Origin of the sequence: Thalassospira indica (assembly GCF_003403095.1) — a bacterium.
GTDB lineage: Bacteria > Pseudomonadota > Alphaproteobacteria > Rhodospirillales > Thalassospiraceae > Thalassospira > Thalassospira indica.
Genome location: NZ_CP031555.1, coordinates 57,672 through 113,915, shown reverse-complemented (window position 1 = coordinate 113,915; position 56,244 = coordinate 57,672). Strand labels below are relative to the sequence as shown.

Sequence of the window (56,244 nt, the reverse complement as noted above, 5' to 3'; positions counted from 1 at the left end):
TGGCTTGCCACGCTTTCCGTCAACAACCCACATGTGATCGTGACCCACAGCGGCTGTTTTCGTCTAATTCGTGGGCTTTATGTTGGTGCTTCAAAGATGGAAATGGATGCATACCGCGAACCGCAAACAACGTCTTATTTGCTTAGTGACGGTAAAGAGCTCGAATACACGATGCCGATAGAGTTGACCAAAAGGTTCGACTTGAACTCACAAGCGCTGACAGTTCAGATTTGAAGTTGGTATCGGTTTGCGGGAATTTGAAAGTAGGCTGATATCCCGCGATTTGAATTGCAGGTTGACGGCTCGGTATTATATATTTTCCATAACATCACCCCCACGCTTAGCCAGCAGTTCTTAGGAGCTCAGTGATGCGCCTTTTGGGGGGTATTTTTTGCCAAAATCGTGAGTTGTTGTAGGTTTTGCCTCTTCCGTGAAATTTATTCACGTCATAGTGTGAGCCGAATATGGTGATTAATCGGCTCACGAGGGGGGGTGATGGGCAAATGGAACTGGCAGCACAGTGATTGGCCCAACTTCACTTGGGATAGGCAGCAAATCCAAGCCTACTTACCTTCTGTTTATCATAAACAGGGATACGTGGCCGGATTGGTCGACTCGCTGAACGGCACCGGCACCTTAATCACCAAAGCACTTACTGAGAACATTGTTGCTTCTTTTGCAATTGAGGGCGAGCACCTCGACGCAACTGTCCTATCCGATGAAATCGAGCGCGGGTTTGGCCGAGCTTCCTCTTGGGATGACGCCAAGAGTGTCGGGATACTGGAGGGAAACGCCGCTGCTTTGATATCAAACGTTTTTGACAAGTCCTCTCAAGACCTTACTCTGCATCGATTAGGAATATGGCAGCGCTGCATGTTCGAGAGGACCTGCTCACCAGCTCAAATCGGACAACCTGCAACATGGCGAACCGAAGATATCAACGTGGTTTCCGGTGGAAGCGGCGACCGGAGAATTCATTTCGAAGCTCCTAGCCCGTCACGCGTCGCAATTGAGATGGAAACATTCCTTAACTGGTTCGCTTCTAGCCGAGAAGCCAAAGAAATAGATCCGCTTTCACGAGCTGCTTGGGCGCATCTGTGGTTCGCGACCGTGCATCCATTCGAAGATGGCAATGGCAGGAGTGCACGCGCGGTTGCTGACCTAGCACTGTTTCAGTCAGACAAAAATGCTGTCTTGTACCCAATGGCGCCTTACATTTTAGCCGACCGTGAGAACTATTACGCCGTGTTGGAGCGAACTCAGTCTTCCGGTTTAGATGTAACGGAATGGATGAATTGGTTTTTCAAAACTCTGGAAAATGCACTCGACGGGGCGATCACGAGATTAAACTGGAGTGTTGAAGCGAACAGCCTCGTGACAATGCAGCCAGAAACTCGACTTCTGACACAACAAGTCAGAATTCTTGTGCTGCTGCATGATGATGCGGATCAAAATGTCATAAGCGCATCACAATATGCTGCGATTAATAGCGTTAGTAAGGCGACAGCAACGCGCCACCTTACTGACCTGGTCGACAAAGGCTATCTATGCGTTTGCGAAGGACGCGGCCGTTCGACGAAATACCGGTTGTCTAGCAAATAATTGATCAGGCATTACACCATGCCAAAATCGGGAATGCCCTGACGCATGATTTCGCGAAGAGTTAGAGAATAGCGAGAAGGTCGGGTGTCTCCTTTTGGACGACGAACAATCTTCATCTCGCCGCCCTCTTCATCGAATTCGATGATCCCAACTTGATGAATGTCCAGAGCGTCAATCGCAGCATTAATTTCTTCTGATGGCCATCGGAACGAGCTGTTTCTGCAAAGCCATACGTGGCGGAAAAAACTCGAGCGATAATCTATGTCAGACAGTAGGTTCTGGAAGGCCGGTTTGTGTTTCCCAGGTGAACTGGTCATTAACATGAAACCGTCAACCAGCTGCAAGGCGCCATCATCGCCACAGCGAATGCCAACAGCGTCAATGCTGACGAATTCAAACTCATACCTATTGAAATAGATACTGACATCGTCACCTCCGTACAGAAGGGACTTGTGCTCATCAATTAAAGCGAGAGCTTGTTCTCTATGAAGCACGTCTTTGGGCATCAAGAACGTTGGCTTCGACGATGAAGAATGCTTTCGGTTCGTTACTTCACTGAGGATTTCCTTGATACGAACCACCGGGACTCTCTCGTCGCGCATTTGAGTCAGGAGATTGAGTGCAGCATCCGGATCAGCGCTGTAAATACGTGCGAACAGTTCAGCAGTGTGAAAGTGGCCCAGTACGTCAAACAGGGCATTTGGTGCGAGTGCACGCTGTCCAAGAATTTCTTGCAGTTTCGTTTTTTCGCGATCTGCGATGGCATTACCGCGGATGAGTGTTGAGCGCATGCGTTGCAATGCGTTGCGTGTATAACCAGATTTCTGAGCAAGCATCTCCCAGAAATGTTCTTTGTTTGCAGAGTATTGCTTACCTGCTGGCGTTTTTTCGATCTCGTTGATCATCGACGCAATTTGTGTCCAGGGCATCCGCCGGCCCCGTGCATCGTCCAATTTTGCAAGCAGTTCATCAAAGGATTGCGCGTTCATCTTGGAGGGATTTCCTTGCATTAAAAGATCTTTCAATTACCCATAGCAGAATTTTTCGATTGTGCAAAGTTGATTTGAATCATAATATGCCACGAATCATAACGCGGATTGTGAATGATGTTTGATCCCCATGCACAAAGAAGCAGGAAGGTTGTCCGTCGAACGACGCATCGCGTTGTCGGCCGTTTCCCAAGCTTGAAATCAAGTCGGGTCGTCCACTGGGAGTCCCAGCTCGAGCGCGACATGATCCGTTTGTTGGAGTTTGATCCGGCGGTGTTGTCATATCGGGAGCAACCAGGGCCTCTTACTTATTTCGAGAGCGGAAAAAGGCGTAAATACACACCCGATTTTATCGCGCAGATGACGAGTGGCGTAACTGTCTTTGAAGTAAAGCCTTACGAACAGTCCATAACAAGCCCCTTGAAAGAGAGACTTGCCGCATTCCGGGAGTACTACAGCGCGCAAGGTATAGATTTCCTAGTTATGACCGAGCGCGAAATCCGAAAAGAACCGCGACTTTCAAACATCACCAAACTCTTGCGGTATCAGCGCGAAATCGTAAATCCCGCCAGCAAGCAGGTTGTTATCAATCTTATTGATAGCGGTGTTCAGACCCTTGCGGGGTTGTTCGAACATTTGAAAGAGCATGGTGTTCCGTTCTCGCAGGTCTACGCACTCATCGCTCAAGGCATTCTTGGCGTCGATATTAATCAACCGATCGACAACGACGATACATCTGTTTGTTTGCGGAGGGCTTCGTAATGGTTGCTGTTCGCATCGGTATGGGAACTGAGGTGTCTGTTGGTGAAACCATCTATGCCGTCCGTCGTTGCCTCGCAGGGGATATTCTTCAGCTTGAGTCAGAAGATGACGGTCAATTGGTGAAAATCCCAAGACCTGAGTTGGCGTTTTCCGTGGCTAACGGTGAAGCTTCCATCATCGTTGGTGGCCGCAAGCACAAGGTACTAGAACGTCAGGACCTGAGTGTCCTTCCCGAAAAAGATCGCGATGAGCTTCGCCGCAGGCTTGCCTACGTAAAATTGGTCGAGAAGCCAAGGGTTGCAGAGAGCGGTGCAGCCTTAGTGAAAGCCAGCATCGAAATTGGTGCAGCACAACTTAACGACCCTAAGCCACCGTCAGTGGCAACGCTCTATAACTGGTGCAAACTTTACCGCCAGGCTGGCGGCGATCCTGTGGCTTTGGTGCCGCAAAAAAAGCGCCGTGGGAACCGGAAACGACGATTTTCTCCTGAAGTGCTCGAAATCCTTCAGGCCGTAATTAATGAGCGATTTCTGGTTACGTCTAGGCCTAGGCCGACGGATGTTTACTCCGCTGTCGTCGTCGAGATCGAAAGGCTGAATGCATATCGGCCATCGTTTGATCAACTCGCTGTTCCAAACCTTAGAACTCTCTATCGCGAAATCGAGAAACTCGAGCCCTACACCTTTTTAAGGGGCCGATACGGGAAACACATTGCCGACAAGGAAACCCGACACGTGGGAAAAGGTGCTTTCTCCTCCCGACCGCTTGAGCGGGTAGAGATCGACCACAGTCTTCTCGATATCATCGCCTACGATGAGGATCTCGACATTCCACTAGGGCGGCCAACACTCACATTAATCATTGACCATTTTTCAAGGATGCCTCTGGGCTTTTATCTCGGCTTCGAAGCGCCAGGTTCAGCGAGTGTAATGATGGCACTGCGCAATGCGATTGGGACCAAGGAATGGGTCAACGAGCGTTACCCTGACATCGAAGGCGCATGGCCCTGCTATGGTGTGCCCGAGGTTCTTGTCACGGATAACGGGCCCGAATTCCATTCTAAAGATCTGGAAATCGCGTGTGCCCAACTTGGTATCTCCATCCAGCACAACAAAGTGAAGTCACCATGGAGCAAAGGTGTTGTGGAGAGAATTTTTGGTGAGATCAACCGATCTCTTCTGTGTGATGCGCCGGGGAAGACCTTTCACAACAAGGACGCACGTTCAGAGAATGATGCGGTTGGAGAGGCTAGCGTTCCTATCGCACTTCTTGAGCATGTCTTGTGTAAATGGATTGTCGAAATTCATGCCAGGAAGATGCACGAGGGTATACAAGCAATACCGATTGAAAGATGGACTGAAGGTGCGGAGACGTTTCCACCTCGGCTTATTTCCGATCAGGAGGACCTCAATGTTCTTCTTTCCTGCTTCAAGGAAGTTCGGAAAATTCACCCCAAAGGGATTGTGATAGAGGGCATTTGGTACAGCTCAAAAAAGCTGACAGAGCTCCGCAACAGTTCCGCCAAAGATATTCAGGTAGATATGAAGTTCGATCCGACCAATATGGGGCGCATTCATGTCCGCGATCCAAGAACCAATACCTATTTCGAGGTCCCGGCATTGAATCCTGAATACGCAGAGGGGTTGGGGCTCTGGCCTCACAAGATCGTTCGCAAGTGCCTTCGGAAAATGGGGGCGCGTAAGATCGGTCCAACTGAACTTGCGAAAGTCAAAGAACACATTCACGACCTTATTCAGGAAACGGCCAAGACCAAGAAGCGGAAACGCACAACCAATGCACGGATTGGACGGTTTCGTGAGTCCTCCAGTCACGCACCCTCGAATGAAGATCGGATTGTCGAGCAGAACACCTCTTATGAGATCTCATTTGATGCTGCACCAACGGCCGAGGAGGAAGATTATCGTGATGACCTAGTCGAAGATGACGATTTTCTTGCTGATGGCATGCGACGTATTCAGGCTGTCGGAAAGGATGACCTATGAGCATTTCTGTTAATCCAGACAAGCTTTCTGACATCAATCAGGTGATGGGTGATGTTCTGATCCGCCATCGTTCTTTCAAGACCGGTTTGGCAAGGCTTGATGAATGCATGCAGTCCTATACGGGCTATGGAGAACCGGTTTGTATGCTTCTGCATGGTCCATCAGGTGTTGGGAAGTCGACGCTTGCAAAGGCTTTTCTCGTCGATAATCAGCCTGTCGAAACCCAGGACCGTAAACTGGTTTCGGTTCTGAGCGCCGTAATTCCGGTGCCGGCAACGATGAAGAATATGGCGTCCGAGCTTCTCGATAAGCTTGGTGACCCTCTTTCTGACCGTGGCACACTTGAGCAAAGAACCAAAAGGCTTCGCAAGCTGCTCCGGGAGTGTGGCACGAAGCTCATCATCCTTGATGAGTTTCAGCACTTTATCGATCGCAAGAGCGAGCGGGTTATCCTCGATGTTTCTGACTGGCTCAAGAACCTCATTTCCAACACATCGATCCCGGTGGCTTTGGTTGGGCTTCCGTATTCGAGAAATGTTCTATCGGCTAATGAGCAACTTATGCGGCGCTTTAGTTATCAGACTGAACTTTCACCCTTTGCTTGGGATGACAATGCAGAGCGTGCAGAGTTTACCAGGATTCTTGACGCGGTAGACGGAAAGCTTGCGGAGATTCTGGGAGGCAAAAGCGATTTGAAGGGGCAAGCTGTCCGCTGCCATGCTGCAACAAAAGGCCTGATTTCTCTTCTGATCAAGCTGATCCATGGCGCCGCATATGAAGCAGCCAAATGCAATGCTTCGTCGATAACCCGGCAGCATCTCGCCAAATCGTTCAGGGAGCGCCTTGTACCAGACAAAGCAGTTCTCAATCCATTTCTCGACAGTTGGGACGGGCAAGCAATCGACCCGCTTCCCGAGAGCAGGCATATGTCGGTGGCGGGATGCATCCCCTCGGTTAGCGCGACATCACGTTCTCAAAACGTCAACGAAGTCCTCTCAGCAAGGTGAGACACATGTCAGGTGATCTGTCACTATTGGTACGTCCTAAGCCGGAGAAGGCAGAGAGCTTCCGGGGATATCTGCTCAGGGTTTCGACGGAAAATGGTTATCACAATCCAAACTGGATGCTGAGGCAGCTCGGTATTCACCCACGCGCATACTTGCCGCGCGACGACGTTGCAAAATTGGCAAGCGTGCTAAACCTTGCAGACCACGAGCTTTCAAATATCCAGAGCCGAATTGTGGGGCCCCGATGGGTTCGTGTGGGCTCTCATGAAATTCACATCTGTGCACAGGAAAGGCGTTCTTTTCGCTACTGCCCGCAATGCTTGAGCGAAGCCCCCTACCATCGTGCCTTGTGGGAGTTCAAGCCTATGAGTGCCTGTCCGAAACACGGGACCTATCTGCTTGAGACCTGCAGTAAATGTTATCGCCGCGTTGGCTGGGCACGTGAAAACCTTCTGGAGTGCGGCTGTGGTGCGGATTTGAGGTCGTTTCGACCGCGCTCAGCACCCGATAAGACAGTAGATTTCTGCAGGTTGCTAGAGAAGCGCTTCGATGGGCAACCGGCAGACGAAAACTGCGCCATGCATCCTGCATTTCAGAAGTTGAGTTTCACAGATCTCCTGAACCACACGATGTTCCTGGCGGCTTATATTTCTGGTCGCGGGCGTGGAACCGGTCGACAATTGTTTTACAATCTTACTGCCGATGCATTGCGCGAGGTGTTTGACCGGGTTTCTGTGATTCTTGCTGATTGGCCTAACGGATTTCACCTGCTGCTTGATGAGGTACGGCAATTCACCGAACAGGATGTCGGAAAACACGTCGGGCTCGAGGCGGAATTTCGATCGCTCTACACCAATCTATTCCGCAAGCAGCAGGAGGTTGAGCATCTGCATCTCATCCGGGCTGAATTCGCCAAATATATCGAAGGTAAATGGTTTGCTGGGTTTGTCGTGCCAACCAGTAAACGATTGTCGGATGAATGGTCCCAGGATCAGTCGTTTGTTACGGTTGCGGAAGCGGCACGACGCCTTGGTATTCATCCAAGTATCCTGAGACGTGATATCGCCGAGGGGAGTTTGGCTGCAACCACGAGACAGATGCAAAGCAGATGCCTTCGCGTCCTAGAAGTCTCGGAGGTTGAGCGTTACCGAAACGCGCGTGAGAACCTGCTTGGAACCAATGATGCTCAGGAACTGCTCGGCGTTTCAAAACACCCCTTCATGAAACTGGTGAACGCAGGCCTGATCAAAGTCGTCAAGGGGCCGAAGGTTGATGGTTCTCAGCACTGGGCATTCAAAAAGCAAGATATCAATGAGTTCATTGCATCTGTGACAAGGCAAGCGGCCTATTGTGAGAATGCAGATGAGCCTGTGACTTTTGCCAAAGCGATACGTCGTTGTACTGCCAAGGGGCTTTGTATCGTTGACCTGATTCAGGGTTTGCTCGGTGGCGAGTTGAAATCGCTGAAGCGCTCGACAAAAGTGACCAATCTCAGAGATCTGTTCTTCAATGACACAGACTTCCGAGCTTTTCTTTACAATGAAAAACGGACGATCAAATGGGCCGTTACCATTCGCGAAGCTTCAAGGATGCTTGGGTTAAATGAAGAAGCCACACGTCATCTGGTGCATAAGGGTCTTCTCGAAACAACCTCTGTCGCTATAGATGGACGTCTTCGACGGCAGGTTTCGTTGGATGCAATCGAGAGGTTCAATGCGACTTACGTTTCTGCGTCAAGCTTGGCAGCTAGAAATGATACTTCGGCCAAAACTGTTGTAATCAAACAAAAAGAGTTCGGTATAAGACCAGTTACAGGGCCAGAGGTTGACGGAGGAAGACAATATTTCTTTAGAAGAAAGGGCTCGATCTTGTGTCTGATCTGATCGTCGTAGAAACGGCAGAAAATTCTTCTTAGAGTTTAATTAGTTATCGTTGGTTCGCGACTAGTTTCGCCGCGACAAAAGGCCACGATCCCGAAGCGATAAAGTTTCAGGAACCAAAGTATGGCGTGCTATTTTAAGTTTATTTAGTACGCAAGTTTCGGGTAATCACCGATAGACTCGTCAGTCCAAATATGCTCTGAATCTGTGGCAGTTTTAGAGATTTAGCCTGTTACGAGGTATTGGAATGAGCGCCGAATACGAGGTTGTGTCACCCGACGCGGGCGCGATGATTGAGTCAATGCGAGCGTTCGGTTATGACCTTGCCACAGCACTTGCAGATCTCATCGATAACAGCATCTCGGCAAACGCCAAAAACATCTGGGTCGAGTTTATGTGGGATGGCGCTGAATCGGCAATTCTCATCGTTGATGATGGCGAAGGCATGGATGAAGCCGGTCTGGTAGCGGCAATGCGAATGGGCAGTATCAGCCCGATGGTGAAAAGGTCAGAAAATGACTTAGGCAGATTCGGCCTAGGACTGAAGACTGCATCCCTCTCTCAGGCAAGATGTCTTACGGTTGTCTCTCTTGCGAATGGCGCTGAAGTCGTCACCCGCTGTTGGGATCTCAATTATATTGCGGAACACGGAGGTGGTGAATGGCGGCTCCTGAAACCACCGATACCAGATGTGAAAAACCATGCGGAGCGCCTGCAATCGATCGGAAAGGGAACGATTGTAGCGCTGTCGAAGCTCGATAGGGTGGTCAGGGACGGTTCTCCCGGAGATAAAAAGGCAGAAAAAAGGTTCCGTGAGAGAATCGACGAAGTACGTGCTCATCTGGGCATGGTATTCCATCGGTACCTTAAGGGTCCAGGCGCATTATCGATGTTCATCAATGGTACGAAGGTCTCTGGCTGGGATCCCTTTATTGAAGGAAAGTCCGAAGCGTTAGCCGCGGAGCGGCTTTCCTATGAGGGAGAAAAGATACAAGTCTTCCCGTTTGTGCTGCCGCACCATTCACGTTTGACCAAGGAGGAGCATAGCGCAGCATCAGGTCCCAAGGGCTGGAATGCACAGCAGGGTTTTTATGTATATCGCAATCGGCGGCTGATTGTTTCCGGGGACTGGCTTAGTCTGGGGATCCAAAAAGAGGAGCATTACAAGCTCGCACGCATTCAGATCGATTTGCCTAATTCACTTGATGAGGCATGGCATCTTGACGTCAAAAAGGCCCGAGCATATCCGCCAGCAGCAATGCGAGACGACCTTAAAAGGATTGCACGTGCGACGAGGGATAAGGCCGCAAAGGTATACAGGCACCGGGGAAAAGTTCTTCAGCGAAAGCATGCTGATGACTTTGTCTTCGTCTGGTCTGCTAAAACCCTGAGAGGCAGAACCTATTATAAGGTCAACAGGGATCATCCGCTGGTGAAATCAGTGAGAAAATCCTGCGAAGACGGAGAAAAATTCTCATCCCTTCTCTCGATGATCGAGCAGGCTGTTCCGAGCCCTCTTATCGTTATCAACAATGCCGAGCAGCCCGACACCCTGGGAGTTCCTTTTGGGGATGATCCGAAAGGACTATTGCAGTGCATGCGTGAGGTTTACGGGATCCTTATCCAAGAGGGAGAAACGAATACTGCTGCGGCTACAAAGCTCGCTGTGATGGAGCCGTTCAATGCTCATCCTGATGTGCTGACCGCGTTCTTGGACGAAATTAATAGGGGGTAACCTAAGCCGACGAACTGTTCGCCGGACCGGTTAGTGACATTGATGAATGAAGATTCAAAGATTCGTTACAAATCAGCCTTCGGGATGGCAAATAATTTTCTTCGCCTGAAAAAGCCGGTGACGCTCGACGACATCGTGCAGGCTGTGAATGTGCTCAAAAATATTGCCGAGTACAATGGGCTGGACTTTCAGAGGCTGCAGGATGACCTCGAGTTCAATAATAACGTGCATGTTGGCGGCTATTGCATCTTGGATGACAAGGAATACAAGGCATGGCTGGCAGCGAAAAAGGAAGATACAGAGTTCGAGTTCTGGGAGCGCTATGAGCGTTACCTGCGCGAGGAGAAAAATCTTCCGGACCAGGTAATTCGCCGCCTTGACGAGCTGACGGACGATATCCTCGACAGGCTAAGGGATCCGGCACTTACAGGAAGATGGGATAGAAGAGGGCTTGTTGTAGGCCACGTTCAGTCAGGGAAAACCTCCAACTATACCGGCCTGATCACGAAGGCTTTCGATGCGGGTTATCGTCTCGCAATTGTTCTGGCGGGTGCCCACAACAGCCTTCGGAGTCAGACCCAGGTACGCCTTGATGAGGGCGTCTTGGGGTTTGATACAAGGCATCATCTGTCTTGGGGGAAAGCCAACCAGAGAATTGGTGTTGGTGATATTACCGGAGCCCCCTTTCTGATTGCCCACTCACTAACCAGTAGCAGCGAGCAGGGAGACTTCCGCAGGGTTACCGCGCAGCAGACCTCAATCGTCCCGGGAGGGAAAGACCCGGTACTGTTCGTGGTGAAGAAGAACACGAGCGTTCTGAGAAACCTGCTTAACTGGGCGTTGGCTGTCAGAGGACAGGACGCTCCTGAATCGCCTCTTGGAAAAATAATCACGAGTGTGCCTCTGCTCCTGATTGATGACGAAGCTGACTATGCATCTGCAAATACGAACGATTACTTGGATGAGTTCGGTGAGCCGAGGCCTGACTATGATCCAACGCAGACGAACAAGCTGATCCGTCAGATTTTGTCGGCATTCGAGCAGAGTGCGTACGTCGGATATACTGCGACCCCGTTTGCAAATATCTTTATTCATCATGAGGATTTCACCGAAGATGCTGGGGAAGGACTCTTTCCCCGAAGCTTCATCATAAATCTGCCGGCACCATCTAATTACATCGGAGCTGAAAAGCTGTTCGGTATGGACCATTCAGATGGAGGTGCAACAGATCAGGGGCTTCCTGTAATCAGAACGGTCGTTGACTCGGATGTTTCCTTCCCGCCCCGACATAAAAAAGAGCATGACGTACCTTACCTATAGAGGATTGCACTTATAATCCGTCAAACTTGCACTTATCGCGCTTTTCCGGCTCAAATTAAGTGATTTTATCACCGGTACCCAAATCACATTAACTGCGAATGTGATCAGATTATTTGCCACCAGACCGCAATCATCACCGTGAAATCACATTATCTGCCACTGAAGATTATATCGGCAATCCGGCCTGTCGCATCATCTGCCCCAGTTCCTGGGTCCGTTCGGAATCCAGGTGTCCTTTCAGGAACTTGCGCATTTCCGGAAGCCGGGTATCGAATTGCTCCGCCAGTGTCTTGGCATTGTATCCAAGCCGTGCCAGTCGGGCATCCAGATCGTCATAGCCGATCGCAATTGTTTCTTCGACAATTTCCCGGGTGACAGGCTTGGCGCCAAGCTTGTAGGCTTCGGTGAAAGCGCGTGTCAGATGTTCGGTAAACTGAAGCGGTGTTGACAGGCGCTCGACCATCAGATCCAGCGCATCGTCCGCAATAATGTCTCCTTGCCTAGTGTTTTTGGTCCGGCACTGCTTCAGCAGCCAGTCGAGATATTTGCGACTGTCATCGCCAAGCCCCTGAAACATGATCTTGGTGGTTCTATGCCCGATCTCTTCCATTGTCGCCTTGTTCAGATCATTCCGCAGGCGGGGATGGCCAACCAGAACGACAGACAGAACCCCGTCCCCTGCCTGGACAATTTCCATCAGACGCTTGAGACCGGTCAGCGTGTTTCCATGCAGGTCATGAGCTTCGTCGATGAACAGAACGACGGTTTTTCTCATTTTCCTGATGAGGTCCTGAAGTTTGCGTTCCCGCTTTTCGGGTTGTGTCGGCACTTTGACATCCGCATCACCGGAGACATCGAGAAAGATTGCGGTCAGAAGGGCTGGCAGAACAACACGCGGTTTGTCGATCGACAGGCTGCGGGCCACGAGAATATCTTTGCTTGCGGACAACTCTGTCTGAAGCCTGTTTAGCATCATGGTTTTTCCGACACCAACTGATCCTGTGATGGCAACCAGCCGACCGGCCAGAATGGCCGCCCGCAGGTCGGCCATCATCTGGCGGTGCCATTCCGTTTCGAAAAAACCGGCCAGCGCCCAGTCCTTCTCGATGCCATAAAATGCCCTGACATCCGCTGTTAGCATGACAGCCTCCTGCTATGTTTTAGGGTTCTTGCCGAACCGTGTTTTGATCGCCGTAGAAATTTCACGTTTGTTTGTCGTGGTGGTGACAAGCTCCTCGATGAATTCAAGGTCTTCGGCACTCAACCGCGCCAGCGGTTTTTCCAACAAATCCGCAATGCCGCGACGCGCATCGAGGGTGCTGGCATAACTGAACTGGTGCCACGGGTCCGGATCTTCAAACGTTGCTTCAACGAGGGGGATAATCTCTGCGCTGGAAAACACCTGTTCCGACCCGGCAAAGGCCGAACGCGGTACCGATATTCTGGCCGCCAAGTCGGCTACTTTGTCGGCACGCTTCTCGCGGGGCGATTTGGCCTGTTTGCGATAGCGGTGCAAAGGTATCGGTCCACCGACCGGGCGATACGGGCCATAGCGTTTATTGCCAAACTCGACAAACAGTTCTTGATCGAACAATCCCCACCACAATAAAACTTCTTCACCCGCCAGATCCGGGTCTACCTCATAATAGGCTCCCTTCAGATGAATGCGGGCGTCCGCTGCAACCGTTCGACGTTCCGGTTCCCGGGCAAAAGCGCAATACCGTTCCCAGGAACACATTTCGCGCAGGCCCTGCGCGGGCAAGTTTGAACACCAGTCTTCCGTTCGGCTATGGGCTTCATGGCGATGCGGTTTGTCATTGTAGCGGTTAATAAAGTTCAACAACCAGCTATTGGCTTCGGCCTCTGTTTTGGGACGATGAAAGTGATACAGGGTTTCATGAGCTTCCTTGACGGTCAGGAACGGACGTTCAACCTTGCCCTTGGATCGCGCCGTAACCCGTCGACCGTCCGAGCCGCGAGGCATGTGAGTACGCCAATCAACACCAAGATGTCCCATGACGGTCTGGAACACGATGCTTTTGGCAACTGGTCCATTGTCGAGATACAGTCCTAACGGTCTGCCCTGAAGTGTGGTGCCTTCTTTGGCTGCCATGGCGTTGAACAGGAACCGCAAGGCAGATTCCGCATCCTCACCATACACACAGCGATATTCCTGATAGGAAACACCACTACGATCATCTACCACGCTATAGAGCATCAGGGTTGGTGCTCCGCGTCCGGGTTCAATCCATTCCGGCTGGTCAAGTTCCTTAAGGTCGGACGGACTCATGTCGAAATGCCAGAGTTCGTTGGAATATCTGGCCTGAAACCGAACCGCAGCCGGGCCGCGTATCATCCGGGGATGATCATATCCCCAGTTCCGAAGCCACCGGTTCAGGGTAGATGTCGCCAGCGTTCCTTTAGGGGCTTGCACATAACCTTCGGGCGTCTCAATACCGTGATCCTCAAGCAACCGGATGGCTTCATTCGTCGACAACTTGTGACCTTTGCCATTCTCAGTTCTGATTTTCAGGGCGGCAACGATCTCGCAATATCGCTCCATGTCTAACCGCGACATGACCCTCGGCTCGCCGCTATCAGAACGCTGCATGCCTTTCGGGCGTTGCAAGTTTCGTAACTGGCGATAGACCGATGATATACTGAGACCATATAATTCGGCTGTTCGTGCAACAGCGCTGGCCCGGCCAGGATCTCGCGCGGGCAGAGAAGACAATCTGGTCCGAAGCGCCAGAAGTGCCTCGGCCGGTATGCGTGCGGCCCTACCTTTCATTGTCGGCCTCGCCATCAATGCTATCGGCAAATTCCGCGACATAGGTATAGACGGTTGCCCGCGACACACCCATCAGATCGCAGATCTCTTTAATACTGTGCTGTCTTGATCGATACAGGTCCACGACGTGTCGACGCTTGTCTTTGGTCAGTGCCTTACGGCGACCGCCTTTCCGGCCGCGCGATCTTGCGGCTTCCAAACCGGCTTTCGTTCGCTCCCGGATCAGGTTGCGTTCGAATTCAGCCAAGGCTGCAAAGATATGAAAGACCAGCTTGCCGCCGCTGGTGGTCGTATCAATCGCTTCGGTAATTGATCGCAGACCGATTTGTCGTTCGGCCAGCATCTCGGCGTGCGCAATCAATTCCTTCAGGGACCGTCCAAGGCGATCCAGACGCCAGACAACCAGCACATCGCCCTGACGTAATTCTTCGAAGGTGCGATCAAGCCCTGGACGATCAGTTTTGGCGCCGCTCACCTTGTCCCGAAAAATGCGCTCACAACCGGCTTCCCGCAAAGCATCATTTTGCAGGTCAAGATTTTGATCGTCGGTCGAGACACGTGCATAGCCGATACGCATGGCGCACCGTCCGGAAAGCCGTTTTTGAGGAGCAGAATATTACGTTGATTTCAAGACGCGGTATACAGACAAATTAACAGTTTTCAATCGGAGATTGGCATTCGGGCTTTCACCTGTCTGGAAAACGTTCGTTTCCAAAACGGCGCCCAATCAATGTCGATATTTTCGACAGGATACATCACTTTGGACAATTCGTACTCACCCACCACGTGTTGGTCGTGAAGCCATCAGGGTCGGAACAAGCCTTATATAGGCAAGCTCGGCCAGTAGTTCGACGAGTGTTTGTGTCACGACAACACCAGCAACAAGGCTCCCGTCAAACGGGGCTGCGAGTGCCAGCGGCAATACGACCAGAGAATTTCGGGTACCAGTGCTAAACATCACAGCCCGACCAGCATCAGCATCAAGATGTGCGAACCGGGCAATAGCCCAGCCGATAAGTGGCGAAACCACAGCATAGACAATATAGATCGCTACAATGCTCAAGACGATGTCTTGCGCCTCCCTGATCCGGGGAAGCTCCGCACCGATAACCAGAAACAATGTCAATGCCATCAGGGGAACAGGACCCAACGTCATGGAGGCGGTAAACTTTTGGCTGGTTGTATGACGTCTGGCCAAAAGCTCCGTCAACCAGGCTAGGACCAGAGGCACCGCAATAAGCCACAGGAACGCTGCGAGGAAAGGACCGGGGCTTAACAGTTCTGCTGTGTTTGGCCCCAAAAAAAGCCAGAGATAAAGCGGGAGCAGCAGGATTTGCACGATAAGAAGAATGGGCGTGGCGGCAAGTATAAGACGTGCGTTTCCTCGCCCCATATGCGTAAACACAACGACATAGTCGATGCACGGCGTCAGCAGGACGAGAAGTACGCCAAGTTGCACGGCGGAATGATCCGGCACCATCTGGAACAACAACCAGACGAACACGGGTATGACGAGAAAGTTCGCCAGTAGCAATGCCGCAAGAAAGCGCCGGTTGGTCATTGCGCCGCGAAGATCGGCTAGCGGCACTTGCAAAAAGGTCGTGTAAATGAGTGTAGCCAAAACTGGCGTAATGACACCTTCGAATGCCACTGACATTTGAGGCGCCGTTATGCCGATAACCACCCCCAGACCAATTGCAACGAAGTAAACAATAATCTGACGCGATTCCAGCCAATCACGCATTGCCGTTGCCTTCACCGATCATACTCCTTTATTTAAACCGACAACTTCGTTGCATTCCGGTCGACTTTTTGATTTTTGTTGTAACTAGTCGATTACACCACACAACGCTATTTGAACATTCCCCGGCAGAGCGCCCAAAGAAAAATCGAAAATAGCAAATGAGGGATAAGTGCCGCGACGATAAGTTTGGAGCTTACCGCGAGACCAAGGAAACCCCAGCCCACAATGGGGAAAAATGCAACAAGAACAAGAAGCCAGAGCCCCATACCAAGCAACAAGGCGTTCCGAAATCGTAAATCGTTTCGAAACAACACAACAAACAAAACAGACCAAAATACCACATAGGCAATGTGGAATATTAGGCCAACCGGCAGCGGAAGTGAACGCCCCATAACCGTTTCGGCAAATGCAAGACCAAGCGGCTTGGGCAATGGCGAGATGCCGAATTTTGAGGCAGGCACCATCACCGCAGACAGCAAAATGGCAGTTACAATGCCGATACCAATAGCCTTGAACCAATCTCGTAAATCAACTTTGCCGAACTGCATCATTGGCTTTCTCCCTGTTTAACCGAGTGGCAACTTTTGCACCCGCATGCTTTTTGCATGCGCATGGTATTGCTGCGGCGCATATAAATGTATCCTCCCATACTGATAAGTACGAGCACACCAAGCCCGACCTGTCCAAACACGGTAAGTCCAACGTTACTTGCTGCAACAAGTGCAAGCAGTGGCGGAATAACAAGCGGCGCACAACAAACAGCGCAAGCAGAAATTGCGAAACCGACGGCGATCTTTTTGGAATTATTGGCTTCAACCATTGCAAATATCCTTCTTCATGACTCTATTTCTCAAAGCACTGGCGAAAGCCTAAACCTTCAAGTAACTTGAAGGACAACAGGAGATTTTGCCATGAATAGTCGTTCGGGTATGCTGAGTATCGGCACCCTTGCCAAGGCGACCGGAGTTGCTTCGCCGACGATCCGGTATTACGAGGACATAGGTCTGTTACCCAAGCCGCGTCGAACTACAAGCGACCAGCGCATCTATGACGAAAGCGACAAAGAGCGTCTGATCTTTATCAGGCGATGCCGAGACTTCGGCTTTTCCATCAACCAGGTTCGGCTTTTGGCGGGTTTGTCGATTAGCCCCGATCAGAATTGCAGAGAAGTTCGGGACATTGCTCACGCACACCTAACAGATGTCCGCGCAAAACTTAAAGAACTTCGTGCGCTGGAGAAGAGCCTGACTGGGTTTGTCGAACAGTGTGATGCGGCCTGTTCAGGTGGCCCTGGTCGGGAATGTCTGGTGTTTAAAGACATTGCGAAACCCGAGAACAATAAATGCTGTTGATTATCGACTTATCGTTCCCGTCCAGCTTCGGAAGCAAAAGATTCTCGGGCTCCGAAGAGATGAGCGTTCGCAAGGCAGGATTCTCATATCTTGATCAGACTATCCCGCGCAGCAGGATAGTTTCGACACATCCCTGTTGAATGTTTGGGCAGCCAATTTAAGCCCTTCTACTGTTGTCAGATATGGGAAGATTGTTTCCCCCAGTTCTTTGGCGGTCATCCCGAAGCGTATGGCCAGCGCCATTGTCTGAATGCTGTCACAGCCCTCGGGTGCCAGTATCTGAGCGCCCAGCAAGCGGTCAGTTGCTTCATCTGCAATGAGTTTTATCAAACCGCGTGTATCACGGGCGGCAAGTGATCTGGGCACCTGATCAAGCGGCACGACAGATGTCTTGACCACAAAGCCCCGTTTCTGTGCCTGAACCTCGGAGAGACCTACGCCAGAAACTTGTGGATCGGTGAAGACAACCCAGGGCATCGTTGTGTTGTCATATGTCTGTTCGTCACGGTTATAGGCATTTATTGCCGCAAGTTTGGCGCCATAAGCTGCCATATAAACGAACTGGTCGCGCCCGGTCACATCGCCCGCAGCATATACATCAGGACGCGTCGTCCGCATGTACCCGTCCACAACAATTCCGCCATTCGAATTTACTTCAATTCCGGCCGTTTCGAGGCCTAATCCGTTTGTATTCGGCTTACGGCCTGTCGTTACCAGGATCTGTTCAGCAAAAAGAACCTCGGCTTGGCCTTCGACATTAATGGTCAGTTCCGTTTTATCATTCTTCCGTTCAACCCTCTCGTAGGTGAGGCCCGTGCGAACGGATACCCCTTCATTCCTTAACTCCTGAGTGAGCGATGCAGCAATTTCCGGTTCTGATTCGGGAAGAAGCCGTGACCGTGTCACCAGCGTAACCGAGCTGCCGAGCCGTGCGAACATCTGAGCCAGTTCACAACCGATATATCCGCCGCCAATCACGAGAAGTGATCGTGGCTGCTGATCAAGTTCAAGTGCCGTTGTGCTGGTCAGACAGGGGACATTCTCAATGCCCGGAATATCGGGAAATGACGGGGATGTGCCGGTTGCAATGATTGTCTTTCTTGCAACAAGCTTTTTGCCGTCAAGCAGAAGACCGGTGTCATTAAATACAACATCCCCTTCGAGATAATCGATGCCATCATATTCGGGCAGCAGATCGATATATTTCTTCTGACGCAAACCGGAAACCAGATCCTCTTTAGCCTTGATCAGGGACTGCCAGTCAGCGACATGAGCGTTTCCGGAGAGGCCGGGAAAACGCGCAGCACCCGCTGCACCATGCACGGCCTCTGCGGCACGGATCATGGTTTTGGAGGGCACACACCCGACATTGACGCATGTGCCGCCAATCATTCCCTTGCCGATATGTGCGACCCTTGCGCCCTGTTCAGCGGCCGTAATCGCCGCCGAAAAACCGGCCGAACCCGCGCCGATGACAGCAAGGTCATAGTCCTGTTTGTCGGTCGAACAACAATTGTTCATATTATCTTCCTTTCCGGGTGGTTGGTTGTGTATCGGTCTCGCAGCAAGCGTGCGCACGGGTTCGCTGCCGGTAGCCGTAAAGTGCCAGGGCAATGAACAGGAGTAATCCGGGTATGAGGACATAGTCTATCCAGCCCAGCCATGCAGAGAGTCCAAGGGCCCCGAACATGACAACTAGGATTGGTGTGAAACAGCAGATCGCAGCAAAAATTGTTCCGACGATCCCTTTTTTGAAAATGGTGTTGCCACGCATTATTTAATCCCGCGCCTTGGCCGGATAACCGGCATTTGTCGAAGCGATCCCGATGGTTTCCACATTGGCGACTGACGAGTTGAAGGTGACAGTTGCGGTTTTTTTATCGAAGTTGACGTCTACGGCCTCTACGCCGGTGACGGCTTCCATCGCGGTTTTGACCGTCACCGGACACAGGGCGCAGGTCATGTTTTCGATGTCGAAAACGGTTGTTTGTTCATCCTGCGCTGTGGCGCTGGCAGCGAGCGCCGCAGTTGGGAGGTAGCCTCCCGGATATATGACAGCCAGTCCCAGGCAAATGCCCCGGCCAGAATAATGCCTGTTCGTTTCATCTCGATTTCTCCTAATAGAACAGCGGTGCCCACCAGTTGATTGTCAGGGCCAATCCCACCAGCACGGTTGAGAACCACAGGGCGGCTTTGGTGATCAGTGCGGATTCCGGACGGGCGCAGTAAGACCCGTCGTCACAAGCTGGCTTGGTCTTGAAATAGACCAGCCAGAACCCCATCCCGATAAATATCAGAGCCACCGTCGCGAAGAGTGGTTTGTAAGGTTCAAGGGCCGTCAGATTGCCGATCCATGCCCCTGATACGCCCAGCATCAGAAGCAGGAGCGGCGGCCACACAGCAGGCGGATGCAAGAATGGCTCCGACCACACCACCAGTCGCAAGCAGACCTCTTTTTGTCTGCTTCCCGTCATCAGACAACAGGTCGTCCGATTTGATATCGTTCATGTGATTTACCTCGAATTCGATTCGCAGTTAAGATACAGTCTGTAGCTAATACAGACTCAAGGAGGTTTTGATCACATGGACGATCACAATTCCGGGAGGCGACTAAAGCGAGCAGAATTGTCGAAGGTGACAGGCTGCCACCTTGAAACGGTCCGCTATTATGAAAAGACCGGCATGATGCCAGATCCGCGGCGCAGCAAAACGGGTTACAGGCTGTATGACGAAACACATGTTTCCCGGTTGCGGTTTATCCTGCGCGCCCGTGAACTGGGTTTTTCGATTGAAGATATCCGGGGGTTGCTGACTCTTATAGATGGTCAGTTGCAAACATGTTCGGAGGTCAAACAGCGTACGGAAAGCCATCTCGCTGACGTGCGCACAAAAATTGATGACCTGAAACGGATCGAACAGGTTTTGGCGGAAACGGCAGCTCAATGTTCAGTAAAAGATGTGCCTGAGTGCCCTGTTCTGGAAGCCTTGTTCCACGTTTGAAGTAGTAGCTTGTGAGTTCGGCTTCATCACAAGGACAAAGAGGCCAGTTATCAATTTTTACAACAACGTCAGCATGCCAACAAATGAAGTAAATTTCAATTATTCCCAAATCCTTGGGCTAAATATCAACAGAAACTTATGATGAAATGCCGGATCATAACTAAGGTTACGCCCCCCAAGAATAGATAAGATAGGAAGTATTTTGTAAGAAAACCAAAAAAAAGCTGCTGTTTATATAATTGAATCGGCAAGAGTAAAATCTTGGTTTTTCGGGTTGGTCGACTGGAAAATCCCTCTACCTCTTATGTGTTTCTTTCTCATTGATCCCAGAAAGAACGCCACATGCCTCTACGTCCCGTCCATCCTTGCAACTTTCTCTTAGTGAAACGAGTTGTATTTCTAGAGCTTGCAGAGTGGCAATCTGTGATTGTACATGAAATATGTGATCATCAAGTAAAACGTTGACCGCATTACAAGGCTGATGAGGCTCATCCTGATGCTGCTGTAGTTCGGAAATCTCAGCCAGAGATAGACCCAGAATTCTGCAGCGACGGATAAATCTCAACCGTTGACCATGCTTTTTGGTATAGACGCGGTAACCGTTTTCTCGCCGCCCTACCGGCGGCAATAAGCCCTGCTGTTCATAGAAGCGGATTGTTTGTGTGTCGATCTCTACTAACCGTGCCAACTGACCAATACGCATTTGTCCTCTCCACCCTATTGACCTTATAGTTACTATATAGTTTTGAATGGTAACATTATAATTTAAAGTGGAACCATGTCATGAGTAGATTCTGTGATAGCCTTTCTGGTAGTGATGCACCTCCGCCATCGAATACCGATGAACCGAACGCCTCCGAAGCATCAGAGCAATGGATCAGTATTTATGCAGTGCCAAAAATGGACTGCCCGTCAGAGGAACGAATAATCCGCCTCGCCCTGAACGGCCTTACGGAGATTCAGGTCTTGTCCTTCGACTTGTCGAGCCACCAGTTGGAGGTCGTACACAATGGCGAAGTTGCCGCTATCACTACAAAGTTGGAGACCTTGGGGCTAGGTGCTACGCTTCAGAAAAGCACCGCAGCCGATCCAGAGACCATCAAGACCGCCGAAGCCTCAACTGCCTCTATCAAACAAGAGGCCGGTACCTTACGTTGGTTGCTTGGCATCAATGCACTCCTATTTCTAATAGAAATGATTTCCGGCCTGGTCGCCCAGTCCACTGGCCTAATTAGTGAGTCCCTTGATAATTTCGCAGATGCGGCGGTATACGGGCTCGCCCTTTATGCTGTTGGGCATAGTATAAGAATGCAGGTGCGTGCTGCGCATCTTGCTGGTGTTCTGCAGCTAATTTTGGCTGTTGGAGCACTAGCGGAGGTGGTGAGACGGTTTGTATTTGGCAGTGAGCCTGAATCGTTGGTGATGATGGCTATCGCATTCGTCGCATTGATTGCCAATGCCAGTTGTCTGCTGCTCATATCCAAACATCGGGAGGGCGGGGCGCACATGAAGGCAAGCTGGATATTCTCGGCCAATGACGTGGTGATCAATCTGGGGGTCATCACCGCCGGCGTTCTGGTCGCGTGGACCGGATCCAATTATCCGGACCTGATCATCGGCACCATCGCCGGGGTCATTGTACTGAACGGCGCCAAACGCATTCTGGCTATCAAGGGTTAAGAGCAGTGTCCATTGCGGGCAAAAATCGCTCACGACATGACCTATTGCCCATTTCTGGCGTACTTCCTGCGTCGGATCAGGCTATAAAATGACTGGGGCAACAATTAATGGCCTATGGCGAGTCTGTTTCTGTGCCCCGTTCTTTAATTGGGTACATACATGGAACACCTGTGCTGCATTCAGTTGCCAATTGAGAAAGCCACCAACTCTTCTTCACACGAATTAAATCGTGCCATGTGAAACTCGGTTTGCTGAAAGATGAAGGATACTTTGAAATGTTAATTCAAGTGTTCCAATTGACCTTACCACCCCAGCTATCAATTATTGTGATGCTGTGAGCTTGCCGTCAAATCACGATACGCATCCATCAATGGACGATCCACGGTGTCATGTTCCGTTCGCTCCTGATCAAGCTTTTCAAGGGCTCTTAGCATAAATTCGGCAATATCAAGCCTTTCGCAGCTGCAGGCATGTTTGAAAGCATGCAAAACTACATACTCCAATTGTTCATCACTTGAGGTCGTCATTTAATCGCTCCTTAATCCGGTATTGGGTAAGAGAGGTTTTTGCCGAGAAGAACTTCTCCTACCGGTACTTTGACGCACTCACGATCTAATAGAACTTTTCAGTTCTTTCTCAATCCAATCACGCGATCACAACATACGCATTACCGGCACAATTTTACGGAGCCGCAATGCATTTGTTAAAACAAAGACCGAAGACAACGCCATTGCGCCTGCTGCGAGAACAGGAGTGAGCAGAATTCCAGAGAAAGGATAAAGCAGACCTGCAGCAACAGGGATAAGTGCGGTGTTATAGCCAAAAGCCCAAAACAGATTTTGCTGAATGTTTCGCATCGTCCGGTTGGATACTTCAAAGGCATTGATGACGCCGCCAAGATCGCCAGACATCAGAACAATATCTGCCGACTCAATTGCCACGTCAGTGCCTGTGCCTATCGCGATCCCAACATCGGCATGAGCGAGAGCAGGTGCGTCATTAATACCGTCACCAACAAATGCAATCTTCCGCCCCTCTCCACGAAGATCATTCAAGGCCGCAACCTTGCCGTCTGGCAACACTCCAGCAACTACATGATCAATTCCAGTTTCCTCTGCAATTACCTGTGCAGTCTCAAGACTGTCACCTGTTATCATTGCGACTTTCAGGTCAAGGCTGTGAAGCGCTTTTATCACGTCCCTGCTTGAAGGCTTTACAGGATCTGACACTCCGATAACAGCAGCAACCTGTCCGTCAATTGCTGCGTACAATGCTGTTCGCCCGTTTCGTGAGAGCTTTTGAACAACTGCAGGAAAATCTTTGAGATCAATCTGTTCTCGTCGCATCAGGCGTTCAGTTCCAACTAGGACAGTTGCATCATCAACCTTTGCTCGGACGCCGTAACCAGTGAATGAGGTGAAATCTGTAACTGGTTGGTCTGCGTCAATATTCTCACGGCGCGCCGTAGATACGATTGCGTTGGCAATCGGGTGTTCCGATCTGGCTTCAACAGCAGCTACATACCTTAAAACTTCAAGTTTTGTGAAGCCTTGAGCAACCACAAAATCGGTTACCTCTGGCCGTCCTTCCGTCAAAGTACCAGTCTTGTCGAGCGCAACGATCTGAACGGAACGAAGTTCCTGAAGTGCGTCTCCCTTGCGAAACAAAATACCCATTTCAGCTGCACGACCTGTTCCAACCATGATGGAGGTTGGTGTGGCTAACCCCATTGCGCAAGGACAGGCTATTATTAGAACAGAAACACCTGCCACCAACGCCATTGTAACGGCTGGCTCAGGACCGAACAAAAACCATGCCAAGACACTTAGTGCAGCAAAAAACATGACTGCAGGTACAAACCATTGAGTTACGCGATCAACCAGACTCTGAATGGGAAGTTTGGTGGATTGGGCTTCTTCAACCATCCGAATTATTTGCGATAATGTTGTGTCTTCACCAACACGAGTTGCGCGAAAACTGAAGCCTCCTGCACCATTCACGGTTCCTCCTGTGACTTTTGAATCAGCTTGTTTGGCAACAGGAATTGGCTCGCCCGTTATCATGCTCTCGTCAATATGACTGTTTCCCTCAACAATTACACCATCAACCGGGATTCGTTCACCCGGGCGCACTATAATAACATCGCCAACTTGAAGGTCATCAACAGGAACAATGACGCTTTCGCCATCGCGTTGTACTCGTGCTTCTATAACTTGAAGTCCCAGAAGTTTTTGGATCGCCGCTCCAGTCCTCCCCTTTGCACGGGCTTCCAGAAAACGGCCAAGCAGGATGAGAACAATGATGACTGCTGCGGCTTCGAAATATACTGCGCGAACTTCCACAGGTATAAGTTCAGGAAGAAATGTGGAAACGGTAGAGAATATATAAGCCGCTCCCGTTCCGAGTGCGACCAGACTGTTCATATCTGGAGAACCTTTCAGAAGAGAAGGGACACCTCTGATGAAGAAGTATCTGCCCGGCCCGGCAAGAATTGCTGTTGTTAAGATAAATTGCAGCGTCCAGTAAGTTTGCTGCCCGATCGTGCTTTCGATAACATTAGCAAGTTCCGGGATGATATGACCGCCCATTTCGGTCAGAAAAATAGGCAGAGTTAGCAAAGCAGCCCAAAGCGTACGGTAGGCTATTTCACGCGCAACCTGTTTATTCTTGATAGAACTGTCCGTTGTTTCTTTGATCTCAGATGGATAACCGGAAGCAGTCAGTTGGGAGGACAATTCAGTCGGAGAGACAACATTCTGTAGGAATTTCACCGCTACAGTCTCAGTTGGAAGGTTGACGGCTACGTCTATTACGCCGGTGACTTGGCCAAGCGACTTTGAGATGCGATTAACACAAGAGGCGCATGACATTGAATTCACACTTAGAGTTACGTTGCCATATTGGGGGGCATAACCAAGTTTCTGAAGCGCTTGAGCAATCTCGACAAGCCTTTGCGCCTTGTCGACCTTCATTCGGGCCGTCTCATTCGCCTGATTGACCGATACTTCTCCGACACCTTTCATCGCGGATAGAGTTTGCTCGATTCTTGCTACGCAAGAGGAGCAGGTTATCCCATCAAGTTTTATTTGCACGTGATTATGGTTTTGCATCTGAACCTCTGATTGTCTGCTGTTTAAGCAAGTATGAAGGTTCCAGTCACTGGAAGGTCAAGTATTTTGTTCGAAGTGTCTCACACGACGTGTACTTTGCTGTTTTCTTCCAATTTTTCGGCAAAAAATAGCGCGCACAAGTCACTACTAAGAAAGCCATTAACTGTTGGAAGGTTCTTCCTGGCCCGTCAACCAATGCGCCCCAAAAGCGGGAATGTTTCCAGCAGCCAGAACGCAAAGGCGGACATATAACCGGTCATCATGGCAACTCCCATGGCGATCATGATCAAGGCCGCCGCTGCACGGAGATAACGCCCAAAGCGTCCTATGGATTTCAATCTGACAGACAGGCTCTCGGTAAACAGTGCTGCCAAGAGAAACGGCACTCCAAGCCCCACGGAATATACGATCAACAAAGCAATACCATCGCTGACAGTTGCCGACGAGGCGCTGACAGTCAGAATGGCACCGAGAATAGGACCGATGCAGGGTGTCCAGCCGAACGCAAAAGCAAGCCCAAGAGTATATGCCGAAACCACACGTCCACCAGGCAGATCAAGATGAAAGCGCGCTTCACGCATCATCCACGCCGGACGGAGCGTTCCCAGCATGAACAGCCCGAACAGAATGACAATGCCGCCACCAATCAGATTCATCTCGAACCGGTACCCGAGCAGGACCTGACCAAGTGCTGTTGCACTGGCCCCCAGAAGGACGAAAACCGTGGTGAAGCCCAAAACGAAACACAGGCTGAAACCAAGAGATGACAATCGACCAACTCGGATTGCCTCCGTTCTGGTCGAAAGAGAGGCACCACCCGCGATATAGGAGATATATCCGGGAACCAGAGGCAGCACGCATGGCGAGAGAAACGATATGAGGCCTGCGGCGAACGCGCTTATTATGCCGATATTGGAAAGTTCAGGCATTAATCTGTATTCCGTAAAATCAGGAACCAAGTATTCAGAGAACAGGAAGGTCAGCTAACCAAACAGTGCTAAGCCTATCTTTGTTCAGGGCTCTTTTCCTACTTTTGAGAACCAGTCTGTTAACTGATCGAGCCACCCCTTTTCAACAGGCGGCTTTGGGGGGTGGACAGCGTTTGTCAATCCGTTCACGTAAAGGATCAGATTCATCTGATTGAAACTCGTGCCGTGAAAAATACCGGCATGGCGGGTATTCCGATCGATAATATGAATCATCGGCGCAGACCCGTCACGCTGGCTCAATTTGGCGAATTTATCGGCAACAGTTACAGCACTGATATCCGAAGACGGCATAACAGGCCGCCAGTTCACCAGATCCCAAGAAGGAGTATCTGAAAAATCTTCGGAATGAACGGTAATGAACGTGACCATTTCCCGCATCGGGCTAATATTCAGCCTCGCCTGAGAGGACGCCAGTAGGGTTTGCTGTTCTGCACAGGCTGCACCACAATCCCTTGGCACAAAACTTAAAATAAGTATCTGATCATCAAGGTCGCTCAAATTAAAGCGACCTTGATTTTGGTTAAAAAGTTCTATCTCTGGAACCTTTCCGGTGTTTGTCACCTCAAAATATGGCTCTTTATCCGCCATCACCTCGTCAAGGTGTTCACCGGGATGATTCGCAAAAGCTGGTGAGGCCGTCAACGCCAGGATCAAAAACAACCACCGGATCATTCTGTTTCCCCCTGCGGCCCGGCGGCAGCTATGCCAAGAATGGCGACGTCAATGCTAATCTCGCCTGCGTTTTCAAAGCGCAATGTCATGGGAAACTTCTCACCTTCACGGAGTTTTTCATGCAATCCCGTCAACATGAGATGCATTGCCCCCGGCGCCAGAGTGACCGGGCGGTTGGCCGGAACATCCAGAGCCATGACATGTCGCATCCGGCGAACATCATCGACCGTGACGACATCATGTATCATCACATGGTCGGCCACAGCTGTGGTGATTTCCAGAAGGCGGTCGGTCGCAGCGCTTGTGATCGTAAGATATGCCACACCCGGACGGGATGTCAGAATCGTGGCACGTGCCCAGGCGTCAGATATTTCGACAAGGTTTCCGGCAGAAACCGGTAGTGCTGATAGCAAGGTCATGACGAGGGCGATGGCTGTTCTTTTCATATTGTACTCCCATTCATGATCGCGAGAATCCGGATTGCCATGTCTTCTGCCGGCTGATCTCCTTCACGAAAGACAGTCAGGTAACGCCCATCCGGTGCCATCAGATAAAGATGCCCGGAATGGGCCATCAAATAGCCGTCCGGTGCTGTATCGTCGTCCAACTTTTCGTAATAGACCCGAAAAGCCTCGGCGGCTGCAGCGACATCCTCCTTACTACCGGTCAATCCGATCAGCGCCGGATGAAAGGCCTCGACATATTCCGCCATGACGTCAGGTGTATCGCGTGCCGGATCAATTGTAATGAATATCGGTGCCACGCTGTCGGCTTCACGCCCCATGCGGTCAAGCGCATCCGCCATATAGGCAAGTGTGGTCGGACAAACATCAGGACAATGTGTGAAACCGAAAAAGACAAGCTGCCAACGCCCCGGGAAGCTTGCTTCACTCACACGGTTCCCCTGATGATCGGTCAAGGAAAAATCAGAGTGAATGGCGGCTTCTCCCGTCCCTTCGGCCCCCGACGACATTTGCTTGCGGTCGGAAGCCTGGAAGATATATGCGCCGCCAAAGAGCAGTACAGCAAGGACAACCATCCCCCACAATAGGGAACGGATGAAACGTAACCGGTTGAAATTATTCGATGTCATGAAACGATCCCGTGGAAAATCCCGCCCGGGTATTTGTCCCGGGCGGGTGTCATGTCACGATGTTATTTGTCGGAAGGCTGCGGCATGTGATCGGTCATAGCAGCCATCATTTCAGTACACTGCTCCATCATCGGCCCCATCTGGCTCATCATCTTCATCATACCCATCATGCCCTGCATATCCCCCATGCCTGAATTGCCATCATGCTCCATCATCGGGGATTGCTTGTCCGGAGTTTGGGCTTCCTGGGCATATAGGGCTGTTGTCGCCAGTCCCGCGACCATCATTGTGGCAAACGCGGTGAGTTTGATTGATTTACGCATCTCTAACATTCCTTTCGGTTGTGGACTCATGTCCCGACTGGGGTGTTACAGACGCTATATTTGCGCCTGATGCAGCCGGGGACCTTCCGGCCTCGTTGCCGGGAAGACTGTTTTTCGGGGTTTCATCGGATGAAGGGGCGATATCGCTGGCGCTCTTTTTCGACGAACAGGCCTTTTTGTTCATGCATAAACCCAGCGCACACATGGCTACGCAAGGCAGAACAGAAAGGAGCAAAGGTGCAATGCCGACCGCAACCATCCAGCTCCAGTTAAATGCAAGCCCAGCGACAAGGGCAGTTCCAGCCAGCACAAATACACCGCGACGTCCCTTCAGGTAATATCGAACGGCATGAACCACGTCATGCCCAAGCGAGGTATTACCGGATTTGGCTTGTTGTATCTCGGTCATAGGAGTTCCTTCCTCAATCGGTGTAGATGTGGGATTTAAGAAAATCTATCATCTCTGCTGTCGCCCATTCGGTCGGTCCGACAAGTCGACCAAGCTCGCGGCCGTTCCTGTCAATCAGAAGCGTCGTCGGTAAACCGGGGATGCCCAGAGCCGTCGTGGTTTTCATGGTTGGATCGATGAAGAGGTCCAGATTCCGGATGCCGATTTCGCTATAGAAATCCTGCACGACATCCGCTCCGGCCCGGTCGATCGACAAGGCAACGACTTTGAACTCCGAACTGCCGAGTTCGGCCTGCAGGGCATCCAGGGTCGGCATTTCCTCGCGGCAAGGAACACACCAGGTAGCCCAGACATTCAGCAAGACGACCGTTCCCTCGAAATCACTCAGTGTCATGGGTTGACCTTCGGCGTTTTCGAACCCGAATTCGGGAAGAGGCCGGGGAACGTCATGCATGACAAACGAGCGCTGTTGTCTCTGCCTTACATTGTCCGCTGCCTGATCGGTGACATTCTTCTCGTTGCGTAACGAAACTATGGTCAATGTGGTAACAACCACCAGTATGATGCCAGCGGCAAACCCCACTTTCAGGTTCATATGCACCAAGAGGCTCTTCATCGAGGTGCCTCCGCAGTTCCGGCACCTGAGGCCTCATTACGCAATTTTTCGACCCTTGGCAGAATGGTCTCGGCCAACACTTTTTCCGTTACCGGCCCGACATGCTTGTAAGCAATGTTCCCTTTTGCATCGACAACGAAGGTCTCAGGGACGCCATAGACGCCCCAGTCAATTGCCACACGCCCGTTAATGTCCGCACCTGTTCTCGTATAGGGATCGCCAAGGCTATCGAGCCATTCTGCAGCGTCGTCAGGCTGATCCTTATAGTTCAGACCATGCAGTGGAACGGTGCCGTCGCGGGCCAGTTTCATGAACACGGGGTGTTCTTCACGGCACGCGACACACCAGGAGGCAAAAACATTGACCAGCGACACTTCACCTTTGAGATCCGTACTCGACAAACCTTGCATCCGGCCTTTTACCGGCGGAAGGTCAAATTCGGGGACCTGTCTGCCCAACAGGGCCGAGGGGAGTGTGTTGGGATCAAGAGTCAATCCCTTCGCCAGGGCCACACCCAATATCAAGGCGATGCCAAGCGGCAGAAAATAGATCAGCCGGTTGAAGTGCTTTTGCGGGCGATGTTCTTTGGGGACTGCACTCATTTCGCCCTCCCGTCTTTAGGATTCAGATTGTGCTGGAATGCGCGTTCCTCGTCCGACCAGACACTCTTGATATAGCCAAGTACAGCGATGATCTCCTCATCACTCAGAACATCCTCGAATGCAGGCATATCGCTCTCATATCCCGGCACGACAGCGCCAATCCCGAACTTGGTCATCGCATAAAGTTCCAGGTCGCTATGGCGCCATGTATGACCACTGGCATCGTGCGGCGGCGCAGGCATCCGCCCGGTATCAAGGCGGCGCTTCCAGTTTTTCTGCCCCTCAAGATTTGCACCATGGCACGATGCGCAGAATTCAGCATAGACATCGTTGCCCAGTGCAATCTGTTCCGGAGTGATCGGCTTTTCCAGAAAAGTCAGATTCTCGGGCGTTGATCCAGCATCCGCTACCCCGGACAACAAAGCCATGCCGACGCCAGCCATTAATCCGGTGACCAATGATCCAGGCGATACAGCGATCATTTCCTGCCCCGCAGATATTTAAACAACGCGAGAACACTCATGATCAGGATCGCAAGGATCAGAAGAAACACAAGACCGCCTCCTGCCATCATCAGCATCATCATCGGGCCCCCCATCATCGAACCATCCATCATCTGTCCAAAACACTCATTCATTGGCGTAAACGGCAATGCCGTCCTCTCCGAACGCATAGGTTTTCAGCGTCCCGGTTTTTTCACGTGCCATGCCCGGCGCATTTGGTGGCATGCCGGGCAGCGTGATACCCGTTATATCCGGGCGTTCATCAAGCATCCGTTCAATGATCTCGGCGGGAACCAGCCCGCTTACGACATATCCGTCAATCTCGGCCAAATGGCAGCCCAGCCCTTGCTCCGGGACACCGGCGGCAACGGATCGCTTGTCGAAATCGCGATCATCGACACGGGTAACCTGATATCCATTGGTCTCAAGATATTCGCCATAGGCATCACAGCATCCGCAGTTCGGATCCCGATAGATTGTGATCGATTTGCTTCTCTCACCAGCTACTGTCACGTTCGTTTGCGCCTCTCCTTTTCCCGGAGCAAACATTGTAAATGCAGCACTTCCGGCAACAGCCAGAATCGCAACACCTGTCACAATCACTAATTTTCTCATCTGTTTCTCCATCATCATATGTTCGCAATGGCGGTCCACGTCCTGCCACCGTCTGGGCTTTGTAAAACCCCGTCGTTATTCACAATTACGAGATCATCAGCGCGTAGCGGATGAACCGCGAGTGCTGTTGCGATAACTTCTGAACGCTTTAACCAGGTGACACCCGCATCGTGCGATTGCCAAATTCCGGATGGCAATCCGGCATAAAGTGTGGCCGGTCGCGATACCGCACTGACCAGCGCACTCACAGGTTCACCCTCAGGTAAGGGTACTTTGGGAGTTGCCTGCTTTCCGGACGCAAGAGCATCCATGGCATCGCCCGGCTGAACATCCTGCCAACGGCAGAAACAATCCGGCACACGCGTTACACCGGTATCGGTTCCGGCATATAGCCAGATCCCACCCATTCCGGTTGCCAGATCGACTGAAGACAGTGCTGTCAGATCTCGCTCGGCATTCGCTAACCATGGCCGGTCCATGACAAACACCCATGACTGACCAGCATCATCGCTCTGCCATAAGCCGTCACCGCGAATGGCGGCATATATGGTATCTGGGTTTGTCACCGCCGTTGTGATGGCAGTGACGGCAGCTTCTGGCAGTCCTTGCCCGCGCACGTCCCAACTTTTCCCGCCATCGACAGACAGAACAATCCCGCCGGTATCCAGACCGCCAACAATGCGGCCCGGCCTTTCCGGATGTGTTGTAAAAGTGAGAATGGTGCCTTCCGACACCTTCGGCAGCGCTGTCCAGTTTTGGCTCCCATTGCGATAAAGAAGCGAGGTACCGCGCGCAACAATCAGCGAATTGCCGTCAAAAACGATTGCACTGCTTGTGCTTTTGCTAATCGCGGCAAAGGCCGTGGCTGGCAACAGGTAGAGGCCGGCACCCGCCATGAGACCGCGAAGCAGCACACGTCTGGAAACGGCGCCACCCACTATGGTGTTTCTCTTCATATGCCTGTTTCTCAAGGAGTTGGAGCTATCAGACCGTGATACGGAACCTGCTCACAATGATCCTATAAGGTTTGATCTTCAGGGGTCGGGCTCCCGTAAAAACGGGGCGCTCAAGGCAGGGGCGGATTGCCGCCTGTCCATTGAGTGAAGCCGTGCTTTTGGGCCTCGTAGATCGGAAAACATGATTTCCGACCCTGTCTGAAGAAGCTCTCAAGCCCGCAATAAAAATTGCGGGCACGAAGCAGCACGTCATGAGAAATCGCGGTGATGCCCCATGACACTGATATCCTCAAACCAAAACGGATTAAGGAGATATCAGTTCAGAGTGTTGGTTCTGGGAGGGAATGGATCGGGAGAGTTTGAGCGGCCGGTAAGGCTGCCTGTCGGCCCGAAATGCTCGACTGAGGCGAGTGCAGGTATTGCAACTTGTACAGGCGAAATTGCGATAGTTGATACCTGAGGGCACGCAATATCGCAGTCCGGCATGATGTCGCCGCTGCCAGAACAATTCTGGCAATTGTCCATTGCCATGTCCGCCATCGGCATCCCGACATCCATAACAGCAGCGTTGACCGTCTGGAGACTTGTCCCGACGGCAAAAGCAGCGATCAAAAGTATGGTCAGAAGCCTGATACAAGCTAGCATACTTATAGTCTTATCCCAAGAATGAATATCTGTCGATAATAAATTCCCGTGAACATTCCTCTGTCAATCAAGAACATGTCTCTGCGCATAGTCCAGATGGGAAAGTCAGTGGGCTGCCCGACCTTCAAGAGGAAATGACCGCACTACATTTATCGACAGATTGCCCGCAAACTACGCTGGCAGATAGAGGAACAACTCATTGTGTCTACTCATCATTGGCAGGTTCGTGGTTCGGAAGCAATAAGTGCCTTCCTTTGTTGTTAAGGCCGTTTATTTCCGATTGGCCAGATAATCCCTAAAAACCAGAAGGGTTTCTTCGCTAGCATAGTGTTCCATACCTTCAGCGTCAATTCGAGCCGTCTCCGCACTAATACCAAGGGCACAAAGAAAACTTTCGACAATCTGATGGCGCTCCCGGCTTTGTCGGGCGAGCTTGCGGCCTTGGGCTGTCAGGAAGATACCACGGTAGGGTCTCTGTTTGATATATCCGTCAGAAGCGAGGCGCTTGAGCATTTTGGCAACGGTAGGTTGCGCAACGCCGAGCCTGCGAACAATATCGACCTGACGAGCTTCTCCGCCATCAGTTATCAGGTCGGCAATCAGTTCGACATAGTCCTCAACCAATTCATTTCGGCGACTATTCCGCGTTTGCCGAAAACTCTCTACTTGTACGTTTTCATCAACAAGGGCACTCGAAGGCGCTTCTTCTGTCTGATCGGTAAGCATGCGATTTCCTTGGTAGTTATCAGCAATAAGGTATAGCTAAAGCTATACCTTATTGCAATACAGCAAACTGTTGTCTGATTTAACAGGAACTGACGTGGTGATCTGTTTTAACATAGCTATTGCTATATTATAGAGTAAGTGCTTTTATTGATTGAAACCCCTGTATTAAGGAAACTCTCATGCGTCGATGGCTACCAGTAGTTCTTAACCGTCGGAGGTTCCTCGGAGCTGGCATCATCGCAACTGCGGGGGCGACCTTGGCTGCTCGGGAGACGCTTGGCCAATCGGACACATCACAGGGCACGAAGAACCATGATGGCGACAGATTGGGTAGCGGAAATATGTCGGAAATGCCGGGCCATGCTACTAACCATGGAACGATGATGACCGTTGGAGATGTCGACGAGGTGCGCAATGGCTTCGACACCTCAAAACTTCTTACCGATTGGGATACAGGAACGATCTCGCAGCTACCTGATGGACGGCGTCTGCGTACTTTCGAAATTGATGCCATCGACAAGGAGATCGAAATTGCTCCCGGTGTCATGTTCCCCGCATGGACATATAATGGCCGGGTACCAGGTCCGGCATTGCGAGCAACTGAAGGCGAGCGACTCAGAGTCATCTTCCGCAACTATGGCTCTCACCCGCACTCGATCCACTTCCACGGGATTCATTCGGCTCGCATGGACGGTGTGCCCGGGGCCGGAGTGGTTGGCCCAGGAGAAGAGTTTATCTATGAATTCGATGCCGAACCGTTCGGCTGCCACCTCTATCACTGCCACGCACTCCCCCTAAAACGGCACATCCATAAGGGGCTTTACGGGCTCTTTATCATTGATCCTGACCCGGGACGACATCCCGAAAATACTGATATCGCCAGATCCAGACTGCTAGGGACAAAGGAGAACAATCAGTGGCAGGAATTCGCAATGGTAATGAATGCCTTCGACACCAACTTTGACGACGAGAACGAGGTCTACGCGGTCAATACTGTTGCACATGCCTACATGAAGCGACCTATCCCTGTGAGACGCGACAGACCGGTCCGCATTTACCTTGCCAATCTCGTCGAATTCGATCCGATCAACTCGTTTCACCTGCATGCGAACTTCTTCAACTATTTCGATCACGGCACCACACTAACGCCGACACAACTGACGATTGATACCGTCATGCAGTGTCAGGGGCAGCGAGGCATTATCGAGTTCTCGTTCGAGAATCACGAGCCTGGGCTCTACATGTTTCATGCGCACCAGTCCGAGTTCGCCGAACTGGGCTGGATGAGCTTTTTTGATGTTCAGGAGGCCAGAGCATGAGTGACACGGACCCTTTAGCCCCAAACATCGATGCTCGGGATGCTTCACCTCGCAACAAGCTGGCTCTGATCTGGCTGGTCCTGCCACTTGCAGCACTTGCCGCCGCTATTGCATGGCTCGTTACGAGCGATCTTTTAGGCAGTTTTGACAACGGTGTACCACCAGTAGAGAATTTAACCTTCGAGCGGACAATTCTGTCCTCGGACGGCATTGCCACTCGAGTTCGCGCCAGTGGTTCTGATCCGATGATGATTGCTCAGGTACTTGTGGATGATGCGTATTGGCAATTCGAGCAGACTCCTCCGGGACCCTTGAGCCGGGGGCAGAGCGCATGGATTCATGTGCCATATCCCTGGGTTCAGGGAGAAGCGCATGTGATCAAGACAATTACGAATACAGGGGCAACATTCGAGCATGAGATCCCAGTGGCGGTGACGTCGCCAACCCAGAGTAATGGCACGTTGCTCTTCCAAACCCTTCTTGGCGTCTTCGTCGGTATCGTGCCGGTATCTATTGGCCTCCTGTTCTATCCCGCCTTGCGCGGCGTCGGCCAGCCGGGCATGAACTTCCTGCTCGCCATGACTGTTGGCCTGCTTGCTTACCTCATGATCGACGCTGCAGGAGAAGCGTTCGAACTCGCCAGTCAGTCTGCTGCCATCTTCCAAGGGCAGATCATGGTTGTCTTCGCCTCGGCGGCAAGCTTTCTCATACTTATGGCTGTTGGTCGACGACATGGTGCGCCGACGGGTTTGGCTCTCGCCACATTTATTGCTCTCGGGATCGGGTTGCATAATCTGGGAGAAGGTTTGGCTATCGGTGCCGCCTTTGCGGCTGGCTCGGCCGGGCTTGGTACGTTCCTGATCTTGGGTTTTGCCATCCATAACATCACGGAGGGCATTGGAATTGCGGCTCCCATTCTCAAAAAGCGACCGTCGTTAATCACTTTCCCGGCTCTTACCCTTCTTGCAGGAGGACCTGCAATCATTGGTTTGTGGATCGGAAGTCTGGCAGCGGCACCGCAATGGTCGGCCCTCGCCCTGTCCATCGGAGCGGGTGCCATCTTGCAGGTTATCATCGAGGTCGGTTCCTATCTGGCCAGAAGCAACGGACGCGGCAGTGCAGCGCTTTATTCGCCTTCAGTGTTGAGCGGATTGATTTTTGGCGTTGCCTTCATGTACGCAACGGCAATGCTGGTGAAAATCTAAACCTTTCACTGTCGAATACAGCGCCTTCATGCATTCAGACGTGGCTCGAACACATGATAGAGCATTTAAAGGCAGTAGATTGACGATTGCATGCCCGGCAATCACAATCATCTTTGATGACAAGTCGCCGAATGCTTCCATAACGACTGCTATTGCACAGATGACAAAAGTCCCGGCCATTGGCAGACGTAAAAAATATACATGGAAAAAAACTAGGGCTTGTTGAGTATCACCGTCCATTGATAATGGCAGCGACAGCATAGATCATGGCGCAGAAGCTATCATCTGTCTTGTCGCTCCGCATGGCGATGCGTTTGAACTCTTTGAGTTTGCAAAAGAAGTTTTCGATCGGATGCCGCCATTTGTACACTTCAAGGTCGATTTCCACGGGTTCGAGGCGCTGCGGGCGCTGTGATATGCAAATCATGGCACCGCGTTCATTGAGTTCATCTATAATCCAGTTGCAGTCGAACGCCTTGTCGGCCAGCAAGCCGCCGAAGTCGATGCCGTGGATCAGAGGTTCAACGCCAATTGTGTCGTAGCGATTGCCGGGCAGAAGCTCAAAACGAACGAGATTGCCAAGCGCATCGGTGAGCGCCAGGGTTTTCGTCGTCCAGCCCCCTTTAGATTTGCCTACAGCCTGGCTTTGAGTCCCCCTTTTGAGCCTTGACCATGACGATGAACCTTGACGATTGTGGCATCGATCATCGCGTATTCAATGTCCGGTACACCGCTTAAGGCATTGAACATACGATAGAATACATCGCGCTTGACCCATTCGCGAAATCGCTTGAACACCGTGTTCCACTTACCAAAGCATTCTGGTAAATCCCGCCATGGGCTATCCGTGCGCGCAACCCACAAAACCGCTTCCATAAAAAGTCGACAATCACCGCCGGTACGCCCGGGATCAGTCGGCTTGTCCAAGCAATGTGGTTCCATCAACACCCATATTCGATCCGTGATCACAAACCGATCTTCATTCATCAAAACCTCCTCAAAAGGAAGCTTGAATCACATTCGAACCGATTTGTGAATCCCAATACTCAACAAGCCCTACACTGACGGGTGAAGAATCTGTCAGAGCCGCCGCTATTAAAGTAGACAGAATAGGTGGGGCAGTTTCTTGTTCAGGTTACTTGCCCCAAACCGCAATCATCTGCGGAAGATCAGATTATACGTCATTGAAGATCATATCGGTAAACCTGCCTGCCGCATCGACTTGCTCCACAAGTGCCTTGGCAAGGTTTTGCGAGTTTTCGGGCAATTAGCTTTGAACACGGGCGTCATCTTTTTTGGTATATGACAACATTTGTAGTTAGGATGCCGTTTGCTGAAGCGTAAGCTGGGGAATGCTTTTCATTTGACTGTTCCGACAGTCGCTGTGTTAGAGATGAGGCCATTGGCTTCATGGCATTACGCTTCCCAACCCCTCCGATACCAGAACGAACAGGACAAAGCCGCCGATGAAGGCCAAAGGTGAGATGTGGGTATCTTCTCCGCTTCCGTGAGCCTCGGATATCATGTCCTCGATGGCAGCGATCGTGAGAAGGCCTGCCGTGAACGTCAATGCCGCTAGTTTAAGCGCTTCTGATTGGTTCCTGAGCACGAAGTAAGCGAAGACGGTCGCCGAGAGTACAGGAATTGCAAAGGAGGCAGAGATCAACAGGCGTTTGCTGCGGGAAATCCCTTTGTCTTTCATGTTGGCGATCGTCGCGAACCCTTCAGGAACGTCCGCGAGGACTTGTCCTGTCGCAAGAACTATTGCAACCGACGGCGAGACTGCCGACCCTGCTCCGATCAGAAGACCATCACTGAACAGGTCAATGGACACTGCGATATAGATCATCCAGACACTTGTCTGACTGTTGTCTTCCTGCTTGCCTCGTCGCGTGTAGAGAGACTCCACGAACTTCTCGATACCTGTGTAGGCGATACCACCCAATGCAAAAGCAACGGCTATTACCCAGCCTGAAAGGTTATCTAGTGCACGTGGCATGATTTCAACAGCCACTACAGCAATTACAAGGCCAGCGGCCCCATGAAGAGCGTAGTTGAGATGGCGTCCTGTGACTCGAGATACCTCCGCGGCAAGACCACCACTAAAGTTCCCCAAGGCGGGAAATAGCGCTAGACCGAGGACCAGCCAGATACTATCCATCATCCTTCTCCCTTTATTAATTCCTGGGAGCGCCAATTTGAAACCGCAATCTTTCGCTACTCGTTGTTGTTCCGGTCTGACTTGGATGTTAAGGATTGTAACGATAGATAGCGAAACACAACCTTATCCATTTGTCCGGCTCACATCGATTTTCATTGCCAAAGCCAAACTCATACCATCAGCAAATGAGATAAGACAGTTGCTGCCAGATCGCTATCATCTCCGCGAAATCAGACTCTAAATTGGAGTGACTGCCGGAGACATTGATAATGGTTAGGGCGTTGCTATTCTTCTGATCTGGAAACGGTTCTTTCTGGCAAACCGTTCGGGCGTCCATATCACTTCGTCACAGTCACAGTACCTGTCTGATTTTGGGAACGGCTATGTCCCTTGACTCGTGAAAATCGATAACGCCAGCGAAAATTCCATCGGCGTCATAGACGAAAACACCTGCGGTATGATTCATCGTATAGCCGTTTTCTGTTGGAACTCGTTCGTATTTGGCCCGAAAAGCCCTTGCCGCTTTATCGATTTCATCAAGAGGACCGGTATAACCTTTGATGGAGGGATGGAAATTACGAACATATTCGGCCATTGCCTGAACGGTATCTCGTTGAGGATCGACCGTGATGAAAACCGCATGCAACCGCGAGGCATCCTCTCCGAGTTGTTCGAGCCAGCGAGTTATGTCGGATAAGGTCGTCGGGCAAATATCGGGGCAATATGTGAACCCGAAAAACACGAGTGTGGGGCTACCGATCCAATCTTCCGGGCCGACTTTCCTGCCGGAATGGTCTGTCAGTTGAAAATCCATCTCAGAAAAGGGAAGAGGCAAAGCGCTGATGCGTGTTTGACGCTGAGGGGCAGCTGGTCCATCCACCCGCCACCATCCCGTCAGCAAAGTTGCTACGAGCATGCTGACCGCTCCAGCAGCAGTCCAAACCATCTTACGCCTTGAGACAGGCATCGTTTACTCCTCTAATATGGCGTTAAAATGGGTTCTGTTTTCCAGCCTAACTGGAGTTTTTACGTGCAACATCCGTTCTTTTTCCAAGGTCGGGTAAGAGCAAGCACAATGCCCCGATCGTAATGAAAACATCTGCGCTATTGAAAACGGGCCAATGGTATTGACCAACGTAAAGATTAAGAAAGTCTGTCACTGCATCGTCATAGAGACGGTCTATGAGATTCCCTATGGCGCCGCCAATGATCAAAGTGATGCCGATGATCTCGTTCATCCGTTGCGCCCGCCAGAGCCAAATAATCAGGACACCGACGATTCCAATCGCCAGGCCAGATAGAACGATGGGGCCCCAACGACCAAGGTCATCAAGAAGACCGAAACTGACACCTCGGTTGAAGACGAGGACGAGATCGAAGAAGGGCAGGAGAGGAATACGGTGCGGCGGATCCATGATGATCGTCTCTACGGCCCACTTTATCGTCAGATCCACTACCGATAAAAAGGCGGCTCCCGCCAAGGAAAAGACGAATACAGGCAACTGCAACGGATATTTGCGGTTCTTATCCATTGCCTCATCCCTCTTCCAGGATATAGGACTCATCCTGTGCTGTATTTTTCGGAGCTTTGATTTTCAGATCCTGCAACAATCGTTTAGCGGTCCGCCGGAACCGTGCAAGCTCGTCATCTGTCAGTATCTGTCGTGAGGATAGCTCAACGGTCATCGGATTTACCTGCTTACCGTCTTGCATAACCTCGTAGTGCAAGTTAGGACCGCTGACCAGGCCGGTTGCGCCGACATATCCTATGACTTCGCCTTGCCGAACACGGCGCCCCTGCTCAACGTTGTCCTTGTACTTGCTGAGATGAGCGTAAGCTGTGGAGTATCTGTTATCATGCCGGATACTGATATATTTCCCAAAACTTCCTTTGCGTTTCAGCTGGGTAACAATACCATCTCCTGCTGCGAGCACCGGCGTCCCCCGCGGGGCAGCAAAGTCTAGACCTTTGTGCATCCGTGTGTAACCGAGCACAGGATGTTCTCGCTGGCCAAACAGCGATGAAAGTTGTCCACCATCAACCGGGGTCTTTATCAGGTTCGTTTGAACGCTGTTACCTTTAGCATCGAAGAAGCCGGTAAAGCCTTCTCTGGTTTTATATCGGAAGTAGCTCAGTTTACGGTCGGCGAGGGTAACAGAGACGTAACTTAGCTTCCCGGGATGAGCTTGCTCATAATCGCCATCATCAAATCTTTCATAGCCCAGCGCGAAGCGATCACCTTCGCGAATATCGCGTTGAAAATCGACGGCCAGCCCCATAACATCATATAATTGCAACAGAATAGACTGTGGTACTTCTTGTTTGCGTACTGCTTCGTAAAGACTGGTATCCACCACGCCTGAAACAGATATCAATCTGGCGGAATGTTTGATTTGTTGGGTTTGTGCATCAAAACTATTGGAACTGGTGCGCTGGACAAAAATCAGACGATCTGTCTCGGGTAGCAGAGTCAAATTTTCGAGGCGGCGTTCTTTCGCTTTTTCGGAGACTATACTGACAATCAAATCCAGTCTTTGCCCCACCTTTAGCGTACGGAGGTCAATCAATCCCTTCAGCCTGTTTATAGCCGCATATGCTTCGCTAGTGGGAATGCCGGCTTCGGTCAGCACGCCCAGCAGCGTATCCCCGGGGGCCAGAACCAGAGGTATGGTCATTTTGGTCGCCTCTTGCCGGATGGATGTCTGTTCTGGACTTGTATCTTCCCGCTGGGCATGATCAGTATCAAGGAACGCTGCGGCGGATGCCGACACATTCTGTTCTTTGATGTCCGGGTTTCGGGAAAAAGGCCACTCCAAAAGCATTATGATTGCCGTGATCCCCATAACTCCAAAACCGGTTAGACCATATACTTGAGTAGGCATCATTCCTCAGGCCCTGAAGCACCCAGACTGTAGATTGGAACCGACACGTTTACCCGGCCTGCCTTCTCGAAAATCAAGGTCATTGGAAACCGTTCACCTTCTACCAACGCTCTTTGCAACCCAATGAGCATTATATGCAACCCTCCAGGAGCCAGTTTAACAGCATCCTTCGCGGGTATTTCCACCGGACCAGCTGGCGACATTGTGGAAACGTTATCATTGGTCTTTATCTCATGAACTTCCGGCATGCTGGAAATTTCGGTTTCAATGCCGGTCAATACGTCGGCTGATGATCCTTCGTTTCTGATCGTGATATAAGCAGCTGATGGGCGAGATGTACCAATAGAAGCGCGGGCCCAAGGTGCTTCAACAACCAGATCTCCACCCCTAACAGACTCAGCAGTCGCCGGAAATGCAAACAGAAGGAATAACAATGACGAAAGAGTGTTGAATAAAACTCGAGACATAGTGAACCTCATAATCTCTGTTGGACGTCTGCTGCAATTTTTTCCGGAGACGTTCCGTAGCTGTAAGTACGGACAAATACACCTTCTGGCGAAATCAAATATACTGCGGAAGTGTGACCCATGGTGTAGCCATCCGGAGCAGTTTCCTGTGGCAGCTTCTCGAAAAAAGCCTTGAAAGATTTAGCCGTCGCCGTGACTTCAGTCTCGGTCCCGGTTAACCCCACGATGGACGGATGAAAAGCAGAGACGTATTCTGCCATTGTTTCTACCCGGTCTCGTTCAGGATCAATTGAAATAAACAACGGTTGGGTCTTTTGGGCGTCCGGGCCAAGCAGGTCCATCAATTGTGCAAGTTCACCAAGTGTCGTCGGACAGATATCCGGGCAGTTGGTAAACCCGAAAAAAACCAGAAGCCATTTGCCACGATAAGTTTGCTCCGTGACGGCATTTCCCTGGTGATCGGTTAGCGAAAATTCCGGACGAAGTGTGTCCGTGTTTTGCGATAACTCACTCACAAAACGTTGATTGCTACCCTGCGATGTGTACAGCCAGAGAAAGGCTGCCGATGCAACGACGACAGCTCCCCAAAGGGTAAGGCGTACAGTTTTCAATTTTTTTCCACCTCTGCCTTGACCAAATCATTCAGTTGTTGAGCACCGAACTCTGTCAGCGGCTTCCCGTTCACGAAGAATGTTGGCGTCTTGTTCACGCCGACTGCGCTGACATCCATCGCATCCATGTTCATCGTTCCCACAATATCGGGCATTTTCGCATCCGATTTTGCTTTTGGGATATCAAGACCTGTGCCATCCAGAACTGTCCACGCGCTATCCGCAGGTCTTCCATGGGGCGCCCATCGAGGTTGAGTTTCCATGAGGCGTTCAAGAACCGGTTCAAATTTACCCTGCAACCGAGCGGCTTCAAGAATACGAACGGCTTCCTCCGATGTTGGGTGAAACGCCGCATATCGAAGTATCAGGCGCACCTTGTCAGGATACGTCGACATGATTTCCTTGACGACGGGATAAAATGCCCGGCACGCTTCGCAGGCAGGGTCAAAAAATTCGACAATGGTAACTGGCGCGTCATCAGGGCCCAGCATAGGAGCGTGCGGTCGCACAAGTGGCGCGCTGTTTGCGTCCGAAGGTAAAGGGGGCGACAGGTTGTCACTGACAGGTTGATAAAACATCGCGCCGACGGCAAAAGCACCAAGAGCGACGACGGCAGTACCTGCTACAAAGGTTCGGCGGTTCATGTCGAGGCCTTTCTGAATGGAATGGTGAGCAAAAGAATAATTGCGGCAAAGGCAGCGACCGAAAGAAACGGTAACGGCAAAGCTCCGAACAAGGTCTGCTCATTTCCGGTACAGGACGGTCCTCCTCGTGAACAGGGTTGCACCGTCTCAGGTATAATTCCCAAAAACAAAAGACTGTGCCACAGAGCTACAAGGCCTCCAATCACTGCTATCGGCAATGCATAACGGCGAACTGCGTTGTCAGACAGGTAGGCAGCAATACCTAGTATAATGGTGAGGGGAAACATTGCGATGCGCTGGTACCAGCACAGAACACACGGTGTCCGTCCCATGATCTCGCCAAGGAATAGCGCGACAAGAGTAGATACAAGCGCGACTAACCAAGCCATATAGAGAGCGTTTTTTTGTGTTTGCACGGTAGGCATCTGATCATTTGTCCTAGTCGGCAGAATCAGTTTCAACGGAATATCGGCTTTCGCGAACTGCCTGCGTAATAATCTGCAACGCTGACCAAAGGAAAATCCTGGTCGTTACGCCAGCGACGACCAAGTCCGGCCATGCGGTGCCTGTAACAAAGACGCCGCTGGCTGCTAACAAAACGGCAACATTTCCAATAGCGTCGCGGAAACCTTCTGACGCACCCTAGAATTTTGGTTCGTTATCATCGCAGCTGGCAGATATGATTGTCTCAAAACTCTTTGATACATTCCCAATTCTCACGAAAGGTACTATCTCTAGTAGCTATAGGTTCAAGGAGAAAATAAGAATGATGAACTTGCTCACAATCGGCCGCGCGGCTGAAGCCGTCGGTTGCAAGGTGCAAACAATTCGGTATTACGAGCAGATTGGCCTTTTGCCATCTCCATCCCGATCCGGAGGCAATCAACGACTGTATGACGAAGAAGCAATCAGACGGCTTAGTTTCATTCGTCATGCGCGAGAGCTTGGCTTCCCATTGCAAACCATTCGGGATTTGATAAGCCTTGCTGACAATCCCGAATACTCGTGCGAGGCAGCGGATGCGATAGCAAAAAAACAGTTGGAGGATGTTGATCGGCGTCTAAAACGACTTCAGGCGCTTCGACGCGAGCTTGAGCGTATGGTGGAGCAATGCAAAGGAGGGCGGATTGCAAATTGCCGAGTGATAGAGACGCTTGGCGATCATACTCTGTGCGAAGCCAAGAATCATGACATACCTAAAGTTTGACCATGACAATTCCTTGCAAAATCACTCTTTGCGATGTCGCTATTGATTGATACAGGCTGTAAGAAGTTCTGCAGCTATTCCCTTATTGATTGGTGTGATATGACATTCGTTTTCATTAGCGAGGTTAGGTGTCAGTAATAGGAGCGTTTTCCGGTCTAATCGTCAGTGGCACATAATGTGATTTCACGGCGATGATTTCGATCTGGCGGTTATTAATCTGATCTCGTTCGCAGATAAAGTGGCTTTGGCACACGTGATAAAATCACTTAATCTGAACCAGAAATGCGCGATGAGTGCGAGTTTGGCCGCCGATAAGTGCAATCCTCTACACTTACCTGCCATCTTCTCTGATAGAAGCAATAAACGCATTTATTCTGGTCTGTGCTGCAAGGCGTGCCAGAGGTGACATTAATGAACATAATTCCATGCTGGTGCATGTCACTAGATTTACCCGCGTTCAGGGCGAGGTCGCGCGAATTGTAAAAGAAGAGTTTGATGATATACGCCGGCAGCTGGAGTATCCGGGATCAGGGGGGAACTCTCTCTCGAACCTCCGTGATCTTTGGGACCGTGACTTTGTCCCTACATCCAAAAAAGTGCGGCAATTACTGCCGCAAGAAGATATCAAACCGCTTCGCTGGGAAGACGTCGAAGGGGAAATTGTAAAGGCTGCCAAGCGAATTGAAGTCAGGGAAATTAATGGCTCTGCAAAAGACGCGTTGGATTATGTTGATCATCCCGACGGTATGTACGTGATAGCAATCGGCGGCGATAAACTTTCACGAGGTCTTACCCTTGAGGGGCTTAGTGTGAGTTATTTCATCAGAACATCGCGGATGTACGATACTCTGATGCAGATGGGCCGTTGGTTTGGTTACCGCCCAAGGTATGCAGACCTGCTCCGGCTTTATACGTCCCCTGAGCTGATCAAGTGGTACCGGCACATTGCAACTGCGACGTCCGAGCTTAGGGAGGAGTTTGATCATATCTTCTCCAGAGGCATGACACCGCTTGAATATACGAACAGGGTACGGACCCATCCGGACGGGTTGCTTATTACCGCTGCCAATAAAATGCGCGCGAGCCGAAAAATCCGGGCTGGTTTTTCGGGGACAATATCAGAAACGGTGGCTTTTGATATCAATGACCCGGTGCCAAAACAGAATTTTGAAGTCTTCGAGGGCTTTATCCGATCTCTTGGTGAGGAGCATTCCCGTGGAGAAAATAACACCCGTGACTGGCGCAACGTTGAGGCAGCAAAAGTAATAGATCTTTTTAAATCCGCTACAACCTCTCGTGAGTCGTGGAAGGCGAACAGCACGGCGATATCTCAATACGTCGAAAACCGGGTTGCCGCAGAGAAGCTCACTAACTGGTCTGTACGACTGGTTTCTTCCTCTCGCTCACAGGTGGACCCCGAGCGTATCGGCGGGCATGAAGTCGGACTTCTGACGCGTGAAAGCAAAATAGAAACCGATTCCAAGTACTCCATCGGGCGTCTAGTGGATCCGAAAGATGAGTGGATGGATCTTAATGATGAACAATTCGCTGCTGCGCTTGAAGAAACCCGGAGATGCTGGAGGGAAAAGGGAAGCAAGGGCAAGGAGCCTGATAAACCCTCGGGTGTTTGGGTCCGCCGTCAGAGAGCAGTAACTGATGGTCTTCTGCTTATATATCCGATCCATGTTAAGGGGATTGAGCGCCCGTTGATGGGTTTTGCTGTCAGTTTCCCGTATGACGAAAATGCTCCGCTCATCGATTACGCTGAGACCAGTGTTCGGGCACTTGAGGAGTTGTTCGAATGAAGAATAAGGAGCCCCAAAAGGTCTGGGCAGAGCTCATCGCGGAGGCAGACCCGCAACCTCAGAGCGGAATGACCCGTAGGAGGATCGCCAAGGATTGCAAAGTAAAGCTCTTCCTTGCCATAACATGGCCGACCGGAAATCGTGCGATTATCGTTGAGGGAACCAAATCCGGCGGCAACGAGAAAATCAAGTCTCCCTCCACGAAAGGGATCAAAGTCCAGGTTTCTGATGTTCCAGGTGTACCAGAGGGGTGTCTCTGTCTCTTTCTGGTTCTTGAAGAAAAGGAATTTGAAGATCTTTTCGCGACCTTTGCAGCTTCGCTCACAGAGCAGCTGTCCCGAGTTGCTGATGAAGAAGCTGCATTCCGAGAGGCCTTGGATTATCTGGCCCGCTGGAAGCGGATGATGGAGGGTGGAGGTGGCAAGGGGCTGTCACCAGAAAAGCAAAGGGGTCTTTTAGGGGAACTGGTATTCCTGAAGGAGCGCATGATCGGCCCCGTTTCAGCAACAGACGCGGTTTTCTCGTGGTATGGCCCTTCAGGCTCGCACCAGGATTTCATATGTGCCGAGACTGCGGTTGAGGTGAAGACCACAATCACGAAAAGGCATTCTGTTCTTAAGATAAACAGTGAGAAGCAACTGGATGATAAGCCGCACCAGTATCTTTTCCTTGCGCATATCCGACTTGATGAGGGTAGTGCAGGAATATCACTCGCTGAAACCGTGGAAGCAGTTCGAAGATTAATGGTGAAAGAACCCCTTGCGTTAGCGGAACTCAGCCTGAGGCTGAGGGAGGGGGGATATGAAGAAGGAGCGAACTCCGATTACACAGACAAAAAATACGTGATTTCCGATCCTGTGATTTACCGTGTTCAAGGAAATTTTCCGAGATTAACTGAAAAGGATCTGCCTCCCGGGGTGGGTGATATCAAATATACAATCGTCGCAGATGCGCTGAGCAGTTATCTAACCGACGGAGATAAATTCGGGGAAGTGCTTGGAGGTGTGAATGGCTGATCTGGAAATTGTTGATCTTGAAAGGTTTCAGCGGGACTTCGTTCAGGAGGTTATCGCCAGAGCGGACGCTCATGAAGAAGGGGCGTTGCGTGAAGATGAACTCACCCAGGTCTTCATTGAGTATCTGGTGGATATTGGTGAGATAGAGGATGCCGAGATTTCCTATCATCAGGCCCGCGGAGTAAAGGCGAATGGCTTTTATGTCTCCGAGGACGGAGACAGGCTTGACCTTTTTGTCACTGATGCAAGGCTTACGGAGGCCCTAGAAAGCGTAACAAAAACGGATGTTGATACAGCATTCAAACGCGTAAGATCTTTCCTCGAGAAGGCGCTTGATGGATATCACAAGTCTCTTGAGGAGGCGTCTGATGGCTATGACATGGCTTGGGCAATCTGGTCTTCGCGGCGTGATCTTGTTTCAGCACGATTATTCCTCGTGACCGACGGGCTTACAAAAATTGAGGCAATTGAGGATTTCAGGATTGGCGAGATTGAAATATCCCATCATGTCTGGGATCTGCGTCGGTTATACCGGGCTGATGTGTCGAACGCGGGCCATGAGCCGATCAAGGTAAATTTTGAGGATCTGACAGGCCAGCCTCTCAGGTGTCTGGCTGTCCCGCAGACCTCTGAAAAATACCGGTGCTTTATGTCTATGCTCACCGGCCAGACAATTGTGGACCTTTATCTGCGCCATGGTCCCCGCCTGCTCGAGCGGAATGTCCGAAGTTTTCTTCAGCTCAGGGGCGATGTGAACAAGGGTATCAGAAAAACAATCCAGGAAGAGTCTGATATGTTTGTTGCCTATAACAATGGGCTTTCGATTGTTGTCAGAGGTGTGACCGGTGAAGAGAATGGCATAGATAATTTTGAGATATCATCTACTGATGATTTTCAGATCGTAAACGGGGGACAGACTACCGGCTCAATATACCGGGCGGCCACAAAGGACAAATATGATATTTCGAAGATATTCATACCTGTGAAGATTACCGAGATCACTGGGACCGAGTACGTCGACGAGGTTGCTCCTAAAATTTCTCTTTTTGCCAACAGTCAGAACAAGGTGAACAAGGCGGATTTCACTTCCAACGACCCCTTCCACGTAAAGCTTGAAGAAGTTTCAAGAAAGACTTGGGCCCCGCCGAAGAGAGGTCTCCAGAAACAGACACGTTGGTTCTTTGAGAGAGCCCGTGGCCAGTATTTGGATAGCAAAACGCGTGAGGGGACGCCGGCACGGCAGAAAGCATGGGAGGCTATTAACCCACGCCGGCAGATGTTTACTAAGACTGATCTGGGGAAATTTGAAAATGCCTGGTCACAGCTTCCGCAGATAGTGGCGCGTGGGGCGCAGAAAAGTTTTCTCTATTTCATGGCCAAGCTTGATGAGCGTGGCGGCATAGAGGTTGATGAAGAGTACTTCAGACGCCTCGTCGCTAAAGCAATCTTGTTTAAGGAGACGGAGCGTATTGTTACCCGACAGAAGTTCGGCGGGTACCGGTCTCAGATTGTGGCATATTCCCTCGCTTTGCTCAGTCACTGTACGGCTCAGAGGGTTGATCTGGAGGAGATATGGGAGAGTCAGGATCTCCCTGAAGCGCTGGCAGCATTTATTGAGGAAATCACAGTTCTCGCTCACAAGCACATCACGAATGCCCCAAATGGCCAGAACATTGGTGAGTGGTGTAAGAAAGATCTGTGCTGGGAGCGGTTCAGAGAAACAGAGCTGGATGTGCCTGAAGCAATTTCCAAGGGACTGTCATCAAGGCCCGCCAACAGGCTGAAGAAAGGCACACATACGGCAGACGCGCCTAGTTCGGAGGAGGCCGCGCTTATAGACGCAATGGCGCACGTGCCTGCTGATACGTGGTTCGGGATCTCAAGCTGGGCAAAAGAGACCCATAATCTGCAGGGATGGCAGAGAAGTCTGTCATTTAGTCTTGGGCATCTCGCGTCTCAGGGACGTAAGCCAAGTCGGAAGCAGGCGGTTCAGGGGCAGAAGATCCTCAGCGAAGCGCAGAGCCTAGGCTTTGCAGTAAATCAAGAAGACGCATAGGCTTTATCCGCACATTTTTGCCTAATCTGAGACGCTTGGTTAGAGACCGCTTTCGCTCTATCTGATTAGGCCAACGTTTGGGCTTTCTTCATCTCAAGATTTTGTAAACCGCTTTAGCTATTTGCCAAGCCAAGTACGGTGGTACCGCGTTACCTACTTGATGATATTGTTTGGTTCTCGGCCCGCAGAACAAATAGTTGTCAGGGAATGTTTGCAAGCGTGCAGCCTCCCTCACGGTGAGTGAGCGGCACTGGGTTGGATCGGGATGGATAAAATAGTGACCATCCTTGGATATGTGGCTCGTGACGGTAGTAGACGGGCGCCCTGAAACTTGGGTACGAAAGCGGTCGGAAAAATGTCCAGAATCCCGGTTCTTATGAGCTGGCAGCAAAAACACTGGAAACTCGTCCAGCTTCGGGGAACGTGCGTACGCGCTCGAAAAGGCAGAAGAGAAAAGGTAGCGGCCAATATCGTCCGGGATGTGTCCTCGGGTCTCATGATGCATTGTTGCACGAAGTCGTTCATCATCGAACCACTCGAGGAGATGTTTTGGCATATCACCAGCAATCATCTTCTCGCTACTTGACCTCTCTTCAGGCAAGTTTTTGGCAGAAGAAATTCTTTGCGCGATATTCCTCACTTCTTTTGGAATGCTTCCTGTTCTGGAAATGCGCATAGCCTGTTCAACTATTGTAGTTTTCCAAGCTTCTGTCGTGTCGCCGCGGCTAAGTCCACTTCGGAGACGCGAAAGGCCACCAATTGCACTGCCCACGTTGACCTGCTTTTGGGGTTTGCCGAGAAGCGGGCCATCAAGTTTCAGGCGTTGTGCCAGATCCGCCCGAACTCCGAGAATGATTACTCGATGGCGGGCTTGTGGAACTCCGAAGTCTTCTGACCGTATCAGAAAGTCGTTGGCCGAAGCTCGGAAGCCGTCGGGTGGGGAGGAAGCTGCGAGCGGTAACAAACGGTACCCGTCTCCCGCCTCCTCAAGATCATCGAGGACTTTGCTGAAAATCCGACCGCCATTAATTTGGCTCGAGAGCATCCCCTTAACATTTTCCATCACAAAGGCCGCAGGGCGAAGCCGGTCTAGAATGCGCACATACTCCCGATATAGAAAATGCCGATTATCATCCTCGGGAACGTAACCTTCCTTGCCTCGATTTCTCGATCTTCCAACCAAGGAATATGCCTGGCATGGAGGTCCTCCGATCAAGATAGTATCGCCATGATGGCGTTCGCGTACTTGATCAAGCTCGGTTGCCAGTTCCTCGAATACGCCATCGCTTCCCAAAACAAGTTGACGTACCTCCTCGGCAGCAACTTTCCAATTGTTGGGATAGAGCTCAGCCCAGTCTGGAAGCTCAAGACCACTATTGATAGCGTCGTAATATTCTTGGGGAAATCGGTCAAAGGACCGCAGGAAGGCTCTCAGTCGCAATGTTTGAATTGCATGGTCATCCATCTCGATTGAGAGATGGGTCTTCATTGAGGTTTCCTCGTCTCGTCCTGCCTTTGAAAATCCTTCACCCAACCCCCCTGGCCCGGCGAACAAATCAATGATGGCAAAATCTTTGGACATCGTTTCTCCCCATAATGTCGAGCCTTTTACCAGGTTTCACCAAATGTAACCAGGTGGAAAATAAGTTTGATTGCGCTAAGTTCGTTACATCATGGATATCGTCGACCCCAAAATTCGCTCCAGAATGATGTCAGGCATCAGGAGCAGAAACACGAAGCCAGAGATTCTGCTGAGAAAAGCACTGCACGCTATGGGCTACCGCTACAGGCTCAATGTACGTCTGTTGCCAGGTTCACCGGACATAGTGCTGCCGAAGTGGCGAGTTGTGATTTTTGTGCATGGTTGCTTTTGGCATCGTCATCCGGACTGCAAAAAAGCGACGACGCCGGCAACAAACACTGATTTCTGGACTAAAAAATTTGCGGCCAATACCAAGAGAGATAAAACAGCGATAAAGGAATTGCATAACCTAGGTTGGCGCACTGCAATTGTATGGGAGTGTGCTATTGGGTCAAAGATTGATGTTGAATTGATTGACGGCTTGACTGGCTTCTTAAGTCAAACCGAGAATAAGAATGCCGAATTTGGGGCGTCTCAGAAGGGCAGCAATCAACGCTAGCCTAGGTGACTACCTTGGACCGTGATATCCAGTTTGCTGCATGACAAACTTACACTACAAGTAAAATTCGACACATGATCTTCGAAGTTTGTGGCCCTTTGCGCAAACTGAATATATGATAAGAAATTGATTTTATGGATTTTTTACTTCTCTTGGACGAAAAGCAGTCGTGAAGAAGCTGATCTGATTGTGCTGCCCGCAATGGTGTTCTTTCAATCAACCACTTCGTGATCATATTGTTCAGAGCCCGTCGCAGGTTTGGTATTCATGATCAAGTTGAGTTCCTTCTCGGAAAGATCAACCGTTTTGATTGACGCTCTGTAGCTGTTACGCAACTTCAGGAACTCCGTTCGCGACATAAGCACAAGCTCAGCACGACCATTGCACGTCACGCAAAGAGGCTCGACGAGTGCTCGCGATTTGTACGCACCAAATTTCTTTGCCAGTTCTGTTGCTGAAACTTTTTGCATGCCTTCATTCCCTCTCGTCCGTAAAGGAAAGCTTATCGTCGGTACCGTAAGTCAGAAAAACAAACTTGGCATTTAAGCGAGTATTCGCGCTTGGTTCGAGGCCGATGATAAACTGAATAGCCCCTGGAATTGTAGACACCCGGTTTGATCAGATTTGTCGCCTTTCGAATTCGACGGGTGAATGAAAGAATGAGTTAGTGCTTCAAGCCAATTCAAGCTTGAGCTTACGACCGACAGCTTTAGCGCCGCGGATCATGGTATCAAGCTGCACCTTGTCATTTGTGTCATCAAGCAATCGATCAAGTTGAGCGCGGCTTGTCTTCATCGCTCGGGCCATCATTGTTTTGCTCAAACGTTTCTTATCCATTTCCTGACGAAGCTGCCATGCGAGAACTCGCTTAATGGCGACATTTTCCACTTCTTCCTGAATGCCCCCCTCTTCGAGGAAATCATCAAAGGAAGAACCAATGTGATCATTCATTTCTCAAGTTCCTTGTTGCGCAAGAGTGCAAGGTTCATATCTTCGGGCGGCGTTTTTTGCGTCTTCTTAGTGAGGGCGTGGAGTAAAAGGACTGATTGGTTCGCGATACATAAAATAACCCTGACAATTCGCTTGCTGGAGATATTGCTTAGTGCTTCCCAAAGTCTGTTGCCAAGCGGTCTGCAAGTCGGCATGCCTAGCGGCCAACCATATTCTACAGTAGCAATATCCTCACCAACGCTTTTACGATCCGGTTGATCAAGTTGTTTGAGAAACTCTCGTACCGGCTCTATCTCGCCTTGTGTTCTAGAGAAATGCGCTTCAATCCTCTTCATTCATTGCCAGCATGTACCGTGCACGGTACATGCTGGGGCTTAATGACTTACTCGTCAACAAAAAATGGGATTAGTACCAATGTTTTTGGGATGGCTCTTCAGGCTGGAAATGTGACAAATAAAGTTGGAACTTTGGCAGCTTGAAGGTGTGAGGCGGGTTCTCTAGTCATTTGTTTTAAAAAGATAATTTCTTACAGAAGAAAAATTACAGTTAGTTGTGTCAGAATGGGCTAGTTTTATGTGTCATAGATTGTGTGATTTCCTGGAGTTTTGGCATTTTGAATTCCAGTTTTATGCGTCAATTCACAACTGTGAATTGACGCATAAAACCGGAAACGCGACGCATAATTTTAGAATCTGTGACGCGTAAAATAAGAAGCCGAAGGCATTGCCTTCGGCTTTTCTAGTTTTTTCGGTGAATTACCGGTTGCTTAAACTATTCCACCACCACTGCTGCGACTAGCCGGGCGTTGTTTGCCAACAGCGTTTCGATAACCGGCTTTACGATAGGCGATAACCGGGTCAATTGCCCCGCCAGCACGCTGACGCGCCATGGCGAGTATTGGTGACACATCGGTATTGTATGCTGTCTTGAGCGTACGGTTTGCCATCATCACATCATTTTCGTCCTGATAGCCTTCAAGCGCGGCACGGTCGACGAGCAATGCCTGCACATAAGCCCGCTGCACTTCAACCGCACTCGAAATCAGGCTTTCGATCGGGTCCGTCACATTGTGGGATTGATCAAGCATGTAGGCCGGATCGAATTTTTCCGGCGCACGGCGCTCTGCCTCGACCAGTTCATTGAAAACAAGGAACAGCTGATAAGGATTGATCGATCCGCTATCGAGGTCATCATCACCGTATTTGCTGTCATTGAAATGGAAGCCGCCAAGCTTACCGAACTGAAACAGCCGGGCAACGATCATTTCGATATTTACATTCGGCGCATGATGACCAAGATCGACAAGGCAGGATGCCTTTGGACCGAGTTCGGTTGCGGCGAGATAGTTGCTCCCCCAGTCCTGAATGACGGTTGAGTAGAAAGCCGGTTCAAAAATCTTGTGTTCGATGAACAGCTTCCAGTCATCGGGTACGCCTGCATAGACCGCCTTCATCGCATCAAGATAACGCTCAAAGCTGCGCGTAAAACTTTGCTGTCCCGGGAAGTTCGTTCCATCCCCAACCCAGACAGTCAGCGCCTTTGAGCTAAGTTTCTGACCAATTTCAATACATTCAAGGTTATGGGCAACTGCCTGTTCACGCACCGCAGCTTCAGAATGACTGAGGCTACCAAACTTGTATGACTGGTTTTGATCATCCTGGTCCTGAAACGTGTTGGAATTCATCGCGTCAAAACCAAGGCCATATCCCGTCGCGACATCGCGCAGTTCACCGAGATCATCGACCTTGTCCCACGGGATATGTAGCGACACTGTCGGCGTCGCACGGCCCAACTGCTGAATGACGGCGCAATCGGCAAGCTTTTCAAAGATGTTGCGTGGCTCGCCCACACCGGGGAAACGCGCAAACCGCGTCCCGCCGGTTCCGACACCCCAGGACGGGATTGCGACCGAAAAGTTCCGGGCTGCCGTCGTCAGTTTTTCGATATCAAGTCCACGACGGGCAAGTTGCTCACCCAGTGCGCTATAATCTGAATCCGATGCGGAACGATGCGCATCGTTATGTTCGGCAATCAGTTCTGCCGAAATCGGTGCTTGTGAAGCCATGGGTTCCTCCCCGGGTCGTTATAGCCGACCCTTGATATGTTTATCGGGTGAATGACGGTGCATGACCGGCATCGACATTAACCACGTTACCCGTTGATTTTGCCGCATTGTCGGAGGCTAGGAAATAGATCGCCTCTGCAATGTCTTCTGGCAAGACATTGAGCTTGAGCATACTGCGCTGACGGTAATGCTCTTCAAGTTGATCGGGTGCCATGTCATAGGCCTTGGCGCGTTGTTCGCGCCACTCACCAGACCAGATTTTTGATCCGCGCAGAACCGCATCCGGGTTAACCACATTGACGCGAATGCCAAACGGTGCGCCTTCCAGCGCGAGACAACGGGCCAACTGAATTTCCGAAGCCTTGGCTGTGCAATAGGCCGATGCCCCCGGCGATGCAACCAGCCCGTTTTTGGATGCAACAAACACCATGCTGGCTGGGCGCTTTTGCAACTTCATGATCTTGAAGGCTTCACGCGCAACCAGGAAATAACCGGTTGAGAGGATATCCATGTTGCGCTGCCAGACTTCGAGGCTGGTTTCATCGATTGGTGCAGCAGACGAAATGCCCGCATTCGACACCAAGATATCGATGCCGCCAAATTCCGCACAACTGTCATGCATCAGTTTGATGACTGAGTCTTCACTGGTCACATTGACGGGAAGTCCACGCACCTGATCCTTGCCAAAGACGGATTGCAGGTCTGAGACTGCCTCGCTCAGTGCTGTTTCATCAATATCACAGGCAACAATACAGGCGCCCTCCTGCAACAGACGTCCGCAAGTTGCCTTGCCGATGCCACCGGCACCGCCTGTGACAACCGCAACGCGGCCCGCCAGACTTTTGGGTTTGGGCATGCGCTGTAATTTGGCTTCTTCCAACAGCCAGTATTCGATATCGAACGCTTCCTGCTCATCCAGCCCCATATAGGTGCTGACGGTGTCGGCACCGCGCATGACATTGATCGCGTTGACATAAAACTCGCCAGCAATACGTGCTGTTGCCTTGTCCTTGGCAAAGGACAGCATCCCCACACCCGGGATCAGGTAGATCACTGGATTGGGGTCACGCATGGCGGGACTGTTATCGTGTTTGCAGCGCTCGTAATAGCCTTTGTAATCCTCGCGATAGCTGGCAAAGGCTTCAGACAATCCTTCGATCACAGCGTCCAGATCAGGTTTGGCCGGATCAAAATCGATAATGATCGGACGGATTTTGGTTCGCAGGAAGTGGTCCGGACATGACGTCCCAAGTGCAGCAAGCTCTTCCAGCTTATGCGAGTTCACAAACTCCAAGACCGCTTCGCTATCGTTGAAATGACCAATTTTGCGTTCGCCCGCATCAATAAAACTGCGGATCCGCGGCATCAGGGTCGAAGCAATTTCACGGCGACGCCCCGCATCGAGGCTTTTGTGGCGCACCCCGCCAAAAATTTCGGCACCTGCCGTTTTGCCATCAAACCAGGCAATTGCCTTGTTAATGATTTCAACTGTGGTGTTGTAGCATTCCTCAGCGCTGTCGCCCCAGGTGAACAGGCCGTGGCTTTCAAGAACGACACCCTTGCTGTTCGGATTGTCGTTAAAATACTGCTCAAGCATCAGGCCAAGCTGATAGCCCGGACGTTTCCAAGGTAACCAACCGATATCATCACCATAGATTTCCTGAGTTATCGCCCGACTGTCTTTTGAGGCGGCAATCGCAATCACGGCATCAGGGTGCATGTGGTCGACATGCGGCTTATTGATATAGGCATGAAGCGGTGTATCGATACTTGCCGCGCGCGGGTTGAGGTTAAAGGTGCAGTGCGGCAGATAAGCCACCATTTCATCTTCGAACTCTTCACCGCGATACAGCCCCTTAAGCGCGCGCAGCTTATCCATGTAAAGGGTCGAGAACCCGTCAAGCTTCATGCTGCCGACATCACCACCTGATCCCTTGACCCAAAGCACTTCGACTTCATCGCCGCCAAGTGGATCCTTTTGCCAAACCTTGGCGGATGTATTTCCGCCACCAAAATTGGTGATGCGCAAATCAGAACCAAGAAGGTTGGACCGATACAGCAAACGCTCAGGCTCACTCAGGCCTGCGGCGTGTTCCGCGTCCCATTTGTTTGGAAGAAGAATCTCAGAGGGAACAGATGACATGATCCGATAACCTATCACTTGGACGTTACACATGGCGGTCTGCTATGAATGCTTTTGCCGCCTCCCATTTTTTTCAAGCAACTAAACCGGATTCCAATCACAGTCAATCAAAAACGATCATATTCTTTCAATATTGCGCTGCAATATGATCAATTATGACATTTTTTGTTTGACAATGACTGAGTATGCGCGAATATCAGGCGAATGGAGAGCCAATGATGCATGAACGTGAACGACATAGATTGATTTTGCGTGCGGTCGGGGAACACCCCGTTGTCACGGTCGCCCAGCTTGTGGATATGCTGGACGTTTCCGAGGCCACCATTCGCCGCGACATCGCTGCACTCGACGAAGATAATAAGCTTCGTCGCATTCGCGGCGGGGCAGAGGCCATCAATCCAGTCACCAGCAAACAATTGCTGGGACGTCCGTTCTTTGTAACAAAA

61 protein-coding genes (2 of these 61 running past the window's edge) are annotated in these 56,244 nt (G+C 50.8%); 19 read left to right on the top strand and 42 right to left on the bottom strand.

What is annotated here, in order from left to right; genetic code table 11:
* A protein-coding gene (locus DY252_RS00540) for a histidine phosphatase family protein (protein WP_064788054.1) crosses the window boundary here: on the top strand, positions 1-234 show its end. Its footprint begins 438 nt before the window's first position; the window shows 234 of its 672 coding nt (coding positions 439-672); its start codon lies beyond the left edge, outside the window; its stop codon occupies positions 232-234.
* A 261-nt stretch (positions 235-495) separates the two neighbouring features.
* Positions 496-1,602, top strand: a complete 1,107-nt coding sequence (locus tag DY252_RS00535) for a Fic family protein (protein WP_064788055.1) — start codon at positions 496-498, stop codon at positions 1,600-1,602.
* A gap of 11 nt (positions 1,603-1,613) precedes the next feature.
* On the opposite strand, the gene DY252_RS00530 is transcribed toward DY252_RS00535, so the two are convergent.
* Positions 1,614-2,591 carry a hypothetical protein gene (locus DY252_RS00530; protein WP_129542659.1) on the bottom strand — a complete coding sequence of 326 codons (978 nt, stop codon included), beginning with the start codon at positions 2,589-2,591 and terminating at the stop codon, positions 1,614-1,616.
* Between the two features lie 114 nt (positions 2,592-2,705).
* Here DY252_RS00530 and DY252_RS00525 point away from each other — a divergent pair, with 114 nt between their 5' ends.
* The 6 genes from DY252_RS00525 to DY252_RS00500 all read left to right on the top strand — a co-directional run bounded on the left by DY252_RS00525 (position 2,706) and on the right by DY252_RS00500 (position 11,298).
* Positions 2,706-3,353, top strand: a complete 648-nt coding sequence (locus tag DY252_RS00525) for a TnsA endonuclease N-terminal domain-containing protein (RefSeq protein WP_082923383.1) — start codon at positions 2,706-2,708, stop codon at positions 3,351-3,353.
* Entirely contained in the window at positions 3,353-5,356 is a 2,004-nt protein-coding gene (locus DY252_RS00520) for a Mu transposase C-terminal domain-containing protein (RefSeq protein WP_064788057.1), read from the top strand. Before DY252_RS00525 ends, DY252_RS00520 begins: the two co-directional genes overlap by 1 nt.
* Complete coding sequence (locus DY252_RS00515) at positions 5,353-6,363, top strand: TniB family NTP-binding protein (RefSeq protein WP_064788058.1); 1,011 nt, start codon at positions 5,353-5,355, stop codon at positions 6,361-6,363. Before DY252_RS00520 ends, DY252_RS00515 begins: the two co-directional genes overlap by 4 nt.
* A 5-nt stretch (positions 6,364-6,368) precedes the next feature.
* Positions 6,369-8,246: a TniQ family protein gene (locus tag DY252_RS00510; protein WP_064788059.1), complete on the top strand. Its 1,878-nt coding sequence runs from the start codon at positions 6,369-6,371 to the stop codon at positions 8,244-8,246.
* Positions 8,247-8,490: 244 nt separating this feature from the next.
* Positions 8,491-9,978, top strand: coding sequence for an ATP-binding protein (locus DY252_RS00505; protein WP_064788060.1), 1,488 nt, complete (start codon positions 8,491-8,493; stop codon positions 9,976-9,978).
* Between the two features lie 42 nt (positions 9,979-10,020).
* Positions 10,021-11,298 (top strand): hypothetical protein, encoded by a 1,278-nt coding sequence (locus tag DY252_RS00500; RefSeq protein WP_129542658.1) that lies wholly within the window; start codon positions 10,021-10,023, stop codon positions 11,296-11,298.
* A gap of 166 nt (positions 11,299-11,464) precedes the next feature.
* Here the strand turns inward: DY252_RS00500 and DY252_RS00495 are convergent, their stop codons facing one another.
* From DY252_RS00495 to DY252_RS00470, 6 genes are all read right to left on the bottom strand, one after another.
* Positions 11,465-12,439 (bottom strand): ExeA family protein, encoded by a 975-nt coding sequence (locus DY252_RS00495; protein ID WP_062956556.1) that lies wholly within the window; start codon positions 12,437-12,439, stop codon positions 11,465-11,467.
* Between the two features lie 12 nt (positions 12,440-12,451).
* Positions 12,452-14,068: a DDE-type integrase/transposase/recombinase gene (locus DY252_RS00490; RefSeq protein ID WP_082923407.1), complete on the bottom strand. Its 1,617-nt coding sequence runs from the start codon at positions 14,066-14,068 to the stop codon at positions 12,452-12,454.
* 10 nt (positions 14,069-14,078) lie between these two features.
* On the bottom strand, positions 14,079-14,666 hold the full coding sequence (locus DY252_RS00485) for a recombinase family protein (RefSeq protein WP_062956558.1): 588 nt from the start codon (positions 14,664-14,666) through the stop codon (positions 14,079-14,081).
* Between the two features lie 198 nt (positions 14,667-14,864).
* Complete coding sequence (locus DY252_RS00480; RefSeq protein ID WP_062956559.1) at positions 14,865-15,833, bottom strand: arsenic resistance protein; 969 nt, start codon at positions 15,831-15,833, stop codon at positions 14,865-14,867.
* Positions 15,834-15,940: 107 nt separating this feature from the next.
* Positions 15,941-16,384, bottom strand: a complete 444-nt coding sequence (locus DY252_RS00475; protein WP_062956560.1) for a hypothetical protein — start codon at positions 16,382-16,384, stop codon at positions 15,941-15,943.
* Positions 16,381-16,653, bottom strand: coding sequence for a hypothetical protein (locus DY252_RS00470; protein WP_062956561.1), 273 nt, complete (start codon positions 16,651-16,653; stop codon positions 16,381-16,383). Before DY252_RS00470 ends, DY252_RS00475 begins: the two co-directional genes overlap by 4 nt.
* Before the next feature lie 91 nt (positions 16,654-16,744).
* On the opposite strand from DY252_RS00470, the gene DY252_RS00465 reads away from it, so the two are divergent.
* Positions 16,745-17,185 (top strand): MerR family transcriptional regulator, encoded by a 441-nt coding sequence (locus DY252_RS00465; RefSeq protein WP_082923384.1) that lies wholly within the window; start codon positions 16,745-16,747, stop codon positions 17,183-17,185.
* 99 nt (positions 17,186-17,284) lie between these two features.
* Here DY252_RS00465 and merA read toward each other — a convergent pair whose 3' ends face one another.
* The 4 genes from merA to DY252_RS00445 all read right to left on the bottom strand — a co-directional run bounded on the left by merA (position 17,285) and on the right by DY252_RS00445 (position 19,659).
* Positions 17,285-18,706, bottom strand: a complete 1,422-nt coding sequence (gene merA / locus DY252_RS00460) for a mercury(II) reductase (RefSeq protein WP_064788062.1) — start codon at positions 18,704-18,706, stop codon at positions 17,285-17,287.
* 1 nt (position 18,707) lies between these two features.
* On the bottom strand, positions 18,708-18,959 hold the full coding sequence (gene merF, locus DY252_RS00455; RefSeq protein ID WP_064788063.1) for a mercury resistance system transport protein MerF: 252 nt from the start codon (positions 18,957-18,959) through the stop codon (positions 18,708-18,710).
* Between the two features lie 3 nt (positions 18,960-18,962).
* Positions 18,963-19,157 (bottom strand): heavy-metal-associated domain-containing protein, encoded by a 195-nt coding sequence (locus DY252_RS22400; protein WP_269451510.1) that lies wholly within the window; start codon positions 19,155-19,157, stop codon positions 18,963-18,965.
* 145 nt (positions 19,158-19,302) lie between these two features.
* Positions 19,303-19,659, bottom strand: a complete 357-nt coding sequence (locus tag DY252_RS00445; protein ID WP_231959656.1) for a mercuric transporter MerT family protein — start codon at positions 19,657-19,659, stop codon at positions 19,303-19,305.
* A 109-nt stretch (positions 19,660-19,768) separates the two neighbouring features.
* On the opposite strand from DY252_RS00445, the gene DY252_RS00440 reads away from it, so the two are divergent.
* Positions 19,769-20,185, top strand: coding sequence for a MerR family transcriptional regulator (locus DY252_RS00440; protein ID WP_064788065.1), 417 nt, complete (start codon positions 19,769-19,771; stop codon positions 20,183-20,185).
* 295 nt (positions 20,186-20,480) lie between these two features.
* Here the strand turns inward: DY252_RS00440 and cadR are convergent, their stop codons facing one another.
* Positions 20,481-20,888, bottom strand: coding sequence for a Cd(II)/Pb(II)-responsive transcriptional regulator (gene cadR / locus DY252_RS00435; protein WP_064788066.1), 408 nt, complete (start codon positions 20,886-20,888; stop codon positions 20,481-20,483).
* Between the two features lie 80 nt (positions 20,889-20,968).
* Here cadR and DY252_RS00430 point away from each other — a divergent pair, with 80 nt between their 5' ends.
* The gene (locus DY252_RS00430; protein WP_129542657.1) at positions 20,969-21,865 is read left to right on the top strand and encodes a cation efflux transmembrane domain-containing protein; all 897 of its coding nucleotides are present in this window, start codon (positions 20,969-20,971) and stop codon (positions 21,863-21,865) included.
* Positions 21,866-22,182: 317 nt separating this feature from the next.
* On the opposite strand, the gene DY252_RS00420 is transcribed toward DY252_RS00430, so the two are convergent.
* From DY252_RS00420 to mntR, 15 genes are all read right to left on the bottom strand, one after another.
* A complete protein-coding gene (locus tag DY252_RS00420; RefSeq protein WP_062956569.1) occupies positions 22,183-22,392 on the bottom strand; it encodes a hypothetical protein in 210 nt (69 codons plus the stop codon).
* Positions 22,393-22,518: 126 nt separating this feature from the next.
* Complete coding sequence (locus tag DY252_RS00415; RefSeq protein ID WP_062956570.1) at positions 22,519-24,975, bottom strand: heavy metal translocating P-type ATPase; 2,457 nt, start codon at positions 24,973-24,975, stop codon at positions 22,519-22,521.
* Positions 24,976-25,163: 188 nt separating this feature from the next.
* A complete protein-coding gene (locus tag DY252_RS00410; RefSeq protein WP_062956571.1) occupies positions 25,164-25,904 on the bottom strand; it encodes a cytochrome c biogenesis CcdA family protein in 741 nt (246 codons plus the stop codon).
* An 84-nt stretch (positions 25,905-25,988) separates the two neighbouring features.
* Positions 25,989-26,636, bottom strand: coding sequence for a thioredoxin domain-containing protein (locus DY252_RS00405; RefSeq protein ID WP_062956572.1), 648 nt, complete (start codon positions 26,634-26,636; stop codon positions 25,989-25,991).
* A complete protein-coding gene (locus DY252_RS00400) occupies positions 26,633-27,082 on the bottom strand; it encodes a copper chaperone PCu(A)C (protein WP_062956573.1) in 450 nt (149 codons plus the stop codon). The genes DY252_RS00405 and DY252_RS00400 overlap by 4 nt, the downstream gene beginning before the upstream one ends.
* A complete protein-coding gene (locus DY252_RS00395; protein ID WP_064788068.1) occupies positions 27,079-27,729 on the bottom strand; it encodes an SCO family protein in 651 nt (216 codons plus the stop codon). The genes DY252_RS00400 and DY252_RS00395 overlap by 4 nt, the downstream gene beginning before the upstream one ends.
* Positions 27,730-27,791: 62 nt before the next feature.
* Positions 27,792-28,052 (bottom strand): hypothetical protein, encoded by a 261-nt coding sequence (locus DY252_RS00390; RefSeq protein ID WP_062959163.1) that lies wholly within the window; start codon positions 28,050-28,052, stop codon positions 27,792-27,794.
* Positions 28,045-28,461, bottom strand: a complete 417-nt coding sequence (locus DY252_RS22300; protein ID WP_197482551.1) for a hypothetical protein — start codon at positions 28,459-28,461, stop codon at positions 28,045-28,047. Before DY252_RS22300 ends, DY252_RS00390 begins: the two co-directional genes overlap by 8 nt.
* Before the next feature lie 13 nt (positions 28,462-28,474).
* Positions 28,475-29,077, bottom strand: a complete 603-nt coding sequence (locus DY252_RS00380) for a TlpA family protein disulfide reductase (protein WP_062956576.1) — start codon at positions 29,075-29,077, stop codon at positions 28,475-28,477.
* Positions 29,074-29,679, bottom strand: coding sequence for a DsbE family thiol:disulfide interchange protein (locus DY252_RS00375; RefSeq protein ID WP_062956577.1), 606 nt, complete (start codon positions 29,677-29,679; stop codon positions 29,074-29,076). Before DY252_RS00375 ends, DY252_RS00380 begins: the two co-directional genes overlap by 4 nt.
* The gene (locus DY252_RS00370) at positions 29,676-30,161 is read right to left on the bottom strand and encodes a c-type cytochrome (RefSeq protein ID WP_062956578.1); all 486 of its coding nucleotides are present in this window, start codon (positions 30,159-30,161) and stop codon (positions 29,676-29,678) included. Before DY252_RS00370 ends, DY252_RS00375 begins: the two co-directional genes overlap by 4 nt.
* Positions 30,158-30,295: a hypothetical protein gene (locus DY252_RS21970; protein WP_156518939.1), complete on the bottom strand. Its 138-nt coding sequence runs from the start codon at positions 30,293-30,295 to the stop codon at positions 30,158-30,160. The genes DY252_RS00370 and DY252_RS21970 overlap by 4 nt, the downstream gene beginning before the upstream one ends.
* Positions 30,296-30,308: 13 nt before the next feature.
* On the bottom strand, positions 30,309-30,797 hold the full coding sequence (locus DY252_RS00365) for a DUF411 domain-containing protein (protein ID WP_196871077.1): 489 nt from the start codon (positions 30,795-30,797) through the stop codon (positions 30,309-30,311).
* 14 nt (positions 30,798-30,811) lie between these two features.
* A complete protein-coding gene (locus tag DY252_RS00360; protein WP_197482552.1) occupies positions 30,812-31,753 on the bottom strand; it encodes a WD40/YVTN/BNR-like repeat-containing protein in 942 nt (313 codons plus the stop codon).
* 915 nt (positions 31,754-32,668) lie between these two features.
* Positions 32,669-33,124, bottom strand: coding sequence for a manganese-binding transcriptional regulator MntR (mntR, locus tag DY252_RS00355; RefSeq protein ID WP_062956581.1), 456 nt, complete (start codon positions 33,122-33,124; stop codon positions 32,669-32,671).
* Between the two features lie 179 nt (positions 33,125-33,303).
* Here mntR and DY252_RS00350 point away from each other — a divergent pair, with 179 nt between their 5' ends.
* Together DY252_RS00350 and DY252_RS00345 are read left to right on the top strand one after the other, a co-directional pair.
* Entirely contained in the window at positions 33,304-34,443 is a 1,140-nt protein-coding gene (locus DY252_RS00350) for a multicopper oxidase domain-containing protein (protein WP_114129784.1), read from the top strand.
* Complete coding sequence (locus DY252_RS00345; protein ID WP_062956583.1) at positions 34,440-35,648, top strand: ZIP family metal transporter; 1,209 nt, start codon at positions 34,440-34,442, stop codon at positions 35,646-35,648. Before DY252_RS00350 ends, DY252_RS00345 begins: the two co-directional genes overlap by 4 nt.
* A gap of 229 nt (positions 35,649-35,877) precedes the next feature.
* Here the strand turns inward: DY252_RS00345 and DY252_RS22745 are convergent.
* The 9 genes from DY252_RS22745 to DY252_RS00300 form a co-directional block, all read right to left on the bottom strand.
* Positions 35,878-36,635 (bottom strand): IS5 family transposase gene (locus DY252_RS22745; RefSeq protein ID WP_369813471.1). Its coding sequence is split into 2 segments (ribosomal slippage): positions 35,878-36,299 and positions 36,299-36,635, totalling 759 coding nucleotides; the frame shifts between segments, so codons are not numbered across the junction.
* A 421-nt stretch (positions 36,636-37,056) separates the two neighbouring features.
* Positions 37,057-37,812, bottom strand: coding sequence for a ZIP family metal transporter (locus DY252_RS00335; protein WP_197482553.1), 756 nt, complete (start codon positions 37,810-37,812; stop codon positions 37,057-37,059).
* A 349-nt stretch (positions 37,813-38,161) separates the two neighbouring features.
* Positions 38,162-38,725 carry an SCO family protein gene (locus tag DY252_RS00330; protein WP_231959657.1) on the bottom strand — a complete coding sequence of 188 codons (564 nt, stop codon included), beginning with the start codon at positions 38,723-38,725 and terminating at the stop codon, positions 38,162-38,164.
* A 97-nt stretch (positions 38,726-38,822) separates the two neighbouring features.
* The gene (gene lspA / locus DY252_RS00325; protein WP_158586145.1) at positions 38,823-39,341 is read right to left on the bottom strand and encodes a signal peptidase II; all 519 of its coding nucleotides are present in this window, start codon (positions 39,339-39,341) and stop codon (positions 38,823-38,825) included.
* Between the two features lie 4 nt (positions 39,342-39,345).
* Complete coding sequence (locus DY252_RS00320; protein WP_062956588.1) at positions 39,346-40,695, bottom strand: M23 family metallopeptidase; 1,350 nt, start codon at positions 40,693-40,695, stop codon at positions 39,346-39,348.
* The gene (locus DY252_RS00315) at positions 40,692-41,159 is read right to left on the bottom strand and encodes a copper chaperone PCu(A)C (protein WP_062957281.1); all 468 of its coding nucleotides are present in this window, start codon (positions 41,157-41,159) and stop codon (positions 40,692-40,694) included. The genes DY252_RS00320 and DY252_RS00315 overlap by 4 nt, the downstream gene beginning before the upstream one ends.
* Before the next feature lie 8 nt (positions 41,160-41,167).
* Positions 41,168-41,770: an SCO family protein gene (locus tag DY252_RS00310; protein WP_062956589.1), complete on the bottom strand. Its 603-nt coding sequence runs from the start codon at positions 41,768-41,770 to the stop codon at positions 41,168-41,170.
* Complete coding sequence (locus DY252_RS00305) at positions 41,767-42,414, bottom strand: DsbA family protein (RefSeq protein ID WP_062956590.1); 648 nt, start codon at positions 42,412-42,414, stop codon at positions 41,767-41,769. The genes DY252_RS00310 and DY252_RS00305 overlap by 4 nt, the downstream gene beginning before the upstream one ends.
* Entirely contained in the window at positions 42,411-42,803 is a 393-nt protein-coding gene (locus DY252_RS00300; RefSeq protein WP_082923410.1) for a disulfide bond formation protein B, read from the bottom strand. The genes DY252_RS00305 and DY252_RS00300 overlap by 4 nt, the downstream gene beginning before the upstream one ends.
* A gap of 380 nt (positions 42,804-43,183) precedes the next feature.
* On the opposite strand from DY252_RS00300, the gene DY252_RS00295 reads away from it, so the two are divergent.
* The 4 genes from DY252_RS00295 to DY252_RS00280 all read left to right on the top strand — a co-directional run bounded on the left by DY252_RS00295 (position 43,184) and on the right by DY252_RS00280 (position 48,498).
* The gene (locus DY252_RS00295; protein WP_425444993.1) at positions 43,184-43,621 is read left to right on the top strand and encodes a MerR family transcriptional regulator; all 438 of its coding nucleotides are present in this window, start codon (positions 43,184-43,186) and stop codon (positions 43,619-43,621) included.
* A 293-nt stretch (positions 43,622-43,914) separates the two neighbouring features.
* The gene (locus tag DY252_RS00290; RefSeq protein ID WP_082923388.1) at positions 43,915-45,426 is read left to right on the top strand and encodes a Z1 domain-containing protein; all 1,512 of its coding nucleotides are present in this window, start codon (positions 43,915-43,917) and stop codon (positions 45,424-45,426) included.
* Positions 45,423-46,442 (top strand): PD-(D/E)XK motif protein, encoded by a 1,020-nt coding sequence (locus DY252_RS00285; RefSeq protein ID WP_064788070.1) that lies wholly within the window; start codon positions 45,423-45,425, stop codon positions 46,440-46,442. Before DY252_RS00290 ends, DY252_RS00285 begins: the two co-directional genes overlap by 4 nt.
* Positions 46,435-48,498, top strand: a complete 2,064-nt coding sequence (locus tag DY252_RS00280; RefSeq protein ID WP_064788071.1) for an AIPR family protein — start codon at positions 46,435-46,437, stop codon at positions 48,496-48,498. The genes DY252_RS00285 and DY252_RS00280 overlap by 8 nt, the downstream gene beginning before the upstream one ends.
* An 88-nt stretch (positions 48,499-48,586) precedes the next feature.
* Here the strand turns inward: DY252_RS00280 and DY252_RS00275 are convergent, their stop codons facing one another.
* Complete coding sequence (locus DY252_RS00275; protein ID WP_064788072.1) at positions 48,587-50,080, bottom strand: DNA cytosine methyltransferase; 1,494 nt, start codon at positions 50,078-50,080, stop codon at positions 48,587-48,589.
* Between the two features lie 91 nt (positions 50,081-50,171).
* Between DY252_RS00275 and DY252_RS00270 the strand changes: the two genes are divergently transcribed.
* Positions 50,172-50,639 (top strand): very short patch repair endonuclease, encoded by a 468-nt coding sequence (locus DY252_RS00270; protein WP_064788073.1) that lies wholly within the window; start codon positions 50,172-50,174, stop codon positions 50,637-50,639.
* Positions 50,640-50,851: 212 nt separating this feature from the next.
* On the opposite strand, the gene DY252_RS00265 is transcribed toward DY252_RS00270, so the two are convergent.
* The 5 genes from DY252_RS00265 to DY252_RS00245 all read right to left on the bottom strand — a co-directional run bounded on the left by DY252_RS00265 (position 50,852) and on the right by DY252_RS00245 (position 55,798).
* On the bottom strand, positions 50,852-51,109 hold the full coding sequence (locus DY252_RS00265) for a hypothetical protein (RefSeq protein ID WP_064788074.1): 258 nt from the start codon (positions 51,107-51,109) through the stop codon (positions 50,852-50,854).
* A 202-nt stretch (positions 51,110-51,311) separates the two neighbouring features.
* Positions 51,312-51,590, bottom strand: coding sequence for a helix-turn-helix domain-containing protein (locus DY252_RS00260; RefSeq protein WP_064788075.1), 279 nt, complete (start codon positions 51,588-51,590; stop codon positions 51,312-51,314).
* Positions 51,587-51,925 (bottom strand): type II toxin-antitoxin system RelE/ParE family toxin, encoded by a 339-nt coding sequence (locus tag DY252_RS00255; protein WP_064788076.1) that lies wholly within the window; start codon positions 51,923-51,925, stop codon positions 51,587-51,589. Before DY252_RS00255 ends, DY252_RS00260 begins: the two co-directional genes overlap by 4 nt.
* A gap of 431 nt (positions 51,926-52,356) precedes the next feature.
* Positions 52,357-53,655, bottom strand: coding sequence for an L-rhamnose catabolism isomerase (rhaI, locus tag DY252_RS00250; RefSeq protein WP_064788077.1), 1,299 nt, complete (start codon positions 53,653-53,655; stop codon positions 52,357-52,359).
* Positions 53,656-53,695: 40 nt separating this feature from the next.
* Positions 53,696-55,798, bottom strand: coding sequence for a bifunctional rhamnulose-1-phosphate aldolase/short-chain dehydrogenase (locus tag DY252_RS00245; RefSeq protein ID WP_064788078.1), 2,103 nt, complete (start codon positions 55,796-55,798; stop codon positions 53,696-53,698).
* 215 nt (positions 55,799-56,013) lie between these two features.
* On the opposite strand from DY252_RS00245, the gene DY252_RS00240 reads away from it, so the two are divergent.
* Positions 56,014-56,244, top strand: partial view of a DeoR/GlpR family DNA-binding transcription regulator gene (locus tag DY252_RS00240; RefSeq protein WP_197482554.1) — the 5' portion only. The gene runs 579 nt beyond the window's last position; the window shows 231 of its 810 coding nt (coding positions 1-231); the start codon lies at positions 56,014-56,016; its stop codon lies beyond the right edge, outside the window.

Excerpts from the sequence above, each read along its gene's own strand:
- DY252_RS00535 (WP_064788055.1), top strand. The coding sequence starts at position 496 with ATGGGCAAATGGAACTGGCAGCACAGTGATTGGCCCAACTTCACTTGG.
- DY252_RS00530 (WP_129542659.1), bottom strand. The coding sequence starts at position 2,591 with ATGAACGCGCAATCCTTTGATGAACTGCTTGCAAAATTGGACGATGCA.
- DY252_RS00525 (WP_082923383.1), top strand. The coding sequence starts at position 2,706 with ATGATGTTTGATCCCCATGCACAAAGAAGCAGGAAGGTTGTCCGTCGA.
- DY252_RS00520 (WP_064788057.1), top strand. The coding sequence starts at position 3,353 with ATGGTTGCTGTTCGCATCGGTATGGGAACTGAGGTGTCTGTTGGTGAA.
- DY252_RS00515 (WP_064788058.1), top strand. The coding sequence starts at position 5,353 with ATGAGCATTTCTGTTAATCCAGACAAGCTTTCTGACATCAATCAGGTG.
- DY252_RS00510 (WP_064788059.1), top strand. The coding sequence starts at position 6,369 with ATGTCAGGTGATCTGTCACTATTGGTACGTCCTAAGCCGGAGAAGGCA.
- DY252_RS00505 (WP_064788060.1), top strand. The coding sequence starts at position 8,491 with ATGAGCGCCGAATACGAGGTTGTGTCACCCGACGCGGGCGCGATGATT.
- DY252_RS00500 (WP_129542658.1), top strand. The coding sequence starts at position 10,021 with ATGAATGAAGATTCAAAGATTCGTTACAAATCAGCCTTCGGGATGGCA.
- DY252_RS00495 (WP_062956556.1), bottom strand. The coding sequence starts at position 12,439 with ATGCTAACAGCGGATGTCAGGGCATTTTATGGCATCGAGAAGGACTGG.
- DY252_RS00485 (WP_062956558.1), bottom strand. The coding sequence starts at position 14,666 with ATGCGTATCGGCTATGCACGTGTCTCGACCGACGATCAAAATCTTGAC.
- DY252_RS00480 (WP_062956559.1), bottom strand. The coding sequence starts at position 15,833 with ATGCGTGATTGGCTGGAATCGCGTCAGATTATTGTTTACTTCGTTGCA.
- DY252_RS00475 (WP_062956560.1), bottom strand. The coding sequence starts at position 16,384 with ATGATGCAGTTCGGCAAAGTTGATTTACGAGATTGGTTCAAGGCTATT.
- DY252_RS00470 (WP_062956561.1), bottom strand. The coding sequence starts at position 16,653 with ATGGTTGAAGCCAATAATTCCAAAAAGATCGCCGTCGGTTTCGCAATT.
- DY252_RS00465 (WP_082923384.1), top strand. The coding sequence starts at position 16,745 with ATGAATAGTCGTTCGGGTATGCTGAGTATCGGCACCCTTGCCAAGGCG.
- merA (WP_064788062.1), bottom strand. The coding sequence starts at position 18,706 with ATGAACAATTGTTGTTCGACCGACAAACAGGACTATGACCTTGCTGTC.
- merF (WP_064788063.1), bottom strand. The coding sequence starts at position 18,959 with ATGCGTGGCAACACCATTTTCAAAAAAGGGATCGTCGGAACAATTTTT.
- DY252_RS00445 (WP_231959656.1), bottom strand. The coding sequence starts at position 19,659 with ATGACGGGAAGCAGACAAAAAGAGGTCTGCTTGCGACTGGTGGTGTGG.
- DY252_RS00440 (WP_064788065.1), top strand. The coding sequence starts at position 19,769 with ATGGACGATCACAATTCCGGGAGGCGACTAAAGCGAGCAGAATTGTCG.
- cadR (WP_064788066.1), bottom strand. The coding sequence starts at position 20,888 with ATGCGTATTGGTCAGTTGGCACGGTTAGTAGAGATCGACACACAAACA.
- DY252_RS00430 (WP_129542657.1), top strand. The coding sequence starts at position 20,969 with ATGAGTAGATTCTGTGATAGCCTTTCTGGTAGTGATGCACCTCCGCCA.
- DY252_RS00420 (WP_062956569.1), bottom strand. The coding sequence starts at position 22,392 with ATGACGACCTCAAGTGATGAACAATTGGAGTATGTAGTTTTGCATGCT.
- DY252_RS00415 (WP_062956570.1), bottom strand. The coding sequence starts at position 24,975 with ATGCAAAACCATAATCACGTGCAAATAAAACTTGATGGGATAACCTGC.
- DY252_RS00410 (WP_062956571.1), bottom strand. The coding sequence starts at position 25,904 with ATGCCTGAACTTTCCAATATCGGCATAATAAGCGCGTTCGCCGCAGGC.
- DY252_RS00405 (WP_062956572.1), bottom strand. The coding sequence starts at position 26,636 with ATGATCCGGTGGTTGTTTTTGATCCTGGCGTTGACGGCCTCACCAGCT.
- DY252_RS00400 (WP_062956573.1), bottom strand. The coding sequence starts at position 27,082 with ATGAAAAGAACAGCCATCGCCCTCGTCATGACCTTGCTATCAGCACTA.
- DY252_RS00395 (WP_064788068.1), bottom strand. The coding sequence starts at position 27,729 with ATGACATCGAATAATTTCAACCGGTTACGTTTCATCCGTTCCCTATTG.
- DY252_RS00390 (WP_062959163.1), bottom strand. The coding sequence starts at position 28,052 with ATGCGTAAATCAATCAAACTCACCGCGTTTGCCACAATGATGGTCGCG.
- DY252_RS22300 (WP_197482551.1), bottom strand. The coding sequence starts at position 28,461 with ATGACCGAGATACAACAAGCCAAATCCGGTAATACCTCGCTTGGGCAT.
- DY252_RS00380 (WP_062956576.1), bottom strand. The coding sequence starts at position 29,077 with ATGAAGAGCCTCTTGGTGCATATGAACCTGAAAGTGGGGTTTGCCGCT.
- DY252_RS00375 (WP_062956577.1), bottom strand. The coding sequence starts at position 29,679 with ATGAGTGCAGTCCCCAAAGAACATCGCCCGCAAAAGCACTTCAACCGG.
- DY252_RS00370 (WP_062956578.1), bottom strand. The coding sequence starts at position 30,161 with ATGATCGCTGTATCGCCTGGATCATTGGTCACCGGATTAATGGCTGGC.
- DY252_RS21970 (WP_156518939.1), bottom strand. The coding sequence starts at position 30,295 with ATGATGGATGGTTCGATGATGGGGGGCCCGATGATGATGCTGATGATG.
- DY252_RS00365 (WP_196871077.1), bottom strand. The coding sequence starts at position 30,797 with ATGAGAAAATTAGTGATTGTGACAGGTGTTGCGATTCTGGCTGTTGCC.
- DY252_RS00360 (WP_197482552.1), bottom strand. The coding sequence starts at position 31,753 with ATGAAGAGAAACACCATAGTGGGTGGCGCCGTTTCCAGACGTGTGCTG.
- mntR (WP_062956581.1), bottom strand. The coding sequence starts at position 33,124 with ATGCTTACCGATCAGACAGAAGAAGCGCCTTCGAGTGCCCTTGTTGAT.
- DY252_RS00350 (WP_114129784.1), top strand. The coding sequence starts at position 33,304 with ATGCGTCGATGGCTACCAGTAGTTCTTAACCGTCGGAGGTTCCTCGGA.
- DY252_RS00345 (WP_062956583.1), top strand. The coding sequence starts at position 34,440 with ATGAGTGACACGGACCCTTTAGCCCCAAACATCGATGCTCGGGATGCT.
- DY252_RS00335 (WP_197482553.1), bottom strand. The coding sequence starts at position 37,812 with ATGATGGATAGTATCTGGCTGGTCCTCGGTCTAGCGCTATTTCCCGCC.
- DY252_RS00330 (WP_231959657.1), bottom strand. The coding sequence starts at position 38,725 with ATGCTCGTAGCAACTTTGCTGACGGGATGGTGGCGGGTGGATGGACCA.
- lspA (WP_158586145.1), bottom strand. The coding sequence starts at position 39,341 with ATGGATAAGAACCGCAAATATCCGTTGCAGTTGCCTGTATTCGTCTTT.
- DY252_RS00320 (WP_062956588.1), bottom strand. The coding sequence starts at position 40,695 with ATGATGCCTACTCAAGTATATGGTCTAACCGGTTTTGGAGTTATGGGG.
- DY252_RS00315 (WP_062957281.1), bottom strand. The coding sequence starts at position 41,159 with ATGTCTCGAGTTTTATTCAACACTCTTTCGTCATTGTTATTCCTTCTG.
- DY252_RS00305 (WP_062956590.1), bottom strand. The coding sequence starts at position 42,414 with ATGAACCGCCGAACCTTTGTAGCAGGTACTGCCGTCGTCGCTCTTGGT.
- DY252_RS00300 (WP_082923410.1), bottom strand. The coding sequence starts at position 42,803 with ATGGCTTGGTTAGTCGCGCTTGTATCTACTCTTGTCGCGCTATTCCTT.
- DY252_RS00295 (WP_425444993.1), top strand. The coding sequence starts at position 43,184 with ATGAACTTGCTCACAATCGGCCGCGCGGCTGAAGCCGTCGGTTGCAAG.
- DY252_RS00285 (WP_064788070.1), top strand. The coding sequence starts at position 45,423 with ATGAAGAATAAGGAGCCCCAAAAGGTCTGGGCAGAGCTCATCGCGGAG.
- DY252_RS00280 (WP_064788071.1), top strand. The coding sequence starts at position 46,435 with ATGGCTGATCTGGAAATTGTTGATCTTGAAAGGTTTCAGCGGGACTTC.
- DY252_RS00275 (WP_064788072.1), bottom strand. The coding sequence starts at position 50,080 with ATGTCCAAAGATTTTGCCATCATTGATTTGTTCGCCGGGCCAGGGGGG.
- DY252_RS00270 (WP_064788073.1), top strand. The coding sequence starts at position 50,172 with ATGGATATCGTCGACCCCAAAATTCGCTCCAGAATGATGTCAGGCATC.
- DY252_RS00265 (WP_064788074.1), bottom strand. The coding sequence starts at position 51,109 with ATGCAAAAAGTTTCAGCAACAGAACTGGCAAAGAAATTTGGTGCGTAC.
- DY252_RS00260 (WP_064788075.1), bottom strand. The coding sequence starts at position 51,590 with ATGAATGATCACATTGGTTCTTCCTTTGATGATTTCCTCGAAGAGGGG.
- DY252_RS00255 (WP_064788076.1), bottom strand. The coding sequence starts at position 51,925 with ATGAAGAGGATTGAAGCGCATTTCTCTAGAACACAAGGCGAGATAGAG.
- rhaI (WP_064788077.1), bottom strand. The coding sequence starts at position 53,655 with ATGGCTTCACAAGCACCGATTTCGGCAGAACTGATTGCCGAACATAAC.
- DY252_RS00245 (WP_064788078.1), bottom strand. The coding sequence starts at position 55,798 with ATGTCATCTGTTCCCTCTGAGATTCTTCTTCCAAACAAATGGGACGCG.